Annotated in this window: 52 protein-coding genes, 3 tRNA genes and 1 pseudogene (2 of these 56 cut by a window edge); 20 read left to right on the forward strand and 36 right to left on the reverse strand. The window is 68.1% G+C overall.

Features of this window, described 5'->3' with window-relative positions:
- Nucleotides 1-490 carry the start of a sensor histidine kinase gene (locus tag ABD188_RS16740; RefSeq protein ID WP_344064910.1) on the reverse strand. The gene continues 737 nt to the left of window position 1, outside the view, so only the first 490 of its 1,227 coding nucleotides appear in the window; its start codon is at nt 488-490; the stop codon falls past the left edge of the window.
- A gap of 166 nt (nt 491-656) precedes the next feature.
- On the opposite strand from ABD188_RS16740, the gene phoU reads away from it, so the two are divergent.
- On the forward strand, nt 657-1,334 hold the full coding sequence (phoU, locus tag ABD188_RS16745; protein ID WP_344064913.1) for a phosphate signaling complex protein PhoU: 678 nt from the start codon (nt 657-659) through the stop codon (nt 1,332-1,334).
- A gap of 87 nt (nt 1,335-1,421) precedes the next feature.
- On the opposite strand, the gene ABD188_RS16750 is transcribed toward phoU, so the two are convergent.
- Complete coding sequence (locus tag ABD188_RS16750) at nt 1,422-2,171, reverse strand: phosphoglyceromutase (protein ID WP_344064915.1); 750 nt, start codon at nt 2,169-2,171, stop codon at nt 1,422-1,424.
- 53 nt (nt 2,172-2,224) lie between these two features.
- Here ABD188_RS16750 and ABD188_RS16755 point away from each other — a divergent pair, with 53 nt between their 5' ends.
- Nucleotides 2,225-3,055 (forward strand): class I SAM-dependent methyltransferase, encoded by an 831-nt coding sequence (locus ABD188_RS16755; RefSeq protein ID WP_344064918.1) that lies wholly within the window; start codon nt 2,225-2,227, stop codon nt 3,053-3,055.
- 43 nt (nt 3,056-3,098) lie between these two features.
- On the opposite strand, the gene ABD188_RS16760 is transcribed toward ABD188_RS16755, so the two are convergent.
- The 4 genes from ABD188_RS16760 to ABD188_RS16775 all read right to left on the reverse strand — a co-directional run bounded on the left by ABD188_RS16760 (nt 3,099) and on the right by ABD188_RS16775 (nt 6,423).
- Nucleotides 3,099-4,223, reverse strand: coding sequence for an FUSC family protein (locus ABD188_RS16760; RefSeq protein WP_344064921.1), 1,125 nt, complete (start codon nt 4,221-4,223; stop codon nt 3,099-3,101).
- A gap of 7 nt (nt 4,224-4,230) precedes the next feature.
- Nucleotides 4,231-5,355: a CAF17-like 4Fe-4S cluster assembly/insertion protein YgfZ gene (ygfZ, locus tag ABD188_RS16765; RefSeq protein ID WP_344064925.1), complete on the reverse strand. Its 1,125-nt coding sequence runs from the start codon at nt 5,353-5,355 to the stop codon at nt 4,231-4,233.
- A complete protein-coding gene (locus tag ABD188_RS16770) occupies nt 5,352-5,963 on the reverse strand; it encodes a nitrobindin family protein (protein WP_344064927.1) in 612 nt (203 codons plus the stop codon). Before ABD188_RS16770 ends, ygfZ begins: the two co-directional genes overlap by 4 nt.
- A gap of 169 nt (nt 5,964-6,132) precedes the next feature.
- Entirely contained in the window at nt 6,133-6,423 is a 291-nt protein-coding gene (locus ABD188_RS16775) for a hypothetical protein (RefSeq protein WP_344064929.1), read from the reverse strand.
- 148 nt (nt 6,424-6,571) lie between these two features.
- Here ABD188_RS16775 and ABD188_RS16780 point away from each other — a divergent pair, with 148 nt between their 5' ends.
- The 8 genes and pseudogenes from ABD188_RS16780 to ABD188_RS16815 form a co-directional block, all read left to right on the forward strand.
- Complete coding sequence (locus ABD188_RS16780) at nt 6,572-7,270, forward strand: winged helix-turn-helix domain-containing protein (protein ID WP_344064932.1); 699 nt, start codon at nt 6,572-6,574, stop codon at nt 7,268-7,270.
- A gap of 64 nt (nt 7,271-7,334) precedes the next feature.
- Nucleotides 7,335-9,500 (forward strand): RNA degradosome polyphosphate kinase, encoded by a 2,166-nt coding sequence (locus ABD188_RS16785; protein WP_344064935.1) that lies wholly within the window; start codon nt 7,335-7,337, stop codon nt 9,498-9,500.
- Nucleotides 9,497-10,435, forward strand: coding sequence for an NUDIX hydrolase (locus ABD188_RS16790; protein WP_344064938.1), 939 nt, complete (start codon nt 9,497-9,499; stop codon nt 10,433-10,435). Before ABD188_RS16785 ends, ABD188_RS16790 begins: the two co-directional genes overlap by 4 nt.
- Nucleotides 10,436-10,605: 170 nt before the next feature.
- Complete coding sequence (pstS, locus tag ABD188_RS16795) at nt 10,606-11,703, forward strand: phosphate ABC transporter substrate-binding protein PstS (protein WP_344064941.1); 1,098 nt, start codon at nt 10,606-10,608, stop codon at nt 11,701-11,703.
- Nucleotides 11,704-11,790: 87 nt separating this feature from the next.
- The gene (pstC, locus tag ABD188_RS16800; RefSeq protein ID WP_344064944.1) at nt 11,791-12,735 is read left to right on the forward strand and encodes a phosphate ABC transporter permease subunit PstC; all 945 of its coding nucleotides are present in this window, start codon (nt 11,791-11,793) and stop codon (nt 12,733-12,735) included.
- A gap of 5 nt (nt 12,736-12,740) precedes the next feature.
- Entirely contained in the window at nt 12,741-13,832 is a 1,092-nt protein-coding gene (pstA, locus tag ABD188_RS16805) for a phosphate ABC transporter permease PstA (protein WP_425561355.1), read from the forward strand.
- A 27-nt stretch (nt 13,833-13,859) separates the two neighbouring features.
- Complete coding sequence (pstB, locus tag ABD188_RS16810; RefSeq protein ID WP_344064948.1) at nt 13,860-14,639, forward strand: phosphate ABC transporter ATP-binding protein PstB; 780 nt, start codon at nt 13,860-13,862, stop codon at nt 14,637-14,639.
- Nucleotides 14,640-14,791: 152 nt separating this feature from the next.
- Nucleotides 14,792-17,485: pseudogene (locus ABD188_RS16815) on the forward strand (eCIS core domain-containing protein); the annotation flags it as partial.
- Nucleotides 17,486-17,551: 66 nt separating this feature from the next.
- On the opposite strand, the gene ABD188_RS16820 reads toward ABD188_RS16815, so the two are convergent.
- The 4 genes from ABD188_RS16820 to sigK form a co-directional block, all read right to left on the reverse strand.
- On the reverse strand, nt 17,552-18,436 hold the full coding sequence (locus ABD188_RS16820) for an aminotransferase class IV (protein ID WP_344067186.1): 885 nt from the start codon (nt 18,434-18,436) through the stop codon (nt 17,552-17,554).
- A 249-nt stretch (nt 18,437-18,685) separates the two neighbouring features.
- Nucleotides 18,686-19,324, reverse strand: coding sequence for a DNA-directed RNA polymerase subunit beta (locus ABD188_RS16825; protein ID WP_344064951.1), 639 nt, complete (start codon nt 19,322-19,324; stop codon nt 18,686-18,688).
- Nucleotides 19,325-19,389: 65 nt separating this feature from the next.
- Entirely contained in the window at nt 19,390-20,334 is a 945-nt protein-coding gene (locus ABD188_RS16830) for an anti-sigma factor (protein ID WP_344064954.1), read from the reverse strand.
- Nucleotides 20,331-20,921, reverse strand: coding sequence for an ECF RNA polymerase sigma factor SigK (gene sigK / locus ABD188_RS16835; protein WP_344064956.1), 591 nt, complete (start codon nt 20,919-20,921; stop codon nt 20,331-20,333). Before sigK ends, ABD188_RS16830 begins: the two co-directional genes overlap by 4 nt.
- A 254-nt stretch (nt 20,922-21,175) precedes the next feature.
- On the opposite strand from sigK, the gene ABD188_RS16840 reads away from it, so the two are divergent.
- Both ABD188_RS16840 and ABD188_RS16845 read left to right on the forward strand, forming a co-directional pair.
- On the forward strand, nt 21,176-21,832 hold the full coding sequence (locus ABD188_RS16840; RefSeq protein ID WP_344064959.1) for a fasciclin domain-containing protein: 657 nt from the start codon (nt 21,176-21,178) through the stop codon (nt 21,830-21,832).
- Between the two features lie 261 nt (nt 21,833-22,093).
- Entirely contained in the window at nt 22,094-23,470 is a 1,377-nt protein-coding gene (locus tag ABD188_RS16845) for a serine/threonine-protein kinase (protein ID WP_344064962.1), read from the forward strand.
- Between the two features lie 157 nt (nt 23,471-23,627).
- On the opposite strand, the gene ABD188_RS16850 is transcribed toward ABD188_RS16845, so the two are convergent.
- The 5 genes from ABD188_RS16850 to ABD188_RS16870 form a co-directional block, all read right to left on the reverse strand.
- A tRNA-Lys gene (locus ABD188_RS16850) sits at nt 23,628-23,700 on the reverse strand.
- Complete coding sequence (locus ABD188_RS16855; protein WP_344067189.1) at nt 23,663-24,229, reverse strand: GNAT family N-acetyltransferase; 567 nt, start codon at nt 24,227-24,229, stop codon at nt 23,663-23,665. The genes ABD188_RS16850 and ABD188_RS16855 overlap by 38 nt, the downstream gene beginning before the upstream one ends.
- Nucleotides 24,226-24,903, reverse strand: coding sequence for a DNA alkylation repair protein (locus ABD188_RS16860; RefSeq protein ID WP_344064965.1), 678 nt, complete (start codon nt 24,901-24,903; stop codon nt 24,226-24,228). The genes ABD188_RS16855 and ABD188_RS16860 overlap by 4 nt, the downstream gene beginning before the upstream one ends.
- Nucleotides 24,896-25,474 carry an isochorismatase family protein gene (locus tag ABD188_RS16865; RefSeq protein ID WP_344064968.1) on the reverse strand — a complete coding sequence of 193 codons (579 nt, stop codon included), beginning with the start codon at nt 25,472-25,474 and terminating at the stop codon, nt 24,896-24,898. Before ABD188_RS16865 ends, ABD188_RS16860 begins: the two co-directional genes overlap by 8 nt.
- A complete protein-coding gene (locus ABD188_RS16870) occupies nt 25,471-27,786 on the reverse strand; it encodes an MMPL family transporter (protein ID WP_344064971.1) in 2,316 nt (771 codons plus the stop codon). Before ABD188_RS16870 ends, ABD188_RS16865 begins: the two co-directional genes overlap by 4 nt.
- A gap of 26 nt (nt 27,787-27,812) precedes the next feature.
- On the opposite strand from ABD188_RS16870, the gene ABD188_RS16875 reads away from it, so the two are divergent.
- Nucleotides 27,813-28,796 (forward strand): EamA family transporter, encoded by a 984-nt coding sequence (locus ABD188_RS16875; protein ID WP_344064973.1) that lies wholly within the window; start codon nt 27,813-27,815, stop codon nt 28,794-28,796.
- A gap of 25 nt (nt 28,797-28,821) precedes the next feature.
- Here the strand turns inward: ABD188_RS16875 and ABD188_RS16880 are convergent, their stop codons facing one another.
- The 11 genes from ABD188_RS16880 to ABD188_RS16930 all read right to left on the reverse strand — a co-directional run bounded on the left by ABD188_RS16880 (nt 28,822) and on the right by ABD188_RS16930 (nt 38,770).
- Nucleotides 28,822-29,217, reverse strand: coding sequence for a hypothetical protein (locus ABD188_RS16880; protein ID WP_344064976.1), 396 nt, complete (start codon nt 29,215-29,217; stop codon nt 28,822-28,824).
- Nucleotides 29,218-29,278: 61 nt separating this feature from the next.
- Nucleotides 29,279-29,354: transfer RNA gene (locus tag ABD188_RS16885), tRNA-Thr, on the reverse strand.
- Between the two features lie 104 nt (nt 29,355-29,458).
- Complete coding sequence (locus ABD188_RS16890) at nt 29,459-31,015, reverse strand: alpha/beta hydrolase (protein ID WP_344064979.1); 1,557 nt, start codon at nt 31,013-31,015, stop codon at nt 29,459-29,461.
- Nucleotides 31,012-32,175, reverse strand: a complete 1,164-nt coding sequence (locus ABD188_RS16895) for a DNA polymerase III subunit delta' (RefSeq protein WP_344064982.1) — start codon at nt 32,173-32,175, stop codon at nt 31,012-31,014. The genes ABD188_RS16890 and ABD188_RS16895 overlap by 4 nt, the downstream gene beginning before the upstream one ends.
- Nucleotides 32,176-32,423: 248 nt before the next feature.
- Nucleotides 32,424-33,050, reverse strand: a complete 627-nt coding sequence (gene tmk, locus ABD188_RS16900) for a dTMP kinase (RefSeq protein WP_344064985.1) — start codon at nt 33,048-33,050, stop codon at nt 32,424-32,426.
- On the reverse strand, nt 33,047-35,755 hold the full coding sequence (gene topA, locus ABD188_RS16905; protein WP_344064989.1) for a type I DNA topoisomerase: 2,709 nt from the start codon (nt 35,753-35,755) through the stop codon (nt 33,047-33,049). The genes tmk and topA overlap by 4 nt, the downstream gene beginning before the upstream one ends.
- A gap of 68 nt (nt 35,756-35,823) precedes the next feature.
- Nucleotides 35,824-36,141 carry a helicase gene (locus ABD188_RS16910; RefSeq protein WP_344064991.1) on the reverse strand — a complete coding sequence of 106 codons (318 nt, stop codon included), beginning with the start codon at nt 36,139-36,141 and terminating at the stop codon, nt 35,824-35,826.
- Nucleotides 36,141-36,473 (reverse strand): TadE family type IV pilus minor pilin, encoded by a 333-nt coding sequence (locus ABD188_RS16915; RefSeq protein WP_344064994.1) that lies wholly within the window; start codon nt 36,471-36,473, stop codon nt 36,141-36,143. The genes ABD188_RS16910 and ABD188_RS16915 overlap by 1 nt, the downstream gene beginning before the upstream one ends.
- The gene (locus ABD188_RS16920; protein WP_344064997.1) at nt 36,470-36,664 is read right to left on the reverse strand and encodes a DUF4244 domain-containing protein; all 195 of its coding nucleotides are present in this window, start codon (nt 36,662-36,664) and stop codon (nt 36,470-36,472) included. The genes ABD188_RS16915 and ABD188_RS16920 overlap by 4 nt, the downstream gene beginning before the upstream one ends.
- 37 nt (nt 36,665-36,701) lie before the next feature.
- Complete coding sequence (locus ABD188_RS16925; RefSeq protein ID WP_344065000.1) at nt 36,702-37,619, reverse strand: type II secretion system F family protein; 918 nt, start codon at nt 37,617-37,619, stop codon at nt 36,702-36,704.
- Nucleotides 37,604-38,770 carry a TadA family conjugal transfer-associated ATPase gene (locus ABD188_RS16930; protein WP_344065003.1) on the reverse strand — a complete coding sequence of 389 codons (1,167 nt, stop codon included), beginning with the start codon at nt 38,768-38,770 and terminating at the stop codon, nt 37,604-37,606. The genes ABD188_RS16925 and ABD188_RS16930 overlap by 16 nt, the downstream gene beginning before the upstream one ends.
- A gap of 537 nt (nt 38,771-39,307) precedes the next feature.
- Between ABD188_RS16930 and acs the strand changes: the two genes are divergently transcribed.
- A complete protein-coding gene (acs, locus tag ABD188_RS16935; protein WP_344065006.1) occupies nt 39,308-41,275 on the forward strand; it encodes an acetate--CoA ligase in 1,968 nt (655 codons plus the stop codon).
- The gene (locus tag ABD188_RS16940; protein WP_344065009.1) at nt 41,275-41,928 is read left to right on the forward strand and encodes a TOPRIM nucleotidyl transferase/hydrolase domain-containing protein; all 654 of its coding nucleotides are present in this window, start codon (nt 41,275-41,277) and stop codon (nt 41,926-41,928) included. Before acs ends, ABD188_RS16940 begins: the two co-directional genes overlap by 1 nt.
- Here the strand turns inward: ABD188_RS16940 and ABD188_RS16945 are convergent.
- On the reverse strand, nt 41,919-42,386 hold the full coding sequence (locus ABD188_RS16945) for a RidA family protein (protein ID WP_344065012.1): 468 nt from the start codon (nt 42,384-42,386) through the stop codon (nt 41,919-41,921). The genes ABD188_RS16940 and ABD188_RS16945 overlap by 10 nt on opposite strands.
- Nucleotides 42,387-42,388: 2 nt before the next feature.
- Nucleotides 42,389-42,613, reverse strand: coding sequence for a Sp36 family protein (sp36, locus tag ABD188_RS16950; RefSeq protein WP_344065014.1), 225 nt, complete (start codon nt 42,611-42,613; stop codon nt 42,389-42,391).
- A gap of 96 nt (nt 42,614-42,709) precedes the next feature.
- On the opposite strand from sp36, the gene ABD188_RS16955 reads away from it, so the two are divergent.
- The 4 genes from ABD188_RS16955 to ABD188_RS16970 all read left to right on the forward strand — a co-directional run bounded on the left by ABD188_RS16955 (nt 42,710) and on the right by ABD188_RS16970 (nt 47,303).
- Entirely contained in the window at nt 42,710-45,424 is a 2,715-nt protein-coding gene (locus tag ABD188_RS16955; protein ID WP_344065017.1) for a transglycosylase domain-containing protein, read from the forward strand.
- Complete coding sequence (locus ABD188_RS16960) at nt 45,424-46,389, forward strand: metallophosphoesterase (RefSeq protein ID WP_344065020.1); 966 nt, start codon at nt 45,424-45,426, stop codon at nt 46,387-46,389. The genes ABD188_RS16955 and ABD188_RS16960 overlap by 1 nt, the downstream gene beginning before the upstream one ends.
- Nucleotides 46,390-46,406: 17 nt before the next feature.
- Nucleotides 46,407-46,480: transfer RNA gene (locus ABD188_RS16965), tRNA-Pro, on the forward strand.
- A gap of 58 nt (nt 46,481-46,538) precedes the next feature.
- The gene (locus ABD188_RS16970) at nt 46,539-47,303 is read left to right on the forward strand and encodes an HAD-IIB family hydrolase (RefSeq protein WP_344065024.1); all 765 of its coding nucleotides are present in this window, start codon (nt 46,539-46,541) and stop codon (nt 47,301-47,303) included.
- 135 nt (nt 47,304-47,438) lie between these two features.
- On the opposite strand, the gene ABD188_RS16975 is transcribed toward ABD188_RS16970, so the two are convergent.
- A complete protein-coding gene (locus ABD188_RS16975; RefSeq protein WP_344065026.1) occupies nt 47,439-48,722 on the reverse strand; it encodes an alpha-hydroxy acid oxidase in 1,284 nt (427 codons plus the stop codon).
- Nucleotides 48,723-48,736: 14 nt separating this feature from the next.
- Entirely contained in the window at nt 48,737-49,468 is a 732-nt protein-coding gene (locus ABD188_RS16980) for a FadR/GntR family transcriptional regulator (protein ID WP_344065029.1), read from the reverse strand.
- Between the two features lie 111 nt (nt 49,469-49,579).
- On the opposite strand from ABD188_RS16980, the gene ABD188_RS16985 reads away from it, so the two are divergent.
- The gene (locus ABD188_RS16985; RefSeq protein ID WP_344065032.1) at nt 49,580-50,431 is read left to right on the forward strand and encodes a DUF1295 domain-containing protein; all 852 of its coding nucleotides are present in this window, start codon (nt 49,580-49,582) and stop codon (nt 50,429-50,431) included.
- A 16-nt stretch (nt 50,432-50,447) separates the two neighbouring features.
- Here the strand turns inward: ABD188_RS16985 and ABD188_RS16990 are convergent, their stop codons facing one another.
- The 6 genes from ABD188_RS16990 to ABD188_RS17015 all read right to left on the reverse strand — a co-directional run.
- On the reverse strand, nt 50,448-51,086 hold the full coding sequence (locus ABD188_RS16990; protein WP_344065035.1) for a thymidine kinase: 639 nt from the start codon (nt 51,084-51,086) through the stop codon (nt 50,448-50,450).
- A gap of 56 nt (nt 51,087-51,142) precedes the next feature.
- Nucleotides 51,143-53,098, reverse strand: coding sequence for a DUF2207 family protein (locus ABD188_RS16995; RefSeq protein ID WP_344065038.1), 1,956 nt, complete (start codon nt 53,096-53,098; stop codon nt 51,143-51,145).
- Between the two features lie 37 nt (nt 53,099-53,135).
- A complete protein-coding gene (locus tag ABD188_RS17000) occupies nt 53,136-54,611 on the reverse strand; it encodes a malate:quinone oxidoreductase (protein ID WP_344067192.1) in 1,476 nt (491 codons plus the stop codon).
- A gap of 89 nt (nt 54,612-54,700) precedes the next feature.
- Nucleotides 54,701-55,786: an aspartate-semialdehyde dehydrogenase gene (locus ABD188_RS17005; RefSeq protein ID WP_344065041.1), complete on the reverse strand. Its 1,086-nt coding sequence runs from the start codon at nt 55,784-55,786 to the stop codon at nt 54,701-54,703.
- A gap of 28 nt (nt 55,787-55,814) precedes the next feature.
- Entirely contained in the window at nt 55,815-57,104 is a 1,290-nt protein-coding gene (locus ABD188_RS17010) for an aspartate kinase (protein ID WP_344065044.1), read from the reverse strand.
- Nucleotides 57,105-57,234: 130 nt separating this feature from the next.
- A protein-coding gene (locus ABD188_RS17015) for an elongation factor G (RefSeq protein WP_344065047.1) crosses the window boundary here: on the reverse strand, nt 57,235-57,492 show its final stretch. The gene runs 1,812 nt beyond the window's last position; 258 of the gene's 2,070 nt are visible here — the last part of the coding sequence; its start codon lies off the right edge, out of view — the gene reads right to left on this strand; its stop codon occupies nt 57,235-57,237.

The raw sequence follows: 57,492 nt of genomic DNA on the forward strand, positions 1-57,492 counted from the left end.
TCTTCAGTTCGTGGCTCGTGTTCGCGACGAAGTCCCGCCGCATCTGCTGCACGCGCTCGCGCTCGGTGATGTCGCGGATCACGAGAAGGGTGAGTCGTGGTGAGATGCGCGATGCGCGCACCACCACGAGGCGCGGCTCCGCCGGGGGCGCCCCTCGCTGCAGTCGCAGGGTCGAGGTCGCCGGCGCGTCGGATGTGCGGACGGTCCTCGCGACTTCGCGAAGATCGCCTGTCGGGAGCGCCGAACCCTCGGTGAGGCTGAAGGGAAGCGCCGCGGAGGATGCCGCGAGCACCGTGAACGATGCATCGATGACGACGGCTGCGTCATCCATTCCGTGAAGCACTTCGCGGACGCCCTCAGGGATGTCGAGCGACGTATGCGCACGCACCTTGTCGCGTGCCCGCAACGAGGCGACGATGACGGCCGACAACGACCCCCCGATGATGACTCCGGCGAGGAGGGCAAGCAACGCGAGCTGCGTCCTGTCCATGGCACCAGCGTAGACGGGCTCACGGCGGCGAACCTGACCACTCGGAGCCTCCGGCATGTGTGCGCACTACTATTCACCGCGGGGGCACTGTCCGTTAACCTTCGGTGGCGACAATCGCCTGGGTCGCGAGGGTCATGCCTGTCCCTGGATCAGGAAAGGTGCTGCAATGCGCGAAGTGTTCCATCAGTCGCTCGAGGACGTGCAAGTCCGTCTCGTCGAGATCGCCGACCTCGTCACGATCGCCATCGACAAGGCGACGCGCGCGTTCAGCTCGAGCGACATCGCGCTCGCCGAAGAGGTCATCGAGGCCGACGCGATCATCGACGAGAAGGCCATCGCCCTCGACGAGCTGGCGATCGAGATCCTTGCTCGTCAGCAGCCGGTCGCACGCGATCTGCGGATCGTGGTGAGCGCGCTGCGCATCAGTGCGTCGCTCGAGCGGATGGGTGACATCGCCGAGCACATCGCGCAGCTCACGCGCATGCGCTTCCCCGAGCGGGCGATTCCCAAGGGACTCAAGTCGACGTTCACCAAGATGGGTGAACTCGACGTCGATGTGGCACGCCAGCTCACTGAGCTGCTGCGCACCCAGGATCTCGCCCTCGCGGACGAGATCCGCAACAACGACGACGCGATCGACGATCTGCACGTCAGCGTTTTCGAGAAGGTCCTGAGCGACACCTGGCAGGGCGAGGCATCGGCTACGGTCGACGCCACGCTCGCCAGCCGGTACCACGAGCGGTTCGCCGATCACGCCGTCTCGGTCGCGAAGAAGGTCCAGTACCTCGCGACCGGCGACTGGACGACCGACACCGACGCGATCGCGACCATCACGACAGCCTGAAGCAAGCCGGCGCGAAGGGATCGGATGCCTCCGGAAGGGGGCATCCGATCTTCGTCCCACCAGATCGATGAGACCCGTCGAGTCGACTTACTTGGCGCCTTGAGCAGCAACCGCAGCAGCACCGGCGGCCGCGGCATCCGGATCGAGATACTCGCCGGGACCGAGCGCGTTGAGCTCGTCATCCAGCTTGTAGACGAGCGGGATGCCGGTCGGGATGTTCAGCTCGGCGATATCGGCGTCGCTGATGCCCTCGAGGTGCTTGACGAGTCCGCGCAGTGAATTGCCGTGTGCGGTCACCAGCACGGTCTTGCCCGAGAGCAGGTCGGGAGCGATGTCACTCTCCCAGTACGGCAGCAGCCGGTCGATCACGAGGCTGAGCGACTCGGTGCGGGGGATCTCGCCGTCGATCCCGACGTACCGCGGGTCGTTGACCTGGCTCCACTCCGAGTCGTCGTCCAGAAGGGGCGGCGGCACGTCGAAGGAACGGCGCCACAGCATGAACTGCTCCTGGCCGAACTCCGCGAGCGTCTGCGCCTTGTCTTTGCCCTGCAGCGCGCCGTAATGGCGCTCGTTCAGGCGCCACGAGCGCTTCACTGGAATCCACAGCCGGTCGGCGGAGTCGAGGGCGATGTCAGCGGTCTGGATCGCGCGGCTCAGCACCGAGGTGTACAGGATGTCGGGGTGCAAGCCGGCTTCGGCGAGCAGTTCGCCGCCGCGCTTGGCTTCGGCCTTGCCCTGCTCGGAGAGGCGAACATCGACCCATCCGGTGAAGAGGTTGAGCTCGTTCCATTCGCTCTGGCCATGACGGAGGAGGATCAGCGTGTGGGGCGCGGTCATGAGCCCCATGATAGCCACCGTGCGGCGCGCCACCCGCCTGTCATCATGGGCTCATGGGTTCCGGTCGCTCCCCCGTCGGACAGGTGACCCGCGGCACGACGGGCACGAACCGGCTGCGGCGGGTCGACCGATGGATCGCGCGGCATCCGGCCCTCCGGCGGGCAGCGGACCCGCTCGTCGTCGACCTCGGCTACGGCGCAAGCGGCGTCACCACGCTCGAACTGCACGCGCGGCTCGCGCGCGCACGGCCGGATGTCGAGGTGCTCGGTCTCGAGATAGACCCCGCACGCGTGGATCGCGCACGCGCACAGCTCGCAGAGGTTCGGCAGGGTCGCACCGCGTTCGCGCCGGACGCGCGAGTCTCGTTCGCGCTCGGCGGCTTCGAAGTCCCGACCCCGCGAGGCAGGCGGCCCATCGTCATCCGGGCGATGAATGTCCTCCGGCAATACGACGAGCACGAGGTGGGCACCGCCTGGCAGCGGATGGCGTCGCGCGTCGACGCCGACGGACAGGTCGTGGAGGGCACGTGCGACGAACTCGGCCGGATCGTCACGTGGGTGGCGATCGGGCCGGATGCCGCGCCCCGCACGCTCAGTGTGTCGCTGCGGCTCGTGGGACTCGAGAAACCGTCGATCGCGGCCGAGCGCCTGCCGAAGGCGCTCATCCATCACAACGTTCCCGGTGAGCGGGTGCACGGCTTCTTCCGCGCCCTCGACGCCGAATGGGATCGGGCTGCGGGGTTATCGCCCTTCGGCCCGGTGCAGCGCTGGCAGGCGTCGCTGGGCGCCATGTCGGACGCGGGATGGCCGCTGCTCGGCCGCTCGCGATGGCGCCTCGGCGAGGTCACCGTGCCATGGGATGCGGTGGCTCCTCCCGGTCGTTGACCGAGCCGAAGGCGAGACGAAACGTCCCGAGCCGCCCAAGAGGTCAGATGCGCGGCACGCAGGCCCGCGCTTCGGCGGACGGCATGCCGGAGGCGACGAGCAGGTCGACGGCGAGCGGGCGCAGCGCCGCGATCAGGTTCTGGTCGCCGAAGCCTGCTCCGGGCAGCAGCACTTCGGGATCGAGCCGGGCCGCCACAGCCTTGAGCGACGCCTGGGCGACCGGCTCGAGCGAGATGTCGTCGAGCGAGTCGCGAATGACGTCGCACACAGCGAGGATCTCGCGGAGGACCTCGGCGGCGACCGGGCGTGCGACGCCGTCGTCGCACAGGTAGACGACTCGCCGCGCGACCACCCGAAGGTTGCGAGTGGCCAGATCCATTGACTGTCGAATGCGCTCGTGGCGGTCGAGGTCGAACCGCTGGCGCCGCAGGAACGGAGAGATCCGGGCGATCGCGAGTCCTGAGTCGAGCGACTCGCGCCAGCGGTCTACGAGCGACTGCAGTGCGCGCGCCTTCTCGAGTCCACGCCCTGCGCGCAGCCGGTCGCCGCGGCGAAGGGCCTGCGCGAGGGTTCTGGAGACACTGTCGATCGCCTGGAACAGCGCGCCCCCGTCCCGCACCTCTGCGGCACGAGGATTGCGCGGGATCAGGGCGGTGACCAGAAGCGCCGCTACTCCGCCCACCATCCCGTCGACGAGCCGCACCCACGGTGCCCCGGCCGGGATCACCATCACGATCAGCGATTGGATCGCGGCTGCGATCGCGAAGCCGGGCTGTGGCGACAGGAATCTCGCCGCCACGAGGGTGATCGCGAGCGCCAGGGCGAGCTGCCACCAACCAGGACCCGCGACGATGAGGAGGAGCTCGGCGACCAGGATGCCCACGAGCATTCCGATCACGGTCTCGAGAACACGCCGCGGACGCGCATCGCGTGCCAGGCCGAGACTCGAGACCGTCACAGTCGCCGCGAGAAGCGGGGCGGAATGACCGAGCACATACTCCGCGAAGACGAACGCCCCCGTCGCCGCGACCACGATCTGCAGGATCGGGACCGCCGATTCGCGCACGCGAGAGAGACGTCGCCGTGGATCGATTCGCGCCCGCCACCCCGTCGAGATGGGCGTCGTGAGCGCCGACGTGGGCGGCTGCGCTTCGCGGCCCTCGCTCACACGAGGATCACTTCGCAGCGGCGCGGCGCGAGAGCCTCGTCAGGCGGGGCACGTTCGCCGTCGCGCCGGCCTCAGGTGGGACGATGACCTCCTGAGCGGCCGTGATCCGGCCGTCGTCGGTGTCGACGGTGAGCTCCGCATCCACCGGTGTCGACCGGCGCAGCACTGCAAGCGCGATGGGTCCGTCCTCGAAGTGGAGCGCGGCGGAGGTGATCTCACCGACGGCGTCATCCCCGGCGAAGACGGCAGCGCCGCGCGGCGGCAGCACGCTGTCGCTGCCATCGAGCTGCAAGGCCACGACGCGGCGCGGCGGGTGGCCGAGGTTGTGCACCTTCGCGACCGTCTCCTGCCCGCGATAGCAGCCCTTGCTGAGGTGCACGGCGGTGCGCAGCCAGTCGAGTTCGTGCGGCAGCACGCGCTCGTCGACCTCGGCCGACCACCGCGGGCGCCATGCCGCCACTCGCAGCGCGTCGACGGCGACGAGTCCGGCCAGTGCAACGTCACCCGCATCGGCGGCGGCGGCGATGGCCCGCTCGTCGTCCCGCGTGATGATCGCCTCGGCCCAGTCCCGCTGTGCCCCGGGGTGCGGCTCGACGAGTGCGTATCCGTAGCCGCCGGCCGTGATGCCCGGCCAGGGATCGGTCCAGACGAGCGACGTGCCCGAGGGCGCCGCGGCGACGACATCCCGGATCGCAGCCGACGTGCCGCCGACGACGGCGTACTCCTCGTCGGCGTCGCGCGGATCGACCCGCAGGCGGAAGCGCATCTTGCGGAGCCACGACAGCAGCCCCTCGGCATCGTCGCGATCGACGATGAGCCACGTGGTCTCGCCGTCGTCGATGACGGATGCCGCGTGCTCCACGTGTCCGTGCGGATCGAGCACGAGCAGCTCGGTGCTCATTCCGGGCGCGAGGTCCGCGAGAGCCTGCGATGTGAGCGAATCGAGCCACGACAGACGATCCTCGCCCTCGATCGCCAGCACGGATCGGTCGCCGAGCGGTGCGACCGCCGAGCCGGACGCGAGTGCACGCTGCTCCCCCAGGGGATTACCCAGATGACGCACGCCGCGGTCGTCGACGACGGCTCCCGTCAGGCCTGCGAACACGTTCGAGATCACTGCATCCTCCGTCATTCGACGCGCGCCAGCCTCGCCGACGCGTGCGCCGCGAGCTCACGCCCCAGCGCCGCCATGTCCCACGCCCACAGCAGATGGCCGTCGACCAGTCCGTACATCCGGGATGCCGCGGCGTAGGTCTTGGCGGTCGCGGGGCGCACGACCGCATCCGTCGCGATGTCGATGCGGGGGCCCTTGATCTGCCCCAGATAGAGCTCCGTCACTCCGTCGGCGTGCACGATCGGCACTTCGATGTCGAAACCGCCGTCGGCGTTGCGCAGGGCCTCGACGTCGTCGGCTGTGCGGGGGGTGCGCTGGGTCGCAGGCGGCAGCAGGCCCGGCCCCGCATCGGCGTCGGTCGAGGGGCGAGCCAGCCGCCAGTAGCCGACTTCGGCGACGAGCAGAGTGGGCTGCGCGTCGGCATCGGCATCCGCGGGCGGGCCGAGCCACGCGCTCGCGGAGTAGTTCAGGTAGTCGCCGCCGTCATGGCTGAAGCTCACGCGATGCGTGAACTCGCCGGTGAACGCGTGGTCCGCGTAGTCGATGACGCCGGTGCCCTCCCAGACGCCGACGAGCCACGAGAGCGGCGCAAGGTCGGCGGGAAGATCGGTCGGCAGATCGAACACGTCTCGACCTGTCAGCGCTGGCCGCGGTACAGGTTCTTCAGCACCACGGCGGAGACGAAGACGATCGCGAGCGACGCGAGCGCCAGGAGGCCCACGAAGAAGAGTTCCAGCGCGACGAGATCCATGAGGTCGAGTCTATCCGCACCATCCCCGCCGACGGGCGGAGGCGCTAGACCGGAACGATCGTCGCCAGCCCGAACCCGAGGCTGATGATGCCCATCACGATCAGCGCGCCGAGGATGCTCGCCGCCACCCGCTGCGTGAACCCCTGCGAGCGGCCGGTCCGCAATTGGACCGCGAACGCCAGGATGAGGCAGACGCCAAGCCCCACTCCGAGCCACGCGGCGCGGGCGTCCGCTGCGACGAAAATGCCGATCGCGACCCCGATCACGGCGGCGGCGACCCACACCGCGATGACGCCGCCGATGGTGCGACGCGGAGCGAGTTCTGGAACGGCCACGACCTCATTGTCGCGCACGATGGCGCTTCGCGCACGGACGTCGCAGTCCGCCAATGCACATATGGCGGGTCAGATCAAGGGGAGCGTGCCCCGCCCCACGCTCTACACTGGGGGTTCACGGCGTCTGGAACGCCGGGAGGGTGACGCATTGGCACAGCTTCTGGTCTTGAGCTCCACACACGGGGCCGGCCCTGTCCTGCCCTCGCTCGAGCTGCTGAGCCATCGCGTGCGCCAGATCCCGGCAGAGCCGGCCCAGCTCGTGAACGCCCCGAGCGCCGATGTCATCTTCGTCGATGCGCGCGTCGACCTCGTCGGCGCCAAGTCGCTCTGCAAGATCCTCAACACGACCGGGCTTGACGCGCCTCTCCTTCTCGTCGTCACCGAGGGCGGGCTGACGGCCGTCTCGACCGACTGGGGCGTCGACGATGTCATCCTCGTCACCGCGGGTCCCGCCGAGGTCGACGCGCGGGTGCGCCTCGCCATCGGCAGGCAGACGGCCGAGCAGGTCTCGACACGGATTCAGACATCCGGCATCTCGATCGACGAGTCGTCGTACTCGGCGAAGGTGCACGGCAAGCCGCTCGACCTCACCTACAAGGAGTTCCAGCTGCTGCACTTCTTCGCGACGCACCCGTCGAGGGTGTTCACCCGCGAGCAGCTGCTCAGCGAGGTGTGGGGCTACGACTACTTCGGGGGCACCCGCACCGTCGACGTCCACGTGCGGCGCCTGCGGGCGAAGCTCGGCGACCTCGAGCAGCTCATCGGCACCGTGCGCAACGTCGGCTATCGGTTCAACGTGTACGAAGAGGATCAGCTGCCGGCACCGCGCGAGCGCACCGGCTCCTGACGCCCCGTTCTACGGGCGTCCAGTTGTTCACACGCGCGACACCTCACCCTGCAATGATGAGGGGATGATCGAACACGAGGTGCTCGACGCGGGGCTGGGCGACGCGGACGACGACGACTTCGACCTTTCGGAGGCCTTCGACTCGCAACTGCCCGACAATCGCTATCTCGACCGTGAACTGAGCTGGCTCGCCTTCAACCAGCGCGTGGTGGAGCTCGCCGAGGACCCGACTCTGCCGCTGCTCGAACGGGCGAACTTCCTCGCCATCTTCGCCAGCAATCTCGACGAGTTCTTCATGGTGCGGGTCGCGGGCCTCAAGCGCCGCATCGTCACAGGACTCGCGGTGCCGACCAACGTGGGACGCGCCCCGCAGGAGGTCCTCGCGGACATCTCGGCCGACGCGCAGGCGCTGCAGCTGCGACATGCGGATGCCTGGACGAAGCTCGTCAAGCCCGCCCTCTCCGACGCCGGCATCGACATCGTGTCGTGGGACGACGTCGATGACGAGCACCGCGCCAAACTGTACGACTACTTCCACGCGCAGGTCTTCCCGGTGCTCATGCCGCTGGCCGTCGACCCCGCACACCCGTTCCCCTACATCTCCGGCCTCTCGCTGAACCTGGCGATCCGCATCCGCAATGCACGCACCGGCAGGCAGGAGTTCGCGCGCATCAAGGTGCCGCCGATGCTCCCGCGCTTCGTGGAGCTCCCCCACAACGGAACCACCGTGCGGTTCCTCCCGCTCGAGGAGCTGATCTCGAACCACCTCGAAGACCTCTTCCCCGGCATGGAGATCCTGGATCACCACACCTTCCGCCTCACTCGCAACGAGGATGTGGCGATCGAGGAGGATGAGACCGAGAACCTCATCCAGGCGCTCGAGGCCGAGCTGCTGCGCCGCCGCTTCGGCCCCCCGATCCGTCTCGAGGTCGGCGATGACATGGACACCGTCACGCTCGACCTCCTCATCAGCGAGCTCGACATCACCGCGCAGGAGGTCTACCGCCTGCCCGGACCGCTCGACCTCCGCGGGCTCTTCGACCTCGCCAAGATCGATCGTCCCGATCTGAAGTATGCGGCGCACGTGCCGACCACGGCCGTGGCGTTCCAGCCCGCCGAGCAGAATGGCCGCACCGACTTCTTCTCGGCGATCCGCAAGGGCGACGTGCTCGTCCACCACCCCTACGAGTCCTTCGCCACCAGTGTGCAGGGCTTCCTCGAGCAGGCGGCCCGCGATCCGCACGTGCTCGCGATCAAGCAGACGCTGTATCGCACGTCCGGCGACAGCCCCATCGTGCAGGCGCTCATCGACGCCGCCGAGTCGGGCAAGCAGGTGCTGGCCCTCGTCGAGGTGAAGGCGCGCTTCGACGAAGCGGCCAACATCGTGTGGGCGCGCAAGCTCGAAAAGGCCGGCGTGCACGTCGTGTACGGGCTCGTGGGGCTCAAGACGCACTGCAAGCTCGCTCTCGTCATCCGCGAAGAGGACGGGGTGCTGCGCCACTACAGCCACGTCGGCACCGGCAACTACAACCCCAAGACCAGCCGGATCTACGAGGACTTCGGGCTGTTCACCGTCGACGACCAGGTGGGCCGAGACCTCACGCGACTGTTCAACGAGCTGTCGGGCTACGCGATCGAGAAGAAATTCAAGCGGATGCTGGTCGCTCCGCTCCATCTGCGGAAAGGCCTGCTCCGGCATATCGACAAGGAGCGCCGAAACGCGATCGCCGGCAAGCGAGCCCGCATCCGGATCAAGGTCAACTCGATGGTCGACGAGCAGATCATCGACGCGCTCTATCGGGCCAGCCAGGCGGGCGTGCCCGTCGAAGTGTGGGTTCGCGGCATCTGCGCCCTGAAGCCCGGGGTCGAGGGGATGAGCGAGAACATCCGAGTGCGCAGCATCCTCGGTCGCTATCTCGAGCACTCCAGGATCTTCATGTTCGACAACGACGGGGACCCGCAGGTCTTCATCGGCAGCGCCGACATGATGCATCGCAATCTCGACCGTCGCGTCGAAGCCCTCGAACGGGTCGTGGCGCCCGCCCACCTCAAAGAGCTCGCGGATTTCTTCGAGCTCGCGATGAGCGACGCCACCAGCTCGTGGTGGCTCGGACCGGACGGGGAGTGGACGAGGCACAGCGTCGGCGAGGACGGCAAGGCGCTCGTCGACCTTCAGGACCGCACGATGGCCAATGTCCAGCGTCGCCGCCGGGCCAGGGCGGTGCGATGACCGAGACCGCGATCTACGCGGCCGGAGGCGTCGTCTGGCGTGTCGTCGATGACAAGCTGATGGTGCTCCTGATCCACCGGACGCGCTATCGGGATGTCACACTCCCCAAGGGCAAGGTCGATCCCGGCGAGATGCTCGCCGAGACCGCGGTGCGCGAGATCTTCGAAGAGACGGGCATCCGCGCGGCGCTCGGCGTTCCGGTGGGCGTGTCGCGTTACAACCTGCCGAGCAAGCGGCAGAAGATCGTGCACTACTGGGCGGCCGAGGCGACGGATGCCGCGATCCGCACGTCGGCGTTCGTGCCCAACAACGAGATCGCCGCGCTCGAATGGGTCACGACCAAGAAGGCGGTGTCGCGCCTGAGCTACCCGGTCGATGTCGAGATCCTCGAGAACTTCATCCGGATCGTCGACGAAGGAGTGCTCCGGACGTTTCCGATCGTCGCCCTCCGCCACGCGAAAGCCCTCAGTCGTGAGGAGTGGCACGGCAAGGATGTCGCGCGACCGCTCTCGGCGCGCGGACGCAAGCAGGCGGACGCGATCGTGGGTCCGCTGCTCGCGTTCGGGGTGCGCAAGATCATCTCGAGCCCGGCAACGCGGTGCATGAAGACCGTCAAACCCCTGGCGGTCGCGATCAGGCGCAAAGTCAACGCGAGCCCGCTCATCAGCCAGGATGCCTGGGAAGAGGGGCAGTCGGACTCCCGAGCCGTCATCGGTGCGCGGGTACGTGCCAGAAAGCCGGCCGTGCTGTGCAGCCACGGCCCCGTGCTCCCCGAGATCATGAACGAGCTGGCGCTCGCCACCGGCACGCTTCGCGGCTCCTACCTCGGGAGCGCGTCAGCTCTCGAAACCGGCGCATTCTCTGTCGTGCATATGTCCGTCGACAATCCCGGATCGGGGATCGTCGCGATCGAGACGCACGAGCCCAAAGTCTGACGGCCGGGCGCCGGTCGGATTCTGCGAGCGATCGCTGTGGGTCGCTCCACGTGCGTGGGCGGTGTTCACCTTCCGTTCACCACGACAACGCACTCTGGTAAGGGTCGACTCCTACCGTCGGGGCGAGCCCTGCACCGGGCCCACACCCTGACAACCTTGAAGGAACCACAGTGAAGCTCTCCCGAATCGCAAAGATCGGCGCCGTCGGCGCGATCGCTGCCCTCGCTCTTGCTGGTTGCGCCTCGAACGAAGGCGGCGGCACCTCGCCCTCCGACGGCGGCGGAACCGCCCTGACGGGCACCCTCAGCGGCTCGGGCGCCACCTCCCAGCAGGTGGCCGTCCAAGCGTGGACCGCAGAGTTCCAGACGGCCAACCCCGACGTCACCGTCGACTACGACCCCGCGGGCTCGGGCACCGGCCGCGAAGCCTTCCAGTCGGGCGCCGTGTCCTTTGCCGGCTCCGACCGCGCGTTCAAGATCGAGGAGATCGAGGCCGGTCCGTTCGACGCCTGTGCCGAGGGCTCCGACCTGGTCGAGATCCCCGCGTACGTCTCGCCGATCGCCATCGCCTACAACGTCGAGGGCGTCGACACGCTCAACCTCGACGCCGCCACGATCGCCGGTATCTTCGCCGGCACGATCACCAACTGGAACGACGACGCGATCGCCGCGACGAACTCGGGCGTCACACTGCCCGACCTCGCGATCACGCCCGTGCACCGCTCCGACAAATCGGGCACCACGGCCAACTTCACCGACTACCTCGCACAGGCGGCCGGCGACGTGTGGACGTACGGCTCGGTCGAGGAATGGCCGATCCAGGGCGGCGAGGCAGCTCAGGGCACCTCGGGTGTCGTCAACGCGATCAAGGGCGGCAACGGAACGATCGGCTACGCCGACCACTCGCAGACCGCTGACATGACCTCTGTCAACGTCCAGGTCGGCAGCGAGTGGGTCGAGCCGTCCGCCGATGGCGCCGCGATCGCTCTCGACGCCTCCAGCATCGAGGAGGGCCGCGCGCCGACCGACCTCGCGTTCGCGATCGACCGCACCACCGAAGAGTCCGGGGCGTACCCGGTCATGCTCGTCAGCTACCTCATCGGCTGCGTCGAGTATGCCGACGCCGACGCCGCCGCACTCGTGAAGGGCTTCTTCACGACGGCCGTCAGCGAGGCCGGCCAGCAGACCGCGGCCGACAACGCGGGCAGCGCCCCGATCTCTTCGGAGCTCGCCGCACAGTCGCAGGCCGCGATCGACGAGATCAAGTAATCCAGGTTCGGCCCCGGACCACGACGACAAGTCGGTCCGGGGCCGAACGCCCACTCCGCAACATCCATGGCGACAAGAACGGACGACATGACAGCCGCCCCCGCCGCGACGAAGATCCAGGCAAAGCAGCGCCCGGGAGATCGGTGGTTCTCGGGAACGGCGCTTGCTGCCGGCGGAATGATCCTGGTCACGCTGGCCGCCGTTGCGATCTTCCTGATCGTCCAGTCCATCCCGGCGATCGGCGCGTCATCGTCCCAAGCGTCGCTTCTGACGACGAACTTCTTCGACTACGTCTGGCCGCTCCTGTTCGGCACGATCTGGGCAGCCCTGCTGGCGCTGCTCATGGCCGTCCCGCTCTCGCTCGGCGTCGCACTCTTCATCACCCACTACGCACCGCGGCGCATCGCGCAGGGTCTCGGCTACATCGTCGACCTGCTCGCGGCCGTCCCCTCGGTCGTCTTCGGCCTCTGGGGGATCCTGGTGCTGGCCCCCGCCGTCCAGCCCGTCTACGTGTGGCTCAACACCTACATGGGCTGGTTCCCGCTGTTCGGCGGGGAGGTGTCCGCGACGGGCCGCACGATCTTCACTGCGGCGATCGTGCTCGCCGTCATGGTCGTGCCGATCATCACGGCGATCTGCCGCGAGATCTTCCTGCAGACCCCTGTCCTCCACGAAGAGGCGGCGCTCGCTCTCGGTGCGACGCGCTGGGAGATGATCCGAATGGCGGTGCTGCCGTTCGGCCGCAGCGGCATCGTCTCGGCATCCATGCTCGGCCTCGGCCGTGCCCTCGGCGAGACGATGGCCGTGGCGATGGTCCTGTCGGCGACCGGCACCGTCACGCTGCAGCTCTTCACCTCGACCAACCCCTCGACGATCGCTGCGAACATCGCGCTGACCTTCCCCGAAGCCTTCGGCACCAACATCAACGTGCTCATCGCGACCGGCCTCGTACTGTTCGTCGTGACGTTCGCGGTCAACTTCATCGCCCGGTGGATCGTCAACCGCCGCAAGGAATTCTCGGGGGCCAACTGATGACCATGACCGCCACCCCGCCGCGACCCGTCGTGACGACCCCGACGGCGAGCCTCACCGCCGGCCGCCTCGCCCCCTGGGCCGTCTGGAGCATCCTGGGCGGATCCATCGCGATCATGCTCGTGATCTTCGGGCTGATGGCTGTCACGAGTGGTGAAGACCTCAACATCGCCGGATGGGCGGTCTCTGCCGGACTGCTCTACCTCGTGCTGATCTTCGTCATCTCGACGATCGTCGAGAGCCGTCGCAAGGCGGTCGACCGCCTCGTCACGGGCGTCGTCACCGCAGCATTCGTGATCGCGATGGTCCCGCTCGTCTCGGTGGCCTGGACCGTGCTCGTCAACGGAATCGCGGCGCTGAACGCGGAGTTCTTCACGTCCTCCATGCGCAATGTCGTCGGTGAGGGCGGCGGCATCCTGCACGCCGTCGTCGGCACCGTCCTCATCACCGGCGCTGCGGCCATCATCTCGATTCCGATCGGCCTCATGGCCGCCATCTACCTCGTCGAATACGGCAAGGACAACCGGCTGGCGCGGGGCATCACGTTCCTCGTCGACGTCATGACCGGCATCCCGTCGATCGTCGCCGGTCTGTTCGCGTACGCGCTTTTCGCCCTCTTCCTCGGCCCCGGCATCCGCATGGGCTTCATGGGGTCGATCGCGCTCGCGGTGCTCATGATCCCGGTCGTCGTCCGATCCACCGAGGAGATGCTGCGCCTCGTTCCCAACGAGCTCCGCGAGGCGGCGTACGCGCTCGGGGTGCCCAAGTGGCTGACGATCACGAAGGTCGTGCTGCCGACCTCGATCGCCGGCATCACGACCGGAATCATGCTGTCGATCTCCCGCGTCATCGGTGAGACCGCCCCGCTGCTCATCACAGCCGGGTTCACCAACAGCATGAACTACGACCTGTTCAGCGGGCGCATGCAGACCCTCCCGGTGTTCACGTACACGCAGTACGCCAATCAGGGCATTCCGCCCGAGGCCTACCTCGACCGCGCCTGGGGCGCCGCCCTCGTGCTCATCCTGATCGTGATGGTGCTGAACCTCGTCGCCCGCATCGTGGCGAAGGTGTTCTCCCCCAAGACCGGTCGCTGACACTCGCCTACCCGAAAGAACCACATCTTGTCCAAGAGCATCGAAGTCAACGACCTCCACGTCTACTACGGCGACTTCCTCGCCGTGGAGGGCGTCTCACTCTCCATCGAACCCCGGAGCGTGACGGCCTTCATCGGCCCCTCCGGCTGCGGCAAGTCGACATTCCTGCGGACACTGAACCGCATGCACGAAGTCATTCCCGGGGCGTATGTCGAGGGTGAGGTCCTGCTCGACGGTGATGACCTCTATGGTCCCGGCGTCGACCCTGTGCTCGTGCGTCGTCAGGTGGGAATGGTCTTCCAGCGCCCCAACCCGTTTCCCACGATGTCGATCAAAGAGAACGTGCTCGCAGGCGTCAAGCTCAACAACAAGCGGATGGCCAAGTCGGATGCCGATGCCCTCGTGGAGCGCTCGCTCCAGGGAGCGAACCTCTGGAACGAGGTCAAGGACCGCCTCGACAAGCCGGGCTCGGGCCTCTCGGGCGGGCAGCAGCAGCGCCTGTGCATCGCCCGGGCGATCGCCGTGTCACCCGATGTCCTCCTGATGGACGAGCCCTGCTCGGCGCTCGACCCGATCTCGACCTACGCGATCGAAGAGCTCATCGAGGAACTCAAGGAGGAGTACACGATCGTCATCGTGACTCACAACATGCAGCAGGCCTCACGGGTGTCCGACAAGACGGCCTTCTTCAACATCGCCGGTACCGGCAAGCCCGGCAAGCTCATCGAGTACGACAACACGAGGTCGATCTTCACGACGCCTACAGTCCAGGCGACCGAGGACTACGTCTCGGGCCGCTTCGGCTGACCCGCATCGGATACCCACTCGAGAGCGGATGCCCCGATCGGGGCATCCGCTCGCTCGTGCCGATGAGCGACGTGGGGGTGACGCACGGCGAGGAGCATGATGCCGCGGGGCGGCGCATCGCTGCCCAGCGCCCGGAGCGCCAGGAGTGAGACATGCACGAGCAGGGTGCCGCGCCGAAGGATCGGCGACGAAGCCAGGCTCGATCGATCAACCAGGATGGCGGCGCGGAGCATCAGGCCTATGACTCGGTGCCGCAGCGACAATCGTCCGCACTCCCCCCGGCCGTGCGGTACGGCCTGAGCGGGCACGGAGCGGCACTCGACGCGAGCGTTCGCGAGACGATGGAGCAAAGCTTCTTGCAGGACCTCTCGTCGGTCCGCGTGCACTCCGACGACCGGGCACGACAGGCGAATGTCTCGCTTTTCTCTCGCGCTTACAGCGCCGGGGACCACATCGCGCTCGGTCCCGGCGCGACTGCGGGCAGCACGGGCCTCATGGCGCATGAGCTCGCCCACGTCGTCCAGAACCGGAAAGGCGCGCCGTCCGCCTCGGGAGGGCGCGCCGCATCGGAGCGGGAAGCGGAGTCCGCCGAGGCCCGGATGGGCGCATACCGGCCGCCGGCGTCGCCAGCCCGGGCGACTGTCCCAGGCCTCCACTTCGCACCCCTCGTGTTCGGGGCCGGTCAGGCGCAGGTCTCGGTCGACAGCGGCATCGTGAGCGTGAACGGCACCGCGACCAAAGCGGTTGTGGAGGTCGACGGCAAGATCACCTACAACGGGCGAGAGATCGTGCTCGACCGCGGAGGGGTGTTCCGGTACCGCGACGACCGGTACTTGCCCTGCAAACCGTGCAATCCGCACCTCTACGAAGGCAATCGGCTCAAGACAGGGGTCGCCGGTGCGCCTCCAGCCGAGGGCAGCTTCTACGATGCGGTGCAACGCCGGTGGGTGTTGCGGCGGGAGCCGATCGTCACCACTGTCTCGATCAGCTCGCCTACCGCCGTGGGCGGTGCTCAGGCGGGAACGGTCAACCCGGCGCTGAAGGGCCGGGTCGAGGTCGCCCACGCGGCGCGGCAGCAGTTCGAAGCCCGCGTCGAGCACGCGATGGCCGAGGGGAACCTCGGCCGTGCCGAGGCCGAGCAGATCGTCCGCTCCCGGATGCAGTCTCAACTCGGCGAGACGGGTCTCGGTGTCTTCGAGACGGGGCAGACGTATGTGATCGTCGATACGGAGGCCGGGGACGGAGTCATCAAACGGACCACGACGGCTGCCGTCAAGGGTGGCGAGGTCCCCTCCGTCGACGTGCCGCTGGAGAAGGTCCAGACTCGACTCGCCACGATCAACAAGACACTCGGCGAGAACTTCGTGTTCGACCCGCAGTCCCTGCAACACGGGGAGGTGCGAGCGATCGTCCGGACTCCTCAGGGAACCACGTACTACGTCCAGCGACCCATGTGCCCGATGTGCCAGCGATTCTTCGCCCTCGAAGCTCAAGTGCAGAATCGCCCCATCACGGTGGTGGACCCCGAGACCACGCGGGTCTTCTCCCCTGGCCTCACGGTCACCGAGGTGAATCCCACGGTCGTCTATGAGCGCACGGGCGCGATCACTCGGGCCGACGGGAAGTCGACGCTCGAAATCGGCTCCTCGCCGTCGGTCACCCACAAGGTGGCACCGGTCCCCCGCACTGGTCCTGCATCGGCGGAAGCAGCGGGAAAGCTCCCGGAGACCGGGCCGAAGACGACCGAGCCGCCCGCGAAAGGCGGAGACCCGACAGCCAAGGGCGGCGATACCGCGAAGGTCGTCGACACCGGTCCCAAGACCGGCCCGCAGACTGCGAAGCCCGGCGAAGCCGTGAAGCCGGCCGACGTGACCCCGAAGACCGGCGAGGTCACCCCCAAGGTCGGCGAAGTGACTCCCAAGGTGCCCGAAGTCGCCCCCAAGGCCGGCGAGGTGGCCAAGGGTGGGGAGGTCACCCCCAAGGTCGGAGGCGCGACCCCGAAGGTGGGGGAGGTACCGTCGCTCGGCAAGGTCTCGCCCGGAACGATCGAGCCGAAGATCGGAGGGGGTGGCGCGCTGCGGAGAGGAGGCTTCCGGCGGTTCACGGTCGGGGCCGCAGGAGCAATCGCCGAGGGCGCCCTGGCGGTCGTCATGGTGCTGGCGGACATCATCGTCCAGCTGGTCGTCGTGCCGTACCTCGAACGACTCCAGCGGGAGTTGGATGAGAAGTACCGCGCTTCGCTTCAGAAGCAGATCGAGGCGTACTACCAGAGCGCCCTCAAAGATGGCGTCGAGAACTGGGTGCTCAGCCAAGCGGAGAGACTTCGGGAGATCGAAGATCGCGACGTCCAGCCGTACGTGAACATCACCATGACCGTCCACTTCCGCCGCGCGTGGTCGTTCTGGACCGGGCAGGGGTCCGGACCGCCGGAGCGGATCACAGACCTGGACTTCGTCAGACTGGACTCGCCGAAAGTGGAGATCGGCGAGAGTCCGGTGGCGGAGTCGGCCGACGGAATGGTCTCTGAGGACGGGCTGCCGATCCTCGGCGACACCTTCGCGAAGGAGTTCGCGCAGACGGTGCACTTCGCGGCGATTCCGCCGACCTACCAGCAGCTGGTGGACCAGTATGGTCCCAGGCCGGCGTCCCGCGCCAAGACCACCTGCTTCATCGCCACCGCGTGCTACGGCGCGCCGGATGCGCCCGAGGTGGATGTCCTGCGACGGTTCCGGGACCGCCGGCTCATGCCGAGCCCGGCGGGGCGCCGGTTCGTGCTCTGGTACTACCGGACGTCACCCCCCATCGCCGACGCGCTCAGGCGTCACGATGCGGCACGGTGGGCAGTTCGGACCCTCTTCATCGCTCCGCTCGTGGCGGCGGTGCGATCGTTCGACCCGTCCTCTGACGCTTCATCAGTCGCGGGGGCTCAGCAGGTAGTCGTTGAAGGATGCCGTCAGCCCGGCGTCGATGGCGAGTTCGATGCTGTCGATCCCCCTGATCGGCGCGGCCAGACGCACGCTCGACACGAGCCACGCCGCATCCACCGTCGCGAGATCGGCGGTCGCGATTTCGTCGTAGGCGACCTCGTGGCCCGATGCCCGCAGATAGTCGAAGAGGCTGATCTGCGTGGTGCCATGCAGGATCGCGCCGGCGGGCTCAGGGGTGACGAACCTGTCTCCGAACCGCAAGATCACCGATGCGGTGGGCGCCTCGAGCACGAAGCCGTCCGACGACACGAAGATCGCGTCATCCGCGCCCCTCCTCTTGGCCTCGCGGATCGCGGCCATGTTCACGGCGTACGACAACGTCTTCGCCCCGAGCAGCAACCACGGCGCGCGCGCGGGGGCGCCGCTGTCGTAGCCGCGGTCGAGCGTGACGACACGGATACCGCGGGTGCGCGCGGCGGTGTTGTCCGGCGCCTGGGCTGCGGTCACCCACGCTGTCGGCGCCGGTCCGTGCTCGACGCCGCGGCTCAGGATCAGCTTGATCACCCCTTCGCCGGGGCCGGTGTGAGCGGTCGCGAGAGCGATGGCCTGCCGCCACTGCTCGGTATTCGGCGCCGGAAGGTCGCAGAGGTCGGCAGAATGAGCGAGCCGGTCGAGGTGCGCCCGGGTCTCCTGGGCGTGGCCATCGACGACTCCGATGGACTCGAAGATGCCGTCGCCTCGCTGGGTGCTGAGCTCGCTGACGTTCAATGCGGGCGCGGATGGGTCGACCACGGTGAACGTCTCGGCGAAGTCGGTGCGGTCATCGACCGATTCCGCAGGGTCGATCATGAGCGCGAATCGTGATGACATGCCTTCGAGCCTACGCGTCGGGAATGATCCGTCGCGGTGCTCCGTTACACTGGTTCAGCCGGGCCGCAGTAACCCCGGGCTCCATCTTTTGCCGCCGAGAGCGGCCTCGCGCCGAGAGGCGTTCTGCGGCCCGGCTCCTTCATGCCGTGGGGCGGAACGCCTCTCCCGGCGCAGCCGGCACGAGCAGCGGGCGTTCTGCGGCCCGGCACTTCCATGCCGTGGCGCCGTATCGAGACCTCCGAGCCCCGCTTACGTCAGCGCGTCGCGCCGCCACAGCGCCGCGCAGGCCGTCAGGTCGCTCGCGTAGTCCGCAAGTCGCAGGGCCCGCGTGGTGAGCGCTGAGGCCCGCTCCGGCTCCGTCGGCTCGTAATCGTCGGCCAGGTGGATCGACCCGGCGACCTGCACGCGGCAGAACGCGGCGGCCCGATCCAGAGCGACCGCGAAGTCGCCTTCGAAGAGCCCTCGCAGGATCGTGTCGACGAGGGCGACGAGCTCATCAGGCCCGGCGGGGTTGGGGGCGCCCGCCACCACCTCGTCCGCCGACGAGAGCTCGGCGCGTCCTCGCTGGTAGATCAGCGCTGCGGTCGGTGCATCGTCGTGGATCATCAGCTGCAGCAGGTAGAGCCGCCACAGGGCACCCGGCAGCGAACGAGAGGGAGATCGCGACCACAGCTCCGCGATGTCGTCGATGCCGTGCTCGTCGGTGAAGGCGACCAGTCGATCGACGACTTCGCCGCTCGGGTCCTCCCTCACTCGGGCGAGCAGAGCGTGCGCCGTGGAGTGGGCGACTCGCGAGATCTCCGCTGGATCCTCCGCCGCGAAACGGCGGTCGAACAGCTCGGCAGGGCGTCGCACGGGCTTGTGGAAGTCCCGTGAATCATCGCTCATGCATCCAGGCTACCGCCCGATTCCGAGGCCATCTCCGCGTTGAAATGCGGGGCCTTCGCGTGATATCAGGCGGTCGGGATGGCGACGATCGGTTCAGTGGTGGGCTCCCCGGTGGGCGAGCCTCCCTGCTGCTCGACCGTCACCGCGATGGTGTCACCCGCCTGCAGCGTGCCATCGAGCAAGACGGTTGCGTCGGATGCGTTGTCGAACGTGCCCGCCGACTGCACGCCGTCATCGCGGACGAACCACATCTCGAAGCTCTGGTCCTTGGCGATCGACGGCAGGCCGTCCGATACCAGCACGACCTTGCCGAGCGACTCCGACCAGTGCACCGTGGCCGTGCCTCCGTCGGCGACCTCCGCGGTGGCGGCCTGCGCGTCTGGCGCGTTCTCGATCTGCTCGAGCGCGACGACAGCGGCGGGCCGGTTGATGAATTGACCGAGCGTCACCGCGCCGAAGCCCAGCGTCACCAGCAATACGAGCGATGCCGCGAGCGCGAGGATCCCGCGAGTCCAGTTGCGGCGGGAGATCGTCTGAATCGTCGCGGTGTTGGGTGGCGGCTCCGCCGAGGTGGTCTCACCGGTGGCCGGCTCACCATCGTCGGTGGCGGGCGCCGCCGGCTCGGTCACTGTGGGCTCCGTCTCGGCGACGGAAAGCTCGGGCTCGGCGACGGAAAGCTCGGGCTCGGCGACGGGAGGCTCGGGCTCTACCGCGAGGATCTCGGTCTCCGGGACGCCGATCACGGGTGCGGATGTCGATGCCTGCGTCTCGGCGCGGTCCCCCTGCGTCATCCCCGCGATGCGCGCGAGAAGAGCGGTGCGGATCTGCGGGGGCGGTGCAACCCGAGACACACCGTCGGCGAGCGAGGCTGCGGTCGCGACATCCGCCGCGACAAAGCGCTCCCATTCAGGATGCTGCGCTCGCGCCTGCAGGAATGCCGCAAGGTCGTCGGGAGACAGCGCGTCGAGAGCGAAGCCTGCCGCAAGCTCTGCGAACTCTCTCTCGTTCATGCCGTCACCCCCATCTGCACTCTCAGGCGAGACAAACCGTCCCGCATCCTGGTCTTGACCGTTCCGAGCGGAGCACCCACGAGGACAGCGATCTCGCTCTGACTGTAACCACCGAAATATGCAAGGGTGATGGCCTCGCGCTGTGCCTCGGGGAGCGTCGAAAGCGCCTCGGTGACCCGCTCCCCCGCGATCTTCAGCTCCACTTGCTCGGACACCCCGTCATGTGCGACCTCGAGGTCGCGGAAGCCGGCACTGATGTCGCGATCTCTGCTCGCCTGCGCTGATCGCACGCGATCGACCGCCCGCCGGTGGGCGATCGTGAGAATCCACGCTCGTCCCTGACCTCTGTTCGGAGTGAACCGCCCCGCGGATTGCCAGACCTCCAGGAAGACCTCCTGCAGGACCTCCTCGCTCTGCGAGCGATCGACGAGCACGCGCAGGATGAGGCCGAAGACGCGGGGTGAGAGCAGGTCGTAGAGACGCGCAAACGCCTGCTGGTCTCCTTGAGCGGCGAGCAGCAGCAGCACGCCCACTTGATCGACTGGTTGGATGCCGTCCTCCGGCACGTCCATTCCGTCGATGACCATGTCCCCAGCATGCCCTACCCCCACTCGGATCGGAATCAACGCTCACCCGATCCCCCAGATGTCGGCTATTCGCTCTCATGTGCGGATCGGATTGTTTCGCATCGCTCACCTGACCGGCGGATGCCGCATCCATGCCGATCTCGGCATCCGTCCAATCCGATCCGCGAACGAGCCCGAAGACCTCGTGTACGCCGCAGCTGCGGTGGACGAAGACGACTCGAGTCCTCACCGACTCACGCACACCGGAGGCAGTCATGCTCAGCAAGAAGATGCACATCACGGCGGGCCTCACGCTCGCCATCGCAGCGTTCGCCCTCGCGGGCTGTTCCAGCTCGGGCGGGAGCGCCGCACCCGCCGACGAGTCGACGCCGTCGACGATGGCGACGGAGGAGCCGACCACCATGGATCCGGCCGCCAACCTGGTCGGCGCCGGCTGCGCCGGCTACGCCGAGACCGTTCCGGACGGCGACGGCTCGATCGAGGGCATGTCGCAGGATCCGGTCGCGGTCGCCGCATCCAACAACCCGATCCTCACGACCCTCACCGCCGCCGTCAGCGGACAGCTGAACCCGGATGTGGATCTGGTCGACACGCTCAACGGTGACGAGTTCACGGTGTTCGCACCGGTCGATGACGCATTCGCGAAGATCGATCCCGCCACGATCGAGACGCTGAAGACCGACAGCGCCCTGCTGAGCTCCATCCTGACGTACCACGTCGTCCCGGGTCAGATCGAACCCGCCGACATCGTCGGCACCCACACGACCGTTCAGGGCGCCGACCTCGAGGTCACCGGAAGCGGCGACGAACTGATGGTCAACGGCAGCGCCGCGGTGATCTGCGGTGGAGTGCAGACCGCGAACGCCACGGTCTATCTCATCGACACGGTGCTGATGCCGCCGACCGAGTGATGACGACCGGCCGGACCGCCTCTGGGGGGCGATCTGGCCGGGCGGCGGGATCGCCGATGTCTGGGGAAATGGCATCGGCGTTCGCGCCGGTGATGCGACCGCCGATGCCTGGGTCTGGCATCGGCGGTCGTGCTCTGCCACGAGACCAGCACCCGCGTCAAGGCCATGCCGGTGCCGAGACCGCGCTCTACCCTGAGACAGTGCCACGGCGACAGCATCGGATGCAGATCTGCGTCAGACCAGTGGAGGAATGACCGACTGATGATCCAGGTTCGCGAGCGCGGAGACGTCTCGACCGGCGAGCTTCTGGGTGGCCGCTATCGGCTGCAGGAGCGCATCGGCGAGGGTGGGATGGCGCGGGTCTACCGCGCTGACGACGAGATGCTGGGCCGAACAGTCGCAGTGAAGATCATGCGCGGTCCGCTCGATGGACTCGGTGCCATCGAACGGGCTCGATCCGAGACGCGGGTGCTCGCATCGCTCAATCATCATGGCCTTGTCACCCTGTTCGATGGTCACATCTCGGAAGACGACGACAGCTATCTCGTGATGGAGTTCGTCGAGGGGATCACCCTCCAGGAACGCATCCATCGCGGCGCGATCCAGCCTGCCGAGGCCGCTTCGCTGGCCGTCGACATCGCCGAGGCTCTTCATGCGGCTCACAGCGCGGGGATCGTCCACCGCGACATCAAACCGTCGAATCTGCTGCTCACCAAGTCCCCGCTGCCAGGTCACGAATGGCGGGCGAAGATCGCCGACTTCGGAATCGCCTGCCTCCAGGATTCGACGCGCCTCACCACGCCCGGAATCATGGTCGGAACCGTTGCGTACATCGCACCCGAGCAGGCGCGGGGGGCCGCACCCGCGCCCGCGGCCGACATCTATGCACTGGGGCTCGTTCTGCTGGAGACCCTCACCGGAACCCGTCCCTTCGCAGATGCCGAGGGCATCGGCGCCGTGGTCGCACGCCTGCAAGGGCCGCCGGCGATTCCGGACGACCTCGACGAGGGTTGGCGGCGATTGATCCGCGGAATGACCGCGATGCTGCCCGCGGATCGGCCCACGGCGCTCGAGGTCGCCGTGGCCGCGGCACCGCTCGCATCGAAGTCCGCAGCGCCCGAGTCGCCGTTCGATTCCGTCGATGAGCCGACCGGGTACATTCCGGATGCGGCGCCCGTCCGCACGACGGCGGTTCTTCCGGTCGATGCCTCGGTGACCGCCATCGCGCCAGTGACCGTCGCCCATGGAGCAGTGGCTCCCCAGCCCGCTCTGCGGACCCGCACTCGGCGCAAGCGACCTCGCGCCATCCTGGGCGGAGCCTTGCTGGCGCTGATCGTCACCGCATCGATCTTCGGCGCCGTGGTGTGGGCATCTGCCCCACAGGGGGTTCCCGAGCCACTGCCCTCGTCGCCGGTCGAAGAGATGATCGAGCCGAGCGTCGCGCCGACGCCGGCTGATGAGGACACCGCGACCGATGACGTCTCGGGTGACTCCGGCACCGATGTTCCGGTGACTGTGACCGACGACGGCAACGGTGCCGTGAACCCGGGCGCCGGGAACGGCAACGGCAACGGCAACAAGGGCGGTGCGGGAAACAATGGGAACGGCAAGGCGAAGGGCAAGGGCAAGAACGGCTGACGGCGTCGCAGCCTGACGCTGAGACGGCCCCCGAAGGGGCGCCTCACGCGTGCGCCCCGTCGGGATCGAAGCTCGGCCGATGAACAGTGCGCTCAAGACAACACGCGCGCATTCGCGAGGCGGCGCCCCCGCAAAGATGGGGGCGCCGCCTCACGTGTGGGCCCCGTGGGGCTCGAACCCACGACCCGCGGATTAAAAGTCCGATGCTCTACCGACTGAGCTAGAGGCCCTCGGTATCAAGCCTACTTCGCGTGCGAGCGTGCATCGGTCCAAGGCATGTTCACAGACGGAGCCTCGCCCGACCGCGGCTAGTTCCCCAAACTCGATCGCGTAGTGGATGAACCCCGTCCGGTCCGCCACGCGGTCGTACAGCCCGCGGGCGGTCGCATTCGACTCGGCTGTGAGCCAGTAGACCTGGGCGCAGTCGTGCTCGCGTGCCCAGGTCGCGACCGTGTCGATAAGGGCGCGCCCGGTGCCCGACCCCCGCACATCGGGCGCCACGAAGAGGTCCTCCAGGTAGCAGTAGGTGCCGAGGGCCCAGGTGCTGGGATGCGTCAGCCAGTTGACGAACCCGATCGCGCGGCCGCCGGCATCCCGAGCCATCGCACCCCACGCCGCGAATTCGGGGTCCGCCAGCCGCGCGAACGTCAGCTCGGTCAGTTCGCTGCTCAGTTCGTGCTCGTAGAACTCGAGATACGCGCGCCAGAGCGGCAGCCAGTCTTCGCGGTCTTCGGGAACGAGCGGGCGGATGTCGGTCACTCGACGAGGCTACTGCGCGCAGTCCGGCGAGCGTGGGCACTGAGGTCGTCGCCGCGTCGGGCGAGGAACTCCTCCAAGCGGTCGGGGTCGACCCTGCCGATCTCGCGAAGCGCGACTCCGACGTTCGTCTGGACGAGATGCTCGGGATCCGCGGCGAGGATGTCGCACAGCACCAGCGGATCATCGAGGTCGTGGGCGCGGATGATCCAGAACGCCGCCGTGATCGCGGTGCGGCGATGCCAGCGGTCGTCGGACCGGGCGAGCTCGAACAGCACGTCGCGCGGCTTGTCGAGCAGGTACCAGCCGACCACACGTGGCGCCGAGCGGTCGATGTAGTCCCACGTGTCGATGCGGTTGAGCCGCCGCATCCACAGGTCGTACAGCTCCTTGCGTCCGACGTCGTCGATCCCCCGCGCGCGAGCCTTGAAGTCGAGGATGCTCACGGCGACCATCCGCAGCTCGTAGAGATCGGAGTCGAGCAGGCGGTCCACCTCGGCCAGCGGCATCCGGGTGTTCGCCTTCGCGATGTCGAAGACCGTTCCCATTCGAACGCCGATCACCCGCGTGGCGGCATCCGTCATGCGCTTCTCGATCTTCTCGCGCTGATCGACGGATGCCGCGGCCTCGAGCTCGGTGCGAACTCCGTCAGCCGTCAGCGAAGGGTCGTCAGACACCTGACTCGGCGAGCTCGGCGCCCGCGTGGGCGAGCTCGGCGAGGGCGGCCTCGCTCGATGATTCGGCGACTCCTGCGATGAGGTCCGTGAACAGCCGGACGCGTCGACCATGGGCGATGGCGTCGAGAGCTGTCGTGCGGACGCAGTAGTCGGTCGTGAGGCCCACGACATCCGCGTCGACGACGGCGTACTCCTCGAGCAGGTGGGCGACCGTGACCCCGTCGTCCGTGGCGCCTTCGAACGCGGAGTAGGCGGCCTTGCCCTGTCCCTTCTTGACGTGGTGCGTCACGGCCGTCGTGTCGAAGCCCGTGTCGTATTCGGCGCCGTCCGTGCCGCTCACGCAGTGCGCTGGCCACGAGTCGACGTAGTCGGGCTCGGAGCTGAAGTGTCCGCCGTTGTCGTTGTCGCCGTCGTGCCAGTCTCGTGAGGCGATGATCACCGCGTAGTCCGAGGCATGCGCCCCGAGGTAGCGGGTGATCCGCTCGGCGACGGCATCTCCGCCATCGACCCCGAGCGCTCCGCCCTCCGTGAAATCGTTCTGGACGTCGACGATGAACAGTGCCTTGCTCATGACTCGAGCGTACGCCGGTACTCCGCTCGGGTCATGCTTCCGGCGGCCACGGCCGCTTCGACGGGCTCAGCGACCCCGGGGTCAGCGATCCGGGGCTCAGCATCCGTCGGCTGCTCAGCGAGCGGGTGCTCAGCGTCAGCACGCCACAGCTTGGACGGCCACCAGATCAGGCGGCCGATGTCGTACGACAGCGCAGGCACGAGCAGTGACCGCACCACGAACGTGTCGAGCAGTACGCCGAACGCGACGATGAACGCGATCTGAGCGAGAAAAAGGATCGGGATGACGCCGAGCGCGGCGAACGTCGCGGCCAGCACGAGACCCGCCGAGGTGATCACCCCGCCGGTCGCGACCAGGCCCCGGAGGATCCCCCGTCGCGTTCCGTGGCCCAGGGTCTCTTCACGCACGCGCGACATCAGGAAGATGTTGTAGTCGACACCCAGCGCAACCAGGAACACGAATCCGTAGAGCGGCACCGCAGGGTCGGCACCCGGAAAGCCGAAGGCGTAGTCGAACACGACAGCGCTCACGCCGAGCGCTGTGGCGAAGGACAGGATCACCGTGAGGATCAGCAGCACCGGGGCGAGGATCGACCGCAGCAGCAGCATCAGGATCACCAGGATGACGGCCAGAATCACCGGGATGATGACGGTGCGATCGCGGATCGACGTGTCGTTCGAGTCGATGTCGGTCGCGGTCTCACCTCCGACAAGCGCCACACCCGCGCCCAGCGCCTCGTCGAGATCGGTGCGCAGCTGTCGCACAGTCTGCTCGGCCTCGATCGAGTCTGCCGCGTCCGATAGCGTGCCGACGAGCAGGACGTCCCCCTCCGACACCGTCGGCTCGGGCGCCGGTGTCCCCGGCGGCTGAGGTGCGGTGTAGACAGGCTCGCCGTCCTGGACCTCGATGGCAGCCTGGCCGCTGGGTGAGTCATCGGATGCCGCGGCGACGGACTCGATGCCGTCACTGGCATCCATCACTTCGACGGCGTTCGCGACATCCGCCTCGGGAACGATGACATAGACCGGACTGCCGGAGCCCGCCGGGAAGTGCTCGGCGAGCACCTCCTGCCCATCACGGGCTTCGGACGCGCCGAGGACCAGGTCACTCGACGGGACACCATCGGCCTTGAGCTGAAGCACACCCGCAGCCCCGATGAGCAGCACCACCGTGCACACGATCCACACCACCCTCGTGTGGCGGGCGATGAATCGGGCCTGTCGGGGCCAGAGACCCTTGACCGGCTGGGTGAGGTCATCCGGGATCGTGGCGATCGGCGCCTTGGGGATGAACGGCCAGAATGCGGCACGACCGACGAGCGCAAGCAGCGCAGGGAGGAACGTGAGCGCCGAGAGCACCGAGAATGCGATGCCGATCGATGCGATCGGGCCCAGGGCGCGGTTCGTTGCGAGGTCTGACAGGAGGAGGCACAGCAGGCCGGCGATCACGGTGCCGCCCGCAGCGAGGATCGGCTCGAAGGCACCGCGCCAGGCCTGCGTCGTGGCCTCCCATCTGCCTGCGCCGGCGGCGATCGACTCGCGGAAACGGGCGACGTTCAGCAACGCGTAGTCGGTCGCAGCGCCGATCACGAGGATGAACAGGATGCCCTGCACCTGCCCGTTCAGCACGAAGACGCCGGCATACGCGAGCCACCACACGGTGAGCAGGGCCACACACAGCGCGAAAAGCGACGTCATGAGCACGAGGATCGGCAGCAGCGGCGACCGGTACACGATCACGAGGATGATGAACACCGCGAGCAGCGCCACTCCGAGGAGGAGTCCGTCGATTCCGAGGAAGCCGGCGACGAGGTCGGCCGTGAACCCCGCGGGTCCCGTCACCCAGCCTTCGAGGCCGTCCGGCAGCTCATCGACGAGCGCGCGGATGTCCGTCACGATGGCGCTGACCTCGCCCGAGGAGTCGACCGGGACGAAGATCTGGGCTGCCTCGCCGTCCTCCGACTCCACGGGTGGCGACACCCCGTCCAGCACGCCGTTCACACCGGCGGCATCGTCGGCGAGGGTCTGGATGTCGGCCAGCTCGGATTCGCTCAGTTCGCCGTCGCCGGTGACGACGATCACTGCGGGGATGCTGTCGTCTCCGAGGAAGTCGGGCAGCCGCTCGTTCACCTGGGTGGCATCGGCGCTTTCGGGGAGGAACGACGAGCGATCATTCGTCGAGACCTCGTCGACCTTGCCGAAGTACGGCCCGCCGATCGAACCGCCCACGAGCCAGATCAAGGCGAGAAGAACCGGGATGCCGATGCGCAGCCACCGGCTGGGCCCTCGTGCGGCTCGGTGGGGATGTGACATATAGCTAGCTTATCTAGCAAAGTGACGTGACACCTAAGCTGATCCCGATGATCTCGGCATCCCTCGCGCTGGTCGGCGCACTCATCTACGGCTCATCGGACTTTCTCGGCGGGCTGGCTGCCAAGCGACTGCGCTCGATCTTCGTCACCGCCGTGTCCGCAGCATCCGGCCTCGCGGCACTGATCGTCGCCCTGCCCTTCGTCACCGGTCTCTGGAGCCTCACCGACGTCACCTGGGGGGTGCTCGCGGGCACGGTCGCGGTGATCGCGATCGCACTGCTGTACGCGTGCCTCGCGATCGGGCCGATGAGCATACTGTCGCCGTTGACGGCCGTGGTGTCGGCGATCGCTCCGATGCTGTGGGGTCTGCTCGTCAACGGCGAGACTCTGGGGCTCGTCGGCTACCTGGGCCTCGGCGTCGCCCTCGTCGCAGTCGTGCTGGTGGGGTTCATCCCGGGGCAGCAGGTGGTGCGGACGACCGCGCGCGGCCTCGTGATGGCGGTCGGTGCGGGGCTCGCGATCGGGGCATTCCTCATCCTCATCGATCAGACGAGCAGCGAAAGCGGAGTCGTGCCGCTCGTCATGAGCCGCACGACGAGCCTCGTGATCACGGCGATCGTCGTGGGCGGCCTCGTCGTGGCCGCGGTGCGCCGGGGAGGCACCGTGTCGTCGGCACTGGATGCCGCAGGCCCGGTGCTGGGTGCGACGCCGAGCGGCCACGCCGACCTCGAGCACGCGACGATGCGCGCCACGGAGTCCGCACCGCAGCAGACGCGCACCCGCGCGATCTGGCTTGCGATCGCCTGCGGTGTGATCGATGCATTCGCCAACGTCCTGATGCTCGTCGCGCTGCGCACCGGCGACCTCGCGATCGTCTCGGCACTGACCGCCCTCTACCCGGCGGGCACGATCCTTCTCGCAGGGATCGTGCTCCGCGAGAGGGTCGCCGCGGTGCAGTGGGTGGGCCTGGCTCTCGCGCTCGTCGCCGGCGGGATGCTGGCGCTGGCATGATGTCGAAGTGCCGTTCCCGTCCGGCTCAGCCGCGCACGAAGAGCAGCACCCACGACGTGATGAGCGTCAGCAGACCGAGACCGGCGAGACCGGCTGCGAGAAGCCCTACGGCGCGAACAGCCGGCGACCCCTGCGTGAGACGCATGCGTCCGCGGTAGCCACGGCGATAGAAGATGTCGGCCATCCCCTTGCCCACGAGTGCGTGCTCCTGCTCGCGCGAGAGACGCGCCTCGTTCACCTCGCCGTCCTCATCGAACCAGCGCACGAGCCGGCCGGACTCCGCATCCTCGATCACCGCGCGAGTCGGCAGCCACGTGCCGTCGAAGAGGTACAGCACGAGTGCGAGTCCGGCGAGCACGGCGCCCAGGCCCAATCCCACCCACGAGAAGATCTCGAGAACGGCATCGAGCGCATTGTCCATCTCGCTGATCACCCCGGTGCCCTGACGACTGAGGCCCGCCGAAAAGCGGGCCTCATACTGTTGGAGCCACCTAAGGGAATCGAACCCTTGACCTATTCATTACGAGTGAATCGCTCTGCCGACTGAGCTAAGGTGGCGTGCCTCGCTCCGCGAGATGCACGATCATCGATCTTACAGGAGTGCGAGAGCACCTGCGAACCGGCCGGGCGCGCCCGCGAAGCGGTTCATCGCCCCTCGCCGGCTACTCGCAGCGCAGTCCGTCCTGCGGCACGGTGCCGTCGAGCAGGTAGGCCTCCACCGCGGTGTCGACGCAGCCATTGCCCTTGTTGTAGCCGGTGTGGCCCTCCCCGACGCGCGTGATGAGCGTGCCCGACGACAGCTGGTCGGCGAGGGCGACCGCCCACGCGTATGGGGTCGCCGGGTCGTTGGTCGTGCCGACGACAACGATCGGTGCCGCGCCATCCGCAGTGATCTTCTCGCGCACGCCGGTCGCCTGGTGAGGCCACTCGGCGCAGACGTTCGCTCCCGACAACCAGTAGGGAGCGATCGTCGGGGCCTTCTCCGCGATGGCAGCCTCGGCCGCGGCTCTCTCTTCTCCGCTCGCACCCACCGGGAAGTCCATGCAGTTGTAGGCCACGAATGCCTCAGTGCTGTTGTCGGCGTATGCGCCCCTCTCGCGGTTGTAGTAGAAGTCCGCGAGATAGAAGGCCACGTCCGGATTTCCCGCGAGCGCGTCGGTGAGCGCGATCGTCAGGTACTCCCAGCTGTCTTGCGAGTACAGCGCAGCGATGATCGCCATCTTCAGGCTGTCCGCGCCGAGCTTCCGGCCGTCAGAAGCACGCAGAGGATCAAGGTCTACGCTCGCGAGCAGGGTGCCGAGGTCGGCCATCGCGTCGTCGACTGTGCCCCGGAATGGGCAGTCGTCCTTTGCGAGGCAGTCAGCCATGTACGCCCGGAGTGCGGACTCGAAGCCTGCCGCCTGAGTGACTTCGACGTCGAGGATCGACACCGACGGGTCGACCGCCCCATCGAGCACGAGCCGCCCGACGCGCTCCGGGAACAGCTCGGCATAGGTCGCCCCGAGGAAGGTGCCGTACGAGTAGCCGAGGTAGTTGAGCCGCGGATCTCCGAGGACGCCACGAAGCAGATCCATGTCGCGCGCTGCGTTCTGCGTCGTGAGGAAGGGAAGGATGCCGTCGCTGTTCGCCTCGCATGCGTCGGCGAACCGGCGATTGGCATCCACGAGATCGTCGATCCAGGCGTCCGACCCCCGCGTCCCGGACGGGATGTCGTACAGGTAGGAGTCCATACCTGCGGCGTCGAGGCACGTCACCGCTGTGGATCCGCCGACCCCTCGGGGGTCGAACCCCACGACATCGTATGAGGCGCGAACCGCGTCGCCCACCGCGAATCCGACCGAATCGCGGATCAGCGCGACCCCGCTGGCACCTGGTCCGCCGGGGTTCACCAGGAGAGATCCCATGGCGGGACCCGCCTCCGCGCGGCTGCGGATGATCGACAGTTCGATGTCACGTCCCGTTGGATCCGACCAGTCGAGCGGTGCCCGCACCATGGCGCACTCGAACGTCTCGTTGCAGCTCGACCAGTCGATCGCCTGCTCGTAGTACGGGAGAAGCTCAGCCGGAACACCAGAGGTATCGGGGGCCGCACTCGTGGTGGGCAGCGGAGCGGCCTCGGGGATCAGGGAGTACAGACATCCGCTGAGTGCGAGGGATGCGGCAGCCAGGCCCGCGATCACGGCGACGACGCGTCGAGCGCGATGTGGGGAGCGTTTCACGGGGTCCTTCCGCTCGCGACGGTCACGAGCATGCTTTCGAGGGCGAGGGCCGGGGCGGCGTTCTGTTCGAGATTGCGCCGCGTCTCGGCGATGCGGTCGACGACCGTCAACGTTCGTTCGGCGCTCCAGGCGCCCGCGACCGAGCGGAGCTCCGGCTCGAGCTCGAGGTTGATGAGTTCGCCGTCGCGACCGAACTGCACCATGAGCACATCGCGGAACATCGACTCGAGATCTGTCAGCACGCGGTCGAGGCCGTCGCGCAGACTCCGGGTCGCCCGCCGCTTCTGGTCGTCTTCGAGGGCCGACAGCTGAGCGCGCACGGCGGGGGGCACCGGCGCCCCGTCAACGAGCCCGAGGGTGTGCAGCAGGCTTGCGCGCTCCGCCGCATCGCGCTCGGCGGTGAGTCCCTTGGCATCGTCGGTCGCTGCGAGCACGATGCGGCCGGCGACCTCGACCGCGTCGCCGACGCCGCGGACGCTCAGCACCGCCCGGAGGGTGTCATCCCGGCGCGCGCGGGCCGCAGCATCCGTCGCCAGCCGCTGCGCCATGCCGATGTGACGCTGAGCGTGGCGGGCGGACTGCTCGGCGATGGCGGCGTCGACACCGGTGCGCTGCGAGATGAGCGCCGCGACATCGGCCACATCGGGCTCGCGAAGTCGCAGCGTCCGCACCCGGGAGCGGATCGTGGGCAGCAGGTCGGCGTCGCTCGGCGCGCAGAGCAGCCATACCGTGCGCTCCGGCGGCTCCTCGAGTGCCTTCAGCAGGACGTTGGATGTCCGCTCGGTCATGCGATCGGCATCTTCCATCACGATGACGCGGTAGCGCCCGAGCGAGGGCGAGAAGTAGGAGCGCTCGACCAGCGCGCGGGCGTCCTTGATCGAGATGATGACGCCCTCAGTGCGCAGCGCCGTCAAGTCGGGGTGGGTGCCGGCGAGCACCTGGCGCATCGCCAAGACGTCGCCTTCTTCGGCGATGAGGGCTGCCGCAAAGGCGTATGCCAGTGTCGAGCGGCCCGAACCGGGAGGGCCCGTGATGAGCCACGCGTGGGTCATGGCCGCCGGGTCTGTCGCGGCTTCCTGCAGCGCCGCGACGGCGTCGGACTGACCCCACACTGCGCCCCACGGCTCCGCGGCAGCAGTCGCGATCGCGGGAGACTCCATATGCGCCAGCCTAATCGGCGGTCCCGACCTCGGGCTGAGCGTCAGCCGAGCGCGGGTGGGGGCGGAGGAGGAGCAACTGATCCCAGCCCGGACCGTCAGTCACCGATTCGAGTCCAGGTGCTGCACCGGCTGCTCGTGAACCCGCGGTCACCCGGAGGCAGCCGCACGTCGTTCGGCACGTCGTGGGTGTGAAGTCGTTCTCGATGATCTCGTCGAAGGTGCCGCCGAAGCCGGACAGGATCTCCCCGTCAACGAAGCAGCAGCCCGACGCGGCCGCGGATGTCGGCGGCCAGCTCGGCGGCGGGGCGGGAGGCGTCCAGCACGAGGAAGCGGTCCGGCTCTGCGGCGGCGAGCGCCAGGAATTCGGCACGGACGCGGCTGTGGAAGTCGTCCTGCTCGGACTCGAGCCGGTCGAAGGGCTTGTCGTCGGCGTCGAGGCGGTGGCGCGCTGCGCCGGGGTCGAGATCCAGGAGCACCGTGAGGTCCGGCAGCAGACCGCCTGTGGCCCAGAGCGACAAGTCGCGCACCTCATCGCGGCCCAGCACGCGCCCCGCGCCCTGGTACGCCACCGACGAGTCGAGGTAGCGGTCCTGGATGACCACCTCGCCGCGCGCGAGAGCGGGGCGGACCACGGTCTCGATGTGGTGGGCGCGGTCGGCCGCATACAGCAGCGCCTCGGCGCGGGGGGCGATCTCGCCGCGATGGTGCAGCACGATGTCTCGCACCAGCAGCCCGACCTCGGTGCCGCCTGGCTCGCGCGTGCGCACCACCGTCGAGCCTTCGGCCGTCAGCCACTCCTCGAGCAGAGCGGCCTGCGTCGTCTTGCCGACGCCGTCGCCGCCTTCGAAGGTGACGAAGAGGCCGTTCCCCGTCACTTCTTGGCCGGCGCCTTGCGCGTCGTCGTGCGACGCGCGGCCGTGCGCTTCGGAGCGGGGCCCTTCGCACGCTTGTCGGCGATCAGCTGCACGGCGCGGTCGAAGCTGATCTCCATGGCGTCTTCGCCGCGAGGGATCGTCGCGTTCGTCTCGCCATCGGTCACATACGGGCCGAATCGGCCGTCCTTCAGCTTGATGGGCTTGCCGCTGACAGGGTCTGCCTCGAACTCCTTGAGCGCACTGCTCGCGCCGCGCGCGCCGTACTTGGGCTGCGCATATACCGCGAGCGCCTCGTCGAGGGTGATGTCGAACAGCTGCTGCTCGCTGGCCAGCGTCCGCGAGTCGGTCCCCTTCTTGAGGTACGGGCCATAGCGCCCGTTCTGCGCCGTGATGGGTTCACTCGACTCAGGGTCGGCACCGACCGTGCGGGGCAGGTCGAGCAGACGCAACGCCGTCTCGAGATCGATCGTGTCGACCGACATCGACTTGAAGAGCGATGCCGTGCGCGGCTTCGGTGCGGCATCCTTCTTGGCGCCGCGCTTCTTCGGAGCGGGCTCTGGCACGTCGATGACCTCGCCGGTCGCATCATCGATGGACTCGGTCTCGGGCGCGGGCGGGTCGACCTCCTGCACGTACGGACCGTAGCGGCCGTCCTTGACGACGACGAGCTTGCCGTTGGCGGGATTCTCCCCCAGCACGCGGTCGCCGGCCACCGGAGCGTCGATGAGCTCCTGCGCCTTCGCCGGGGTGAGCTCATCGGGAGCGAGATCCTCGGGGATGTTCACGCGACGCGGTTCGGCGGCGGCATCCGTCGGGTCGACGATCTCGAGGTACGGCCCGTACTTGCCGAAACGGAGCGTGGCGACATCCCCGATCGGAGTCGAGTTCAGCGCACGCGCGTCGATCTCGCCGAGATTCTCGACGATGTTGCGGAGTCCGACCTGGTCTGCCGACCCGAAGTAGAAGTCCTTCAGCCAGTCGACCCGCTTCTGCTCGCCGCGGGCGATGGCATCGAGGTCATCCTCGAGTGCGGCCGTGAAGTCATAGTCGACGAGGTCGGCGAAGTGCTCTTCGAGAAGGCGGACGACGCTGAATGCGAGCCAGCTCGGGATGAGGGCCTGGCCGCGCTTGGAGACGTAGCCGCGATTGAGGATCACATCGATGATGCTCGCGAACGTGGACGGCCGGCCGATCCCCTTCTCTTCCAGCGCCTTCACGAGGCTCGCCTCGGTGAAGCGCGGCTTGGGACTGGTCGAGTGGCCTTTGGGCTCGACGTCCTTGAGTCGCAGGACGTCGCCCACCGCGACGGCGGGCAGCGACTGGTCCTCGGCCTTGTCTGCGTCGCTGCGTTTCTCGTCGTGGCCCTCTTCGTAAGCGTCGAGGAATCCCCGGAACGTGTAGACCGTGCCGGATGCCGTGAACTCCACGCGACGTCCGCCGGCGTCGACCGCAAGGGTCACCGTCGTCGTCTCGTACTTCGCGTCGGACATCTGGCTGGCCATGGTGCGCTTCCAGATGAGGTCGTACAGTCGCTGCTCGTCGCGGTCGAGCTCGCCCGACACCTCCGAGGGCTTGCGGAACACCTCGCCCGACGGGCGGATCGCTTCGTGCGCCTCCTGGGCGTTCTTGCTCTTGTTCGCGTAGAGGCGCGGATTCAGGGGCACGGCCTTCTCGCCGTACATCTCGACGGCCTGTGCACGAGCGGCTTGAACGGCCTGCGTGCTCAGCGCGGTCGAGTCGGTGCGCATGTAGGTGATGAAGCCCTTCTCGTACAGGCGCTGGGCGACGCTCATGGCGTGCTTCGCGCTCATCGAGAGCTTGCGCCCGGCCTCCTGCTGGAGGGTCGAGGTGGTGAACGGCGCACGAGGGCTGCGGGTTCCGGGCTTCGACTCGAGATTCGAGACGGATGCGGTTGCCGCAGCCTCGATCGCGGCGGCGAGCGTCCGCGCCCCAGCCTCGTCGAGCACCAGCACGGCCTTCTTGAGCTCGCCGTGATCGTCGAAGTCCGTGCCGCGTGCGAGGGGCGCACCGTCGACGCGGGCGAGCCGGGCCGCGAAGGACGCAGCCTCTTTGACGGCGAGCGTCTCGATGTCCCAGTACGACGCGGAGACGAAGGCCATGCGGTCTCGCTCGCGCTCGACGACCATGCGGGTCGCCGCGGACTGCACGCGGCCGGCCGACGTGCCCTGCTGCACCTTGAACCAGAGGACGGGGCTGACATCCCAGCCGTACAGGCGGTCGAGGATGCGGCGCGTCTCCTGCGCATCGACGAGCGCCAGGTCGAGTTCGCGAGTGTGATCGACCGCCTCGCGGATCGCATCCTTCGTGATCTCGTGGAAGACCATGCGCCGCACCGGCACCTTGGGCTTGAGCGCCTCGAGGAGGTGCCACGCGATGGCTTCTCCCTCGCGGTCTTCATCTGTGGCGAGGAGCAGTTCGTCGGCACCCTTGAGCGCGCGCTTCAGCTCAGCGACTGTTTTCCGTCCGCGCTCGCTCTCGACATAGTAGGGATCGAAGCCGTTGTCGATGTCGATGGAGTACTTGCCGTAGGCCTGCTTCTTGTCCGCAGGGATGTCCTTCTTGTCGGCCAGATCGCGGATATGCCCGACAGAGCTGAGCACCTCGTAGCCATCGCCGAGGTAGCCCTGGATCGACCTCATCTTCGTCGGCGATTCGACGATGACGAGCTTCTTGCCTTCTGCCAAGGGGGACATCCTTTCTTCGACGCACACCATACACGCCGTTCACGGGGGTACAAGCTGTGAGCGACGGATCAGCCCGGCGGCCCGGCACGAGCCGAAGCGGTCGCGGCAAGCGGCCCGAAGCTCGCCGAGACCGTCACCGTCACCTCCAGCCCGACGACCTCGCAGCTCGCGAGCGCGGCCCCGGACGACGCTGCGAGAAGGTCGGCGACCTCGCACGGAACCGCGATGACGGCACCGGATGCCGCGTCGGCCCCGGCGAGGGCGGCAGCATCCGCGGCCCCGGCCAGACGCTGACCGAACACGGCTGCCGACCCGCCGGTCGCGAGCCCGACGGTCAGGGCAGCCGCGACGCCGACGATCGCCGCCGCTCCCAGTGCGCCCGGCATCAGAGGCCGCCGGCGAGCGCGCAGCTGGACGCCGTGAGCGTCAACGGCAACCCGGATGACGGTGCCGAGCCGATCACGCAGACAAGGTCGCCGCGAGCCTCGATCGAGCTGCTCGCTCCGGCGACCGCATCGGCGACGACGGCGTGGACGCGCTCGACCGGCTCGCCGCGCGCCGCGAGGCGAGCAGCGTCCGCCACGGCATCCTGCAGGCGCACATGCTGTGCGCTCGAACTCAGCGCACCCACGCCCAACACGAGCACGAGCACGACCGCGGGCAGCGCCACCGCGAACTCGGCGACGACCGATCCCCGATCGTCACCGCGCCAGATCACGCGACGGTCAGTGCGCGGCGCACGAGGTCGGTGAGGATGCCGCGCACCTCGTCGCTGCGCATGATGACCACGAGCAGTCCGGCGAAGGCGACGGCCGCCATCGTCGCGATGGCGTACTCGGCAGTGGCCGCTCCGGTGTCGTCGGTGAACAGTCGTGCGGCGCGGCGATGTGTGAGAGGGGGAATGGACATGTCTGCTCCTGTCGTGAGGTGGTGGGCACGGTCTGAGTCACAGCGGCGTCGTCGACATGACGCTCAGCAGCATCGGCGCGACGCCGAGAAGGAGGAACGCGGGGAGCGTGCACACCCCGAGCGGCAGCAGGAGCCGCGATGACAGCTGGGCGGCACGCAGTCTGCCGTCGATGCGCGCTCGGTGCCGCGCGAGAGCCGCCGCGGCGCGCAGCAGTTCGACGGCAGGGACGCCGGCGGTGCGTGAAAGCGAGAGGACTGCGTCGGCTTCATCGTCGATGCCCCCGCCGGTCGCATCCCGGACGATCGCTGCGGCGCGGTCGAGCGAGACGCCGCCGCTGACGGCGATCGCGAGCATCTCAGCGCTGAGGCCTGGAATGCCGCCAGGCGTCGTCGCGCGTCGCACCAGCGCCGCGTTCCACTGGTGCGCGGCCACGATGAGTGCAGCGCCCGCGGCCAGGCACACCAGCCCTGCCGGCGTGCCGAGCAGCGTGTGGACGGTGTCGAATCCGAGAGATGCGCCCAGAGCGAGCGCCACGAGGGGCAGCCAGCCGATGAGCCGGGCGGTGCCGGCAGGTTCCGCGAGCGCGACACGCACATCATCAGCGGCCTCGTGCGCGTCACGGAGGGCGGTCGCCAGACCTCGAAGACTCTCAGCCAGCGGCGCGCCCACGGTCGTCGCCACGTGCCAGGCGGCCCCGACATCCGGCCAGGCATCGGAGCGCGGAGACGACCGCCTGCCCCGACGCCGACGATCGGGCGGGCCCGCCGCCGCAATCGCCTCGTGCAGCGGGATGCCGCGACCGACCGCCGTCGCCACGCGAGCGGCATCCGCGTCACCGCCTTCGGCAAGGTGGCTCCAGGCTCGCGCCGGAGCGACGCCGGCCTGCAGCAGCACGGCGAGGCGCAGCACGGTGTCGGGAATCGCGGCCGCCGGGTCGTTCAGTCGTCGGGCCATGGGGCTTCCTCGATCGCGAGCCGCCCCGATTCGTCGAGGACAGGGTGACCCACGCCAGCGAGATGGCGGATGCCCTCCGCGCCCCGTGCGACGTGCAGCACGAGTCCGATCGCGCTCACGACCTGCCTCGAAAGGCCGCGGTCGTCCAGCCCTGCCAACGCCCCCAGCGCCTCGAGCCGCGCCGGAACGTCGTCGAGGCTGTTCGCGTGCAACGTGCCGGCGCCACCGTCATGCCCGGTGTTGAGCGCGGTGAGCAGCTCGCGCACCTCTTCCCCGCGGCACTCCCCCACGACCAGCCGGTCGGGACGCATCCGCAGCGCTTCGCGCACCAGCCGCGCGAGGCCGACCGCTCCCGCGCCCTCCAGATTCGCCTGCCGTGCTTCGAGTCGAACGTGATGCGGATGGTCGATGCGGAGCTCTGCGACATCCTCGATCGTCACGATCCGCTCGCAGTGGGGCGCCGAGGCCAGAAGGGCGGCGAGAAGTGTGGTCTTGCCGGCGCCGGCCGCACCTGTCACGAGGAGGTTCGTCCGCCGGCGGACTGCGCTCTCGAGCTCGCCCCGTGCCCCGGCACCGAACATCCCGTTCGCCTGGAGCACGTCGAGTGAAATGCGATCGAACCGAGGCACCCGAATCGAGATCGCTGTTCCTTCGGCGGCGATCGGAGGAAGGACGGCATGCACCCGCACCCCGCCATCGAGACGCACATCCACACAGGGCGCCGCGTCATCGATGTGGCGCCCGCCGAGGCCGATCAAGCTGACGGCGAGCGCGCGCACGTCCTCTTCGGCCGCCCGCCATGCCGGCACCGGCGCGGCACCGGCACCCCGGTCGACGAAGAGCCCTGCGCCGCCGTTCACGAACACATCGGTCACCTCGGGGTCGTCGAGGTACGGCGCCAGCGACGCGAGCGCTGGCGGCCAAGGGCCGAGTCTGCGCTGCTCAGGCTCCAGCCGCCGAGCCGGACCCTGCTCGGGCACCCGCGGGCCCGTCACTCTTGAGGTCATCGACCCTTTCCGGTCGCCGAGGTCCATCCCGCGCGGGTCGGGCCGCCAGCCCGCAGTCGGACCCGCAGGAAGCACTGGGGTCGACGTCCCTGCCCTCACCGGCACCGCGTCGGTGCGCGGCTGGACGACGAACGGCTTGGGCATGCCTCGACGCTAGGCAACACGGCCGTCCGGCAGCCGACATCCCGCTCCTTCAGTGGAAGCGCCAGGCGAATGGGTGGGTTGTGGAGGAGTCGACGCAGGAACCCGCGGCGACTCGTCGAACCCGGGGATTCTCGCCGAACCAGAGGACGTCGCTCCGAAATCGGGCAGCGATCCCTCGGCTCGGCGTCGGGGCTGGTCGACAAGCCCCGTCGCCGACACCAACCCGGCGCCCATCGCCCGAAAAAGAGGGCGGCATCCCATGGGGGGAATGGGATGCCGCCACGAGCGACACCGCACTTCGGGGGGTGATTCGGGTGCCGCGATGCCAGAATCGAATGTTCGGCCGCTGGAAAGCATATGCGAATTCATGCAACGGTCCAAACAAATCCGGGCGCACTGTGGGTGATATATCGGTCGCGTCCAATATCCCGGCCACCACCCACTATCGGAGGTAGTGGACACGCCCCCCGATCGGTACATTGCGTGACAGACTCGCCGGGGATGCCGTCCCCCGCCAGCCGCAAAGGAGCGCGCCCCATGACCAGCCAGATCGACCACCTTCTGAACGAGACGCGACGCTTCGCGCCGTCCGACCAATTCGCCGCGGCCGCCGTCGCCACACGATCTCTCTACGACTCCGCCGCCGCCGATCGCGACGCGTTCTGGGCCGAGCAGGCGCGGGCGCTCCACTGGCACACGCCGTTCACGCAGGTTCTGGACTGGTCGAACCCCCCGTTCGCGAAATGGTTCGACGACGGCGAGCTCAACGTCGCGTACAACTGCCTCGACCGGCACGTCGAGGCGGGCAACGGCGACCGCGTCGCACTGCTGTGGGAGGGCGAACTCGGCGACGAGCGGCGCGTCACGTACGCCGAGCTCACCGACGAGGTCAAGCGGGTCGCGAACGTGCTCGAGGGGCTCGGTGTCGGCCAGGGCGATCGCGTCGGGATCTACATGCCCATGATCCCCGAGGCGATCGCCGCGATGCTGGCCGTCGTGCGCATCGGCGCGATCCACTCCGTCGTGTTCGGCGGCTTCTCGGCCGACAGCCTGCGCTCGCGCCTCGACGACGCCGGCGCGAAGCTCGTGATCACCGCGGATGGCGGGTACCGCAAGGGCAAGGTCTCGCCACTCAAGCCCGCTGTCGACCTGGCGCTCGCCGACCGCAACGGCTCGGGAATCCAGGAGACCGTCGAGCACGTCCTAGTCGTCCGCCGAGGCGGGAACGATGTCGAATGGACCGAGGGCCGCGACCTGTGGTGGCACGATGTCGTGCCTGCGGCATCCGCCGAGCACGAGGCACAGGCGTTCCCCGCCGAGAACCCGCTCTTCATCCTCTATACGTCGGGCACCACCGGAAAGCCGAAGGGCATCCTCCACACATCGGGCGGGTACCTCACGCAGGCGGCCTTCACGAACAAGGTCGTCCACGACATCCATCCCGAAACCGACGTGTTCTGGTGTACGGCCGACATCGGCTGGGTCACGGGGCACAGCTATGTCGCGTACGGTCCGCTCGCGAACGGTGCGACGCAGGTGCTCTACGAGGGCACGCCCGACACGCCTCACCCGGGCCGCTGGTGGGAGATCGTCGAGAAGTACGGCGTCACGATCCTCTACACGGCGCCCACCGCCATCCGCTCGTTCATGAAGCTGGGGCGCGCGATCCCGAAGAAGTTCGACCTCTCGTCCCTGCGTCTGCTCGGATCGGTCGGCGAGCCCATCAACCCCGAGGCATGGATGTGGTACCGCAAGATCATCGGCGGCAAGACCGCGCCGATCGTCGACACGTGGTGGCAGACCGAGACCGGGGCGATCATGATCTCGGCGCTGCCCGGCGTCACCGAGACGAAGCCCGGTTCGGCCCAGGTGCCGCTGCCCGGCATCTCGATCGAGGTCGTGGACGAGGACGGCACGCACGTCGGCGAGGGCAACGGCGGTCTGCTCGTGGTCACCCAGCCCTGGCCGAGCATGCTGCGCGGCATCTGGGGCGACCCCGACCGATTCGTGGAGACGTACTGGGAGAAGTTCCAGAACCAGGGCTACTACTTCGCCGGCGACGGCGCACGGCTCGACGACGACGGCGACGTGTGGCTGCTCGGCCGCGTCGATGACGTCATGAACGTGTCGGGCCACCGCCTGTCGACGACCGAGATCGAGTCGGCGCTGGTCGCAAACGAAGCCGTGGCCGAGGCCGCGGTCGTGGGAGCCTCCGACGAGACCACCGGTCAGGCGGTGGCCGCGTTCGTGATCGTGAAGCAGTCGTACCTCGCCGCGCACTCCCCCGACGGCCTGGCTCAGACGCTCCGCGCCTGGGTCGGCGAACAGATCGGCCCGATCGCCCGCCCTCGCGACGTGTACATCGTCGAAGAGCTTCCCAAGACGAGGTCGGGCAAGATCATGCGGCGGCTCCTGCGGGATGTCGCCGAGGGCCGAGAGGTGGGCGACACGACGACGCTGGCGGACACCGCGGTGATGAGCGTGATCAGCGCCCAGGTGAGGTAGTGCCTGCGCGGCGGCTGACCGACGGTCGGACCGTGCCGGAGGGCTACCCGCACGGTCCGGTCGCGGCCCTCGCCGCCACCGCTGCGCTCGATGCACTGACCGACCCCCGGGCGATCGTGCTGGTCGAGGGGGTCAGCGACCAGATCGCCGTCGACACGCTCGCCCAGCGGCTCGGGGCCGGCGATCGAGGGATCGCCGTGGTGCCGGTGGGGGGCGCTCAGGGACTCCGCCGGATGCTGCGCACCATCCGGGTGGATCATCCCGCCGTGCCGCTGTCGGGTCTCTACGACATCGCAGAGGCTCGCGTCATCCGTCGCGCCCTCGAGGAGGTCGGTCTGCTCACGCCGACCGACGAGATCGAGGTCGCCGGATTCTTCGCATGCGTGTCGGACCTCGAGGACGAGCTGCTGCGCGCCTGCGGGCCGGAACTGATCGAGGCGTGCCTCGCCGACAACGGCGACATCATCGCGTTCCGCAAACTGCAGAAGCAGCCGGAGTGGCGCGATCGGCCCATCGATGCCCAGCTGCGGAGATGGATGACCAGTGGCGCGCGACGCAAACTCCGCTATGCCCGGATCTTCGTCGACACGATCCCGCTCGAGCGGATGCCGCAGCCGCTCATGGCGGTGCTGCGACGAGCGCGTCAGACGTAGGAGAAGACGACCTCGACCTCGACGGGCGCATCGAGGGGCAGCACGGGCACGCCGACAGCAGAGCGGGCATGCCTGCCTGCTTCGCCGAAGATCTCGCCGAGCACCTCGCTGGCGCCGTTGATGACGCCCGGCTGACCCGTGAACTCGGGAACGGACGCCACGAACCCGGTGACTTTCACTACTCCGGTCAGGCGGTCGACGTCGCCGACCGCGGCCGCAGCGGCAGCGATCGCATTGAGGGCGCACTGGCGGGCGTGTTCCTTGGCGTCGGATGCCGGCACCAGACCGTGACCGTCGCCGACCTTGCCCGTCTCGGGCAGGGCGCCCGACACCATGGGAAGCTGACCGGCCGTATAGACCAGATGGCCGTGCGCCTTTGCGGGAACGTAAGCGGCGACCGGCGGCACGACCGACGGCAGGTCGATGCCGAGCTCGGCGAGCCGCTGCGAGACCGTCACGGTCAGCTCTCGTCGAACTGCTTGGCGGCTTGGGCCGCGGCATCCAGCCCCGCGTTCGCAGAGGTGTCTCCGCTGCCGCCGACAGGCCGCTTCAAATAGGCCACGAGGCCGCCCTCGGGGCCGGTGACGACCTGCACGAGCTCCCACCCCTGCTTGCCCCAGTTGTTGAGGATGGCGGCGGTGTTATGGATGAGCAGGGGGGTCGTGAGGTATTCCCACGTGGTCATGGAGTCTCCGGAAAATGGCGGGCGGAAGCCGGGGAACAGCCGTGGGGGGCGGGTCCGTCAAGGGATCGCCCAGGTATCTCCCCTACGATCAACCCTATGCCTGATACGAAACGAACGGCTAGCGGTGTGCTCGGCGGTCTCGCCGGCCTCGTCGGCCTGAGCGCTGTCGCGGGTGTGCTCATCAGCGCCACCGTCACCCCCGCCATCGCCATTTCAGGCGCCGCGGCGTCCAGCGCGATGACGATGTTCGACCAACTGCCCAGCGTGCTCGACATCGACAAGCTGATGCTTCCGACCACTCTCTACGCCAAGAACCCCGAAACGGGCAAATGGATGGAGATGACGCAGTTCTACGACCAGAACCGCTCTCCGGTCGACTTCAACGAGATCGCTCCCGTGATGTACGACTCGATCCTCTCGAGCGAAGACCCGCGCTACTACTCGCACGGCGGTGTCGACCTGATCGGCACGACCCGCGCCATCCTCACCAACCTCGAGGGCGGCGGCGAGACCCAGGGCGGATCCTCGATCAGCCAGCAGTACGTCAAGAACATCCTCGTGCAGCGATGCGAGGCGACCGCGAAGACGGACGACGATCGTTACAAGTGCTGGACCGATGCGACCACAGCGGTGGGCAACGAAGGCATCCAGCGCAAGCTGCAGGAGATGCGCTACGCCATCGCCCTCGAGCAGAAGTATTCCAAGAACGAGATCCTTCTCGGCTACCTGAACATCGCCAACTTCGGTGGGCAGACATACGGCATCGACGCGGCGTCGCGCTATTACTTCGGGGTCGCATCCAAGGATCTGAATCTCCCGCAAGCGGCGACCCTCGCCGGCATCGTGCAGAACCCCAACACCTATCGGATCGACCAGCCCGAAGGCTCGATTGCGGATGCCGACGGCAACCTCTACAACAAAGCCCCCGACGGCAGCGTCGACGACGTGAACAAGGGACAGCTCGCCGCGCTCGACACGATGCTGGCCGACGGCAAGATCACCCAGGAGCAGTACGTCGCAGCCGCAGACGGCTACTCGGCCACGAAGGGGCGCCAGCTGTACGTGCTGAGCCGGCTTCTCGAGGATGGGAAGATCACGCAGAAGCAGTACAACAATGCGGTCATCGCACCGATCACCCCGAACATCACCGCGCCCAAGACGGGCTGCGCTGCCGCGGGTGGTGCGGAGTACTTCTGCCAGTACGTCCGCTACGTCATCGAGCGTGACGAAGCGTTCGGCGATACTCCCGAGGCGCGCACCGAGATGCTCCGCCGCGGCGGACTCAACGTGTACACGACCATCGACTGGAACCTGCAGTTCACGGCGCAGAGCAAGATGAACGAGAGCATTCCCACATCGATACCCGGCGCACGGTTCGGATCGGCATCGGTGTCTGTCGAGCCGTCGACCGGTCGCATCCTGTCGATCGCACAGAACACGAAGTTCAGCGAGACGGTGACAGGCGACCCCAACTACTCGGCCGTGGTCTTCGCGGGTGACAAGAAGTTCGGTCAGTCGAACGGCTTCAACGCCGGATCGACGTTCAAGCTGTTCACGCTCGTGGACTGGCTGGAGAAGGGTCACTCGGTCAACGAGGTCCTCAACGGTCGCGACCGAGTGATCAACACCTTCCCCGACAGCTGCTACAACGGCGGCACTTACGTGAACGCGGGCCAATGGAAGCCGGGCAACTTCGGCGGCGGCGGCGGATACGTCGGAACGCCGATGTCGTTCACGGCGGCCTCGCTCAACTCGGGTTATGTCGCCATGGCATCCGAACTCGACCTCTGCGACATCGGCAAGGTCGCGAACAAGATGGGCGTCACCCGTGGATCGGGTGAGGCGATCGAGATGCAGGGTCCCAACCAGGTCATCGGATCCGACAACGTCTCTCCGCTGGCGATGGCCGCGGCATACGGCACCGTCGCGAACAACGGCGTGTACTGCCAGCCTCGCGCGATCGACAAGGTCACCGATTCGGACGGCAACGACGTTCCACTGCCCAAGCGCACGTGCTCACAGGTGATCACACCCGAGGTCGCGGCCACTGCCGCTTATGCCCTTCAGGGTGTCATGGCCGGCGGCGGCACCGGCTCTCGCGGCAACCCCGGCGATGGCACGGCCCTGATCGGCAAGACCGGTACCCACCAGGAGCTGCAGACGTGGCTCATCGAGTCGAGCACCCGGGTGGCCACCGCCAACTGGGTCGGCAACGTCGAGGGAACGCTCGACCTGTTCCACACGTACGCCAACGGCAGCATGGTGTCGGATATGCGCTACGGGCTCGCACAGACCGTCCAGCGCAATGTCGACAAGTGGTACCCCGCAGGGCCGTTCGCAGCGCCCGACAGCAACCTCACTCGTCGGGTGCTGACCAATCTGCCCAGTGTCGTCGGCCAGTCGATCGACGAAGCGACCAGGATCCTCAACGATGCCGGGTTCGACGTCGTACTCGGCCCGCCTGTTGATTCGTCGGACGCCGAGGGCATCGTTGCCGTCCAGAGCCCGGGTGCGGGCCTGGTCGCGGGTGGTACGACCGTGACGATCAGCCCGAGCAACGGCAACGGCATCACCATCCCTGACGTGTCCGGAATGCCGCTCGACGACGCGGTGAGGGCCCTGCGCTCCGCCGGCTTCGGCGATGTCAAAGCAGGATCCTGCGAGAAGGACGCGTCGGCCGGCGGTGATCCCATAGCCACCGGAACATCTCCGGGAGCCGGAACCGTCGTCAACCGCAACTCCGGCATCGCCGTGAACTACAAGGTCGACAAGTGCGGCGGCAAGGGCAACAACGACAACGGTGACGGCTAGTGCCGCCATCCGCTGCGCGCACCGCCCTCACCTCGCTCGCCGCGGTGGGGGCGGTCGGCGCGGGAGCCGCGATCTGGGGCATCGGGATCGAGCGCTACCTGTTCGCGATCCGCGTGCACGAGCTGCCGATCCTTCCGGCCGGCGCCCGGCCGATCCGGGTGCTGCACCTCTCTGACGCGCACATGGCGCCGTGGCAGCACCGCAAGCAGCACTGGATCGCCGCGCTCGCGTCACTCCAGCCCGACCTCATCGTGAACACCGGAGACAACCTCGGGCACTTCGAGGGGCTCCGCGGACTTCGCTCCGCGTTCGACCCGCTGCGCGGCATCCCGGGTGTCTTCGTGCACGGTTCGAACGACCACACGGCGCCGGCGCCCCGCAACCCGCTGAAATACTTCAGCGGCCCGTCCACGGTCAAGGTCGTCGCCGAGCCGCTCGACACTCGCGCGCTCGACGCCTACCTGAGCGATGAGCTCGGCTGGCTCGACCTCAACAACAAGGTCGGGTCGCTGGACGTCGGTGGCGCGCGGGTCGACACGTTCGGTGTGAGCGACGCCCACCGCTCATGGGATCGACTCGAGGCCCTGCCCGATCCGCTCGCAGATCTGGAGGAGGACGACCGTCCGGTCGTCACGCTCGGAGTGACGCACGCGCCCTACCGCCGCGTGCTCGACGGGTTCATCGATCTCGGTGCTGATGCGATCTTCGCCGGCCACACCCATGGCGGCCAGGTCCGCATTCCCGGGTACGGTGCGATCGTCGCCAACTGCGACATCCCGCTTCGTCAGGCTCGGGGACTCAGCGAGTGGACCCACGGCGGCAGGACGGTGCCGCTCAACGTCAGCGCGGGCCTCGGACACTCGATCTACGCGCCGGTGCGGTTCGCGTGCCGGCCCGAAGTGTCGCTCCTCACACTCATCCCCCACGACACCTCCGAGTTCGGAGCAGGGTCGGCCATCGGGTAGACTCGGGGGGCTTGCCACGGGGTGTGGCGCAGTTTGGTAGCGCGCGTCGTTCGGGACGACGAGGCCGCAGGTTCAAATCCTGTCACCCCGACAGCAGAGAGGCTCCGCCATACGGCGGGGCCTCTTTCCATCTGCTGTGGAGGAGCCCTATGTCGACGCCCCGTCTCGTCGCATTCGACCTGGATGACACGCTCGCGCCGTCGAAGAGCGCGATCGATCCGCGGATCGGCACGCTGCTCATCGCCCTTGCGGAACGGGTCGAGGTGGCGATCATCTCGGGTGGCCAGCTCGCCCAGTTCACGATGCAGGTCGTCGATCGACTGCCGGATGCCGCACCCGAGGTGCTGTCGCGGATCCACCTGCTGCCCACCTGCGGCACCCAGTACTACCGGATCACGCCCGACGGCATCGACACGGTCTACGCTCATTCGCTGACCGACGACCAGAAGGAGCGGGCGATCGCAGCCGTCGAGCGCGAGGCACGCCGTCTCGGACTCTGGGCGACCGAGACGTGGGGCGACATCCTCGAGGACCGCGGTTCGCAGATCACCTTCTCGGCGCTCGGGCAGAGCGCACCGCTCGACGCCAAGATGGCGTGGGATCCGACGGGTGAGAAGAAGAATGCGCTGCGCACGGCGGTCGCCGTCGAGATCCCGGACCTCGAGGTGCGCTCGGGCGGATCAACCTCTGTGGACATCACACGCCAGGGCATCGACAAGGCCTTCGGAATGCGTCAGCTCGCCGAGCAGACCGGCATCCCGCTCTCGGACATGCTCTTCGTGGGCGACCGGCTCGATCCCGAGGGCAACGACTACCCCGTGCTCGCGATGGGCGTCGCGTGCCAGGCGGTCGAGGGATGGGAAGACACCGCCGAGTTCCTCGACACGCTCATCCCGACCCTTCCGACGCGCTGAGCCCGGCAGGGGACGCCGAAGCGTCGAGACCCGGAGCTTTCGCCGAGACCCGGCGGTTCGCCGCCCGGTCTCGGCGCGAAAACCCGGTCTCGATCGAAAACGACTGACCGCGACGCTGCCGGTGCGCTGAGCCCCTCAGGCCTTCGCGGTCGTGCGTGCGCGAGGCGCGCGGGCCGGTGCCGTCGGCTGACCGATGGGCACCAGGCGCGCGAGCTGGGTCACGTGCTTGGGCTCCAGCTCGGCGATGGATGAGACGCCGAGCAGTGCCATGGTGCGCTCGATCTCGGTCTTGAGGATCTCGATCGTGCGATCCACGCCCTGGCGTCCGCCGGCCATGAGCCCGTAGAGGTATGCGCGGCCGATGAGGGTGAACTTCGCACCGAGGGCCATGGATGCCACGATGTCGGCGCCGTTCATGATGCCGGTGTCGATCATCACCGTGGCGTCCTTGCCGACCTCGCGCACCACCTTCGGCAGCAGGTGGAACGGGATCGGCGCACGGTCGAGCTGGCGCCCGCCGTGGTTGGACAGGATGATGCCGTCGACGCCGCTGTCGATGAGCCGCACGGAGTCCTCGACGTTCTGCACGCCCTTCACCACGATCTTGCCGGGCCAGATGTCGCGGATGATCGCGAGGTCGTCGTAGCTGATCGTCGGGTCCATCGCGGCGCCGAGCAGCTCGCCGACGGTGCCGCCGGTCGACGACAGCGACGCGAACTCGAGTTTCGGTGTGGTGAGGAAGTCGTACCACCACCACGGACGGGGGATCGCGTTGATGATCGTGCCGACGGTCAGCTGCGGCGGGATCGAGAAGCCGTTGCGCTTGTCACGCAGCCGGGCACCCGCGATCGGGGTGTCGACAGTGAACATGAGCGTGTCGAACCCGGCCTCCGCCGCGCGACGCGCGAGGCCGTACGAGATCTCACGCTCGCGCATCACGTACAGCTGGAACCAGTTGCGCCCGTGCGGGTTCGCCTTCCTGACGTCCTCGACCGAGGTGGTGCCGAGGGTGGAGAGCGTGAACGGGATGCCGGCGGCGCCGGCAGCGGATGCTCCGGCCGTCTCGCCCTCCGTCTGCATCAGCCGCGTGAAGCCGGTCGGCGCGATGCCGAACGGCAGCGCGCTGGGCCCGCCGAGGATCTCGACCGACGTGTCGACCTCGGGAGCCGGGCGGAGGATGTCGGGGTGGAACTCGATGTCTTCGAACGCCTGCCGGGCACGGGCGAGCGACAGCTCGCCCTCGGCCGCGCCGTCGGTGTAGTCGAAGGCCGCCTTGGGCGTGCGACGCTTCGCGATATCCCGCAGGTCGTAGATCGTGAGCGCCGCGTCGAGACGCCGCTTGCGACCATCGAGCTCGGGCTTCTTGAACTTCATCAGCTCGAGCAGCTCGGCCGGGTTCGGAAGTTGGCGGGTGACCATGGTGATGCCTTTCGTCAGCGCGATGCGCGGGCTAGGCCCGCTTGTGCGTAGTAGTCGGTGATGTGCTGGTGGATGAGGGTGCGGGCGCGGACGGCGTCGCCTGCATCGATCGCGGCGAGGATCGCACGGTGCTCGCGACGCAGGCGGGTGGCCGCGGCATCCCAGTCCTCGATGCGCTGCGCGCCCTCGAGGACATAGGACTCGATGGCCGTGCGCAGGCCGGCCATCATGGCAGCGATGACGACGTTGCCCGATGCCTCGGCGAACGCCAGGTGCAGCTGGGCGTCGAGGACGAGGAACTCCGCGGGTGTGAGGTCGGTGGCATCCATCGCATCGAGCACGGCGTGCGCGGCAGCGGTGGACCGGTCCTCGTCTTCGGCGAGCGCCTCCACGACCGCGGACTCGAGCACCAGCCTCGTCTTCACCACATCGTCGAGTGGGAAGCCGCTGGCGGCGACCTGGAGCCGCAGGAGCGCAGACATCCCGCCTCGGGGGGTGGCGATGATGATGGCGCCGGATGTCGGTCCCGACCCCGTTCCGGTGCGGATGAGTCCCATGACCTCGAGCACGCGCAGCGCCTCGCGTACGCTCGAGCGTCCGACACCGAGGGTGGCTGCCAGTTCGCGTTCGCCGGGGAGCCGATCGCCCGGCGCCAGGCGGCCCTCGAGCAGGTCGGACTCGATGCGCTCGAGCACCACCTGCCAGGCCCGCGGTGCCGACGTGGCGCCGTCGATCGTCTCATCCATGAGTCTCCTCTGTGGTCTGACCACAATAGGACATGTGGTCAGACCAAGCAACTCTCGACCGTCACGATGTGACGGAAACGCGGACGACCGGGCAGGTCGTACGCTCGTGACATGGATCCGCTCCTCCTCGTCCTCATCGTCTTCGCGATCACCTGCGCGTTCTGCTGGATCGCTTCGCTGATCACGAAGGACACGTCGTGGGTCGATCGCATCTGGTCGATCGTGCCAGCCGTCTACGTGTGGATCTTCGCGGTCGCGGGCATCCTCGACGGAAACGACGCCACCCGGCTGATCGTGATGGCGGTGCTCGTGACCGCGTGGGCCGCACGCCTCACCTTCAACTTCGCCCGCAAGGGCGGCTACACCGGTATGGAGGACTACCGCTGGGCGATCCTGCGAGGCCGGATGAAGCCCTGGCAGTTCCAGGTGTTCAACCTGCTGTTCATCGTGCTGTACCAGAACGCCCTCCTCGTCTTGATCACGACGCCCGCCTACATCGCGTGGCAGAACCCCGCGCCGTTCGGCGTCTGGGACGCCCTGTTCGCTGTGCTGTTCGCCGCGTCCCTGGTCGGCGAGTTCACCGCCGACCAGCAGCAGTGGAGCTTCCACCAGGCGAAGAAGGCCGCGGGCGGGCGGCTCGAGCCAGGCTTCGTCACGACCGGTCTGTTCGGCTACAGCCGCCACCCCAACTTCTTCTTCGAGCAGGCGCAGTGGTGGGCGTTCTACGCCATCGGTGCAGCGGCGGCCGCCGCATCCGGTCTCGGCATCTGGGGCGGAGTGTTCAACTGGACGATCCTCGGCGCCGGCCTTCTGACGCTGCTGTTCATCGGGTCGACGATCTTCACGGAGTCGATCACCTCGTCGAAGTACCCCGCCTACGCCGACTACCAGCGCACCACGTCGATGCTCGTGCCCCTGCCTCGCCGGCACCGCGGAACCGATGAGGCGGCGTCGCGAGCCTGAGACCTCGGCAGACCGCTCAGCGACCGCCGAGCCGGCCGCCCGACTCGCGCAGATAGCACGAAGCGCACAGCGACTCATAGGTGACCTCGTCGCCGTCGATGGCGACCTGGTCACCGTCGAAGATGAAGCGGCCATTGACGAGCCGCCCGTTGAAGAGGGCCTTGCGCCCGCAGCGGCAGATCGTCTTGAGCTCTTCCATCGAGTGCGCGAGCTCGAGCAGACGGCGCGATCCGGGGAACGCCTCGGTGAGGAAGTCGGTGCGGATGCCGTATGCCAGCACCGGCACGTCGTCGAGCACGGCGATCCGCAGGAGGTCGTCCACCTGGTCGCGCGTCAGGAACTGCGCCTCATCGATGAGCAGGCAGGCGACATCGGCCGGCGGACGCGAGAGTCCGACCAGCTCGTCGTGCGTATAACGGAGGTGCGCGCGATGCTCGGTGAAGAGGTTGCGTGCCGAATCGTCCGGACCGATGAGGAAGTCGACGGGACGCGTCATCCCGAGCCTGCTCGAGATCTGGTGCGCGCCCTTGGTGTCGATCCTGGGCTTCGCCAGCAGCACATGCTGGCCGCGCTCCTCGTAGTTGTACGCGGCCTGAAGGAGCGACGTCGACTTGCCCGAGTTCATCGCCCCGTAGCGGAAGTACAGTTTGGCCACGCGGTGAGTCTACGGAACAGGGACGACGCCAGACGAAGGATGCAGCGACCAGAGGCTCATCGTCCGCCGAATCCTCCGCCGCCACCGCCTCCCCCCGACGAGCCGCCTCCGGACGACCCGCCGGACGATGACCAGCTGCTCGAGAACGACGAACTCGACGAGCTCGACGAGCTGCCGCTGGACACCGGTGTCACGGCGAGGTGACCGATCGACGATGACGCGTTCGAGAGCGAGTCGGATGTCATCGAGTCGAACAATGCCAGCCGCGACGGCGGCGGGGCGACAGGCTGGACGGCGCGGATGACCTCGATCCACTCTCGCTCGATGCCGAAGAGCACGGCGTACGGAAGAAGCCGTTCATACAGGTTGACGACGTCTGCGCCGGGCGAGTTCGGCTGGTCGCTGAAGGGTCGACGTCCGCCGGAGACGAGGTCGGCGGTCCGCGGCGACTGGGCGGCGCGCAATCGGTCCTCCTCCGCGAGCTGCAGGTACTCGCGGATCCCCTCGAGGTAGGTCTTGTGCCGGCCGCCGGCGACCGTGAGCGTCGTCTGCGGCAGGCCGATGAACGGCAGGACGATGAACGACACGAAGGCGCTCACGATCGCCAGCACGTTGATCCACGTGCCGAGCGTCCCCAGATCGCTCAGCACACTGGGCAGGTCGGTGGTGAAGAACAGCAGGATGACCGCGACCACCAGCCCGCCGAATTGCAAGGCGCCGCGCACGGTGCCGATCCAGGCAGGGCGCTCACTGCGGTAGCCGCGCTCCACAGTCGCGGCGTCGATTCGTCGCACGTACGTGACGGCGCGCACCGGCGGCTTGCGGGCGAAAACACCGAGGTCGACGCGGTCGCCGGGGGCGGCATCCTTTCCGTACAGCGTGGTGACGATGCGGCGGTCGTCGTGCTCGAGGCCGGTGTCGTCACGCAGGACGACGCTGAAGTCGTCGGCGTCTTCGCGGTCGCCGGATGCCGTGATCTCGACCTTGTCGCGGACGGCGAGATCGACCACGTGTGCGGCGAGTGCCCGTGCCGGCACGCCGAGAACCCCGGCCGAGAGGGTCGGCGACTCGTCGACGGGTGGCGTGTACTGCACGATGACGGGCGAGGCGTCGGGATTGCGCCGGAGGAACGCCTTCATGGTCAGGAGGAAGATGAGCCCTCCGAACCCGGCGATGAGCGCCAGACCCGGCGCGATCCACTCCCACCACGGATACGGCGGCGGAGGCGGAGGAGTCGGGGCAGCGAAGGTCCGCTGGGCGAAGCCGATCGCGACCGTGACGCCCTCATTCGCACCGACCGCGTCATCCGTCGCGGTGAACACGACGGCGCCGTCTGCGGCAACCCGCCCGCTCACAGATAGCGCCCAGGCCGCGACGTCCGCGGGCCACAGAGCGTCGGGCTCCGGTCCGGCCAGTGCGCAGCGGTCTGTCGATCCGACCTTCCCCCGGTAGCAGGACGCGCGACCGGCCATCAGCCCGTCGGCGGCGTCGCCGGCGACATGGATGCGGCCGGAGACCGCAGCGAACGGCTGGGCGTGGTCGGCGCCGACGACGTCCCAGTAGAACTCGTCGGCGGCGGTGTCGTCGTAGCGCAGCACCACGTCGCTCATCGCGTACGAGATGACGTACGTCTGCGCCCCACGCACGTAGCTGTCGTCGCCGGTGAGGACGTAGATCCAGTCGTCATCCTGCTCCGTCCACCACGGGATCGGCTCACCACCGCCACCCGTCACGTTCACGACCCGGGTGTCGTGGGCGATGCCCGAGTCGGACTTGGGGATCCAGCGGATGATTCCCTTGTTCTGGTCGAATTCGGGGAACCGGGCGACGATCGTCTCGGTCGTGTAGAGCACGCTCGTGCCGTCCACGGCGCGCACCAGCCAGTAGTCCGCGGCGAGCGAGTCGTAGCTGAAGTCATCGACGGAGGACGCGACTGCCGCGGCCGACGGCGCCGCGAGCGCCAGAGTGGTCGCGATGCCCAGCGTTGCCAGAGCGCGCGAGAGGGTCTTCACGGCACTCATTCAAACAGCCGGGAAGCCGCCGCGTGGGTCAGGCCGTGAGCGCGAGGGCCTCCGCCGTGCGTTCGATCGTCTCGCGAGCCTCGGCGGGGTCGTTGTTCAGCGTCTCGCCATAGCTCGGCACGAGTTCGGCGAGCGTGGGCTCCCACTGCGCGATCCGGTCGGGGAAGCACGTCTTGAGCAGTCCCAGCATGATCGAGACGGCCGTGGACGCACCCGGCGAAGCGCCGAGCAAGCCGGCGATCGTGCCGTCCGCGCCGGTGACGACCTCGGTGCCGAATTGGAGCACGCCGCCCTTGTCGGCATCCTTCTTCATGACCTGCGCCCGCTGACCGGCGTTCAGAAGCTCCCAGTCCTCGTCCTTGGCCGTCGGCATGAATGTGCGTAGGCTGTCGACCTTCTTCGCGTGATTCTTGAGCAGCTCACCCACCAGATAGGTGATGAGTGATGGATTGTCGATCGCGACCTTGAGCATCGGGCCGATGTTGTGCGGGCGAACTTGCGCGACGAGATCGAGCATCGAACCGTTCTTGAGGAACTTCGGGCTGAATGTCGCGAACGGACCGAACAGCAGCGAAGTCTCGCCGTCGACGACGCGGGTGTCGAGGTGGGGCACCGACATCGGCGGCGCTCCCACAGAGGCCTGCGAGTAGACCTTCGCTTTGTGCTGCGCAACGAGAGCGGGATTCGAGGTCTTCAACCACTGCCCGCCGATCGGGAAGACACCGTAGCCCTTGATTTCAGGAATCCCTGAGCGCTGCAGCAGCTTGATCGCCCAGCCACCGGCACCGACGAAGACGAATCGTGCACCGATCTCGCCGGGCGAACGGCCGATGGAGCGGCGGTACTTCACGCGCCAGGTTCCGTCTTCGAGCCGCTTGAGGCGCTTCACCTCGGTGTTGGTGCGCACGTCGGCGCCGTTCTCCGCCAGGCTGGCGAACAGCTGGCGGGTCAGCGCGCCGAAGTCGACGTCCGTCCCTGCCGGCACACGGGTGGCCGCGAACGGCTCGCCCTTGCGGCGCTTCTGCATGAGGAGCGGCGCCCATGAGTTGATCACGCGCGAGTCTTCGCTGTACTCGATGCCGGCGAACAGCGGCTGCTCTTTGAGTGCCTCGTAGCGCTTCTTGAGGAAGGCGACATCCTTCTCGCCCTGCACGAAGGTCATGTGCGGCGCGGAGTTGATGAATGTCGACGGTGCATCCAGGACACCCTGCTCGATGAGCGTGGTCCAGAACTGGCGACTCTGCTGGAACTGCTCGTTGATCGAGATGGCCTTGGCGGGGTCGACCGTGCCGTCCTTGGCCTCGGGGGTGTAGTTGAGCTCGCACAGCGCGGCGTGGCCGGTACCCGCGTTGTTCCACGCGTTCGAACTCTCGAGCGCGACATCGTGGAGCCGTTCGAAGACCGCGATCTTCCAGGTCGGCTGAAGCCGCTGGAGGAGCGTCCCGAGCGTTGCGCTCATGATCCCGCCGCCGATCAGCAGCACATCGACGACGCCGCTGGGCAGGTCGCTGTCGTCGGGATCGGGAAGCCTCGCGTCGGTCGTTTCGTCCACCCGTCAATTCTAGGCGGGCGGGTGTCGGGGCCGCGTCGCGGTCAGGCCTTGACGCCCTTGGACAGGCTCAGGGACCGCGCCGCGACGAGCTCCGCGATCTGCACGGCGTTGAGGGCAGCACCCTTGCGGAGGTTGTCGTTGCTGATGAACAGCACGAGGCCCCTGCCCTCGGGCGCGGACTGGTCGGCGCGGATCCGGCCCACATAGCTCGGGTCCTTGCCGGCCGCCTGCAATGGCGTCGGCACCTCTTCGAGGGCGACCCCCGGCGCCGACGCGAGGATCTCGCGTGCGCGTTCGGGTGAGATCTCCTCGGCGAACTCGGCGTTGATCGACAGCGAGTGGCCGGTGAAGACGGGCACCCGCACGCACGTCCCGGCGACGCGGAGGCCGGGCAGTTCGAGGATCTTGCGGCTCTCGTTGCGGAGCTTCTTCTCTTCGTCGGTCTCGTTCCAGCCGTCGTCGACGAGATTGCCCGCGAAGGGGATGACGTCGAACGCGATCGGCGCGATGTACTTCTCGGGCTGCGGGAAGTCGATCGCCGAGCCGTCGTGGACGAGACGCAGGGTGTCGCCCTGAGCGAGGACGCCCTCGACCTGGCCGAGCAGCTCCTCGGCGCCGGCGATGCCGGATCCGCTGACGGCCTGGTAGGTGCTGACGATGAGGCGCTCGAGGCCGGCTGCGGCATCCAGCACTTTGAGGACCGGCATGGCGGCCATCGTGGTGCAGTTGGGATTCGCGATGATCCCCTTGTGCGCCTCGGCGATGGCGTGGGGGTTGACCTCGCTCACCACGAGGGGAACCTCGGGGTCCATGCGCCACGCGCTGGAGTTGTCGATCACGGTGGCGCCGGCCGCGGCGAAGCGTGGCGCGTGGGCACGGCTGCCGGTGGCGCCGGCGGAGAAGAGCGCGATGTCGATACCCGCCGGATCGGCGGTCTCGACATCCTCGATGATGATCGTCTCGCCGCCGAACTCGACCGCGGTGCCCGCTGACCGGGCCGTGGCGAAGAGGCGGAGCTCACGGATCGGGAACGAGCGTTCCGCGAGAATCTCGCGCATCACCGTGCCCACCTGGCCGGTGGCGCCGACGACGGCGACGGAGAGTCCGGAATCGGAGATGCGGGTCATGACTGGATTTTACCTTCCGTGAAACGGGTCAGCGTCCGCTGCCGGCGTGCACGACGGCGTCGCTGTCGCCGTCGAGGCCGTAGGCGGTGTGCACGACGCGCGCCGCCTCGGAGAGGTCGTCGCCGCGCACGACGACCGAGATGCGGATCTCGGAGGTGGAGATCATCTCGATGTTGATCCCGGCGATGCTGAGGGCCTCGAACAGGGTTGCCGAGACGCCGGAGTGCGTGCGCATGCCGGCGCCGACGACCGACAGCTTGCCGATCTGATCGTCGTGGATGAGGCTCTCGAAGCCGACTTCGGCCTGATCGCCCGCCAGCGCGCGCAGCGCGACGGCGGCGTCGCCCTTCGGGAGCGTGAACGAGATGTCGGTGCGGGCCGTCGCGGCGGCCGAGACGTTCTGCACGATCATGTCGACGTTGGCCCCCGACTTGGCGACGATCTTGAAGATCTCGGCGGCCTTGCCGGGCACGTCGGGCACGCCGACGACGGTGATCTTGGCCTGGCCGAGATCGGTCGCGACTCCGGCGACGACGGGCTCTTCCATGGGGCCTCCCTCGGTGAACTGTTCGGAACGCTCGTGCTGCTCGTTGAGCACGTACGTGCCCTCCGCAGAGCTGAAGGTGGATCGTGCGTGGATCAGCACGCCGTGACGGCGCGCATACTCGACGGCACGGATGTAGAGCACCTTGGCACCGTTGGCCGCAAGCTCGAGCATCTCTTCGCTCGAAACGCGGGTGAGCTTCTGCGCCTTCGGCACGACCCGCGGGTCTGCGGTGTAGATGCCGTCGACGTCGCTGTAGATCTCGCACACATCGGCGTCGAGCGCCGCGGCGAGGGCCACCGCCGTCGTGTCGGATCCGCCCCGGCCGAGTGTCGTGATGTCGCGCGTATCGCGATTGAACCCCTGGAATCCCGCGACGATGACGATCGCGCCCTCGTCGAGCGCATCGCGCAGGCGGATGGGGGTGACATCGACGATCCGAGCGGCGCCGTGCGTGGCATCCGTGATCATGCCGGCCTGACTGCCGGTGAACGAGCGAGCCTCGAACCCCATCGAATGGATCGCCATCGCCAGGAGCGCCATAGAGATCCGCTCACCGCTCGACAGGAGCATGTCGAGCTCTCGCGGTGCCGGGATCGGCGCGACCTGCGACGCGAGGTCGAGCAGCTCGTCAGTGGTGTCGCCCATCGCGCTCACCGCCACGACGACGTCGTGCCCGGCGCGGCGGGTGTCGACGATCCGCTTGGCGACCCGCTTGATGCTCGCGGCGTCGGCGACGGACGATCCGCCGTACTTCTGGACGATCAGCGCCACGTCAGAACTCCCGGAGGTGCCGCGGGCGGCACACGTGTGTGGTCACGGGTCGCGATCGGATGCCGCGCCCAGTGCTCCATCTTACGGACGAGCGGATTCCGCACCGGCCATGTGACGGGCTGCCGCCACGCTACACACGCGCCGTGCCAGGCGCGCGCTCGTACCGGTCGGGAGTGATCGTCAGCTGCGCCTGGCCGCCCGTCAGCGAGCGCAGTTCGAGGACGTAGCGGGCGAGTTCGGCCTCCGGCGCGCTCGCGACGATCCGCGTCTCGCCGTCGGCTGTCGTCTCGGTCGCATTGACGTGCGCACGGCGCGACGACAGATCGGTCAGCACCGGACCTTGGAGGTCGGGCGGCACGGTGATCGTGACGATCGACACCGGCTCGAG

This window comes from Microbacterium pumilum (assembly GCF_039530225.1).
Classification (GTDB): Bacteria; Actinomycetota; Actinomycetes; order Actinomycetales; family Microbacteriaceae; genus Microbacterium; species Microbacterium pumilum.

What these genes read in the sequence shown, in the direction of transcription:
- ABD188_RS16920 (WP_344064997.1), bottom strand. Translation starts at nt 36,664, where the DNA reads ATGTCCATTCCCCCTCTCACACATCGCCGCGCCGCACGACTGTTCACC.
- ABD188_RS16820 (WP_344067186.1), bottom strand. Translation starts at nt 18,436, where the DNA reads ATGTCATCACGATTCGCGCTCATGATCGACCCTGCGGAATCGGTCGAT.
- ABD188_RS16895 (WP_344064982.1), bottom strand. Translation starts at nt 32,175, where the DNA reads ATGGAGTCTCCCGCGATCGCGACTGCTGCCGCGGAGCCGTGGGGCGCA.
- ABD188_RS16870 (WP_344064971.1), bottom strand. Translation starts at nt 27,786, where the DNA reads ATGTCACATCCCCACCGAGCCGCACGAGGGCCCAGCCGGTGGCTGCGC.
- ABD188_RS16790 (WP_344064938.1), top strand. Translation starts at nt 9,497, where the DNA reads ATGACCGAGACCGCGATCTACGCGGCCGGAGGCGTCGTCTGGCGTGTC.
- ABD188_RS17005 (WP_344065041.1), bottom strand. Translation starts at nt 55,786, where the DNA reads ATGACCCGCATCTCCGATTCCGGACTCTCCGTCGCCGTCGTCGGCGCC.
- ABD188_RS16985 (WP_344065032.1), top strand. Translation starts at nt 49,580, where the DNA reads ATGGATCCGCTCCTCCTCGTCCTCATCGTCTTCGCGATCACCTGCGCG.
- ABD188_RS16970 (WP_344065024.1), top strand. Translation starts at nt 46,539, where the DNA reads ATGTCGACGCCCCGTCTCGTCGCATTCGACCTGGATGACACGCTCGCG.
- ABD188_RS16825 (WP_344064951.1), bottom strand. Translation starts at nt 19,324, where the DNA reads ATGAGCGATGATTCACGGGACTTCCACAAGCCCGTGCGACGCCCTGCC.
- ABD188_RS16980 (WP_344065029.1), bottom strand. Translation starts at nt 49,468, where the DNA reads ATGGATGAGACGATCGACGGCGCCACGTCGGCACCGCGGGCCTGGCAG.
- ABD188_RS16755 (WP_344064918.1), top strand. Translation starts at nt 2,225, where the DNA reads ATGGGTTCCGGTCGCTCCCCCGTCGGACAGGTGACCCGCGGCACGACG.
- ABD188_RS16865 (WP_344064968.1), bottom strand. Translation starts at nt 25,474, where the DNA reads ATGAGCAAGGCACTGTTCATCGTCGACGTCCAGAACGATTTCACGGAG.
- pstC (WP_344064944.1), top strand. Translation starts at nt 11,791, where the DNA reads ATGACAGCCGCCCCCGCCGCGACGAAGATCCAGGCAAAGCAGCGCCCG.
- phoU (WP_344064913.1), top strand. Translation starts at nt 657, where the DNA reads ATGCGCGAAGTGTTCCATCAGTCGCTCGAGGACGTGCAAGTCCGTCTC.
- ABD188_RS16925 (WP_344065000.1), bottom strand. Translation starts at nt 37,619, where the DNA reads ATGGCCCGACGACTGAACGACCCGGCGGCCGCGATTCCCGACACCGTG.
- ABD188_RS16880 (WP_344064976.1), bottom strand. Translation starts at nt 29,217, where the DNA reads ATGGACAATGCGCTCGATGCCGTTCTCGAGATCTTCTCGTGGGTGGGA.
- ABD188_RS16910 (WP_344064991.1), bottom strand. Translation starts at nt 36,141, where the DNA reads ATGCCGGGCGCACTGGGAGCGGCGGCGATCGTCGGCGTCGCGGCTGCC.
- ABD188_RS16830 (WP_344064954.1), bottom strand. Translation starts at nt 20,334, where the DNA reads ATGAACGAGAGAGAGTTCGCAGAGCTTGCGGCAGGCTTCGCTCTCGAC.
- ABD188_RS16840 (WP_344064959.1), top strand. Translation starts at nt 21,176, where the DNA reads ATGCTCAGCAAGAAGATGCACATCACGGCGGGCCTCACGCTCGCCATC.
- ABD188_RS16930 (WP_344065003.1), bottom strand. Translation starts at nt 38,770, where the DNA reads ATGCCCAAGCCGTTCGTCGTCCAGCCGCGCACCGACGCGGTGCCGGTG.
- pstA (WP_425561355.1), top strand. Translation starts at nt 12,741, where the DNA reads ATGACCGCCACCCCGCCGCGACCCGTCGTGACGACCCCGACGGCGAGC.
- ABD188_RS16975 (WP_344065026.1), bottom strand. Translation starts at nt 48,722, where the DNA reads ATGGTCACCCGCCAACTTCCGAACCCGGCCGAGCTGCTCGAGCTGATG.
- sp36 (WP_344065014.1), bottom strand. Translation starts at nt 42,613, where the DNA reads ATGACCACGTGGGAATACCTCACGACCCCCCTGCTCATCCATAACACC.
- acs (WP_344065006.1), top strand. Translation starts at nt 39,308, where the DNA reads ATGACCAGCCAGATCGACCACCTTCTGAACGAGACGCGACGCTTCGCG.
- ABD188_RS16785 (WP_344064935.1), top strand. Translation starts at nt 7,335, where the DNA reads ATGATCGAACACGAGGTGCTCGACGCGGGGCTGGGCGACGCGGACGAC.
- ABD188_RS16750 (WP_344064915.1), bottom strand. Translation starts at nt 2,171, where the DNA reads ATGACCGCGCCCCACACGCTGATCCTCCTCCGTCATGGCCAGAGCGAA.
- ABD188_RS16845 (WP_344064962.1), top strand. Translation starts at nt 22,094, where the DNA reads ATGATCCAGGTTCGCGAGCGCGGAGACGTCTCGACCGGCGAGCTTCTG.
- ygfZ (WP_344064925.1), bottom strand. Translation starts at nt 5,355, where the DNA reads ATGACGGAGGATGCAGTGATCTCGAACGTGTTCGCAGGCCTGACGGGA.
- ABD188_RS16955 (WP_344065017.1), top strand. Translation starts at nt 42,710, where the DNA reads ATGCCTGATACGAAACGAACGGCTAGCGGTGTGCTCGGCGGTCTCGCC.
- sigK (WP_344064956.1), bottom strand. Translation starts at nt 20,921, where the DNA reads ATGGTCATCGACGGAATGGACGTGCCGGAGGACGGCATCCAACCAGTC.